General features: G+C 67.1%; 52 protein-coding genes (2 of these 52 running past the window's edge). 30 read left to right on the top strand and 22 right to left on the bottom strand.

The features are described 5' to 3' along the window. The 4 genes in view from AC5P7A_RS04325 to AC5P7A_RS04310 are tightly spaced (at most 45 nt apart) and all read left to right on the top strand, a layout consistent with a single transcriptional unit that may run on beyond the window. A protein-coding gene (locus AC5P7A_RS04325) for a FecR family protein (RefSeq protein WP_049441225.1) crosses the window boundary here: on the top strand, positions 1–688 show its 3' portion. The gene continues 281 nt to the left of window position 1, outside the view; 688 of the gene's 969 nt are visible here — the last part of the coding sequence; its start codon lies beyond the left edge, outside the window; the stop codon is at positions 686–688. 14 nt (positions 689–702) lie between these two features. Further along, positions 703–3,501, top strand: coding sequence for a TonB-dependent receptor plug domain-containing protein (locus AC5P7A_RS04320; protein ID WP_495219916.1), 2,799 nt, complete (start codon positions 703–705; stop codon positions 3,499–3,501). Between the two features lie 45 nt (positions 3,502–3,546). Continuing rightward, on the top strand, positions 3,547–4,503 hold the full coding sequence (locus AC5P7A_RS04315; RefSeq protein ID WP_111206922.1) for a hypothetical protein: 957 nt from the start codon (positions 3,547–3,549) through the stop codon (positions 4,501–4,503). Then, positions 4,500–5,207 (top strand): hypothetical protein, encoded by a 708-nt coding sequence (locus tag AC5P7A_RS04310; protein WP_197621418.1) that lies wholly within the window; start codon positions 4,500–4,502, stop codon positions 5,205–5,207. The genes AC5P7A_RS04315 and AC5P7A_RS04310 overlap by 4 nt, the downstream gene beginning before the upstream one ends. 59 nt (positions 5,208–5,266) lie before the next feature. Here the strand turns inward: AC5P7A_RS04310 and AC5P7A_RS04305 are convergent, their stop codons facing one another. The 7 genes from AC5P7A_RS04305 to murJ form a co-directional block, all read right to left on the bottom strand. Then, positions 5,267–5,956 carry a lysoplasmalogenase family protein gene (locus AC5P7A_RS04305; RefSeq protein ID WP_169410923.1) on the bottom strand — a complete coding sequence of 230 codons (690 nt, stop codon included), beginning with the start codon at positions 5,954–5,956 and terminating at the stop codon, positions 5,267–5,269. Beyond that, complete coding sequence (locus AC5P7A_RS04300) at positions 5,953–7,836, bottom strand: M61 family metallopeptidase (protein WP_014646379.1); 1,884 nt, start codon at positions 7,834–7,836, stop codon at positions 5,953–5,955. Before AC5P7A_RS04300 ends, AC5P7A_RS04305 begins: the two co-directional genes overlap by 4 nt. Positions 7,837–8,034: 198 nt before the next feature. Next, the gene (gene ispH, locus AC5P7A_RS04295) at positions 8,035–8,985 is read right to left on the bottom strand and encodes a 4-hydroxy-3-methylbut-2-enyl diphosphate reductase (protein ID WP_005408565.1); all 951 of its coding nucleotides are present in this window, start codon (positions 8,983–8,985) and stop codon (positions 8,035–8,037) included. Between the two features lie 27 nt (positions 8,986–9,012). Further along, positions 9,013–9,537: a signal peptidase II gene (gene lspA / locus AC5P7A_RS04290; RefSeq protein WP_495219915.1), complete on the bottom strand. Its 525-nt coding sequence runs from the start codon at positions 9,535–9,537 to the stop codon at positions 9,013–9,015. After that, positions 9,537–12,368, bottom strand: a complete 2,832-nt coding sequence (gene ileS / locus AC5P7A_RS04285; protein ID WP_495219914.1) for an isoleucine--tRNA ligase — start codon at positions 12,366–12,368, stop codon at positions 9,537–9,539. Before ileS ends, lspA begins: the two co-directional genes overlap by 1 nt. Then, entirely contained in the window at positions 12,365–13,312 is a 948-nt protein-coding gene (locus AC5P7A_RS04280; protein ID WP_014646375.1) for a bifunctional riboflavin kinase/FAD synthetase, read from the bottom strand. Before AC5P7A_RS04280 ends, ileS begins: the two co-directional genes overlap by 4 nt. Before the next feature lie 75 nt (positions 13,313–13,387). Continuing rightward, positions 13,388–14,992 carry a murein biosynthesis integral membrane protein MurJ gene (gene murJ / locus AC5P7A_RS04275; RefSeq protein ID WP_346601147.1) on the bottom strand — a complete coding sequence of 535 codons (1,605 nt, stop codon included), beginning with the start codon at positions 14,990–14,992 and terminating at the stop codon, positions 13,388–13,390. Positions 14,993–15,109: 117 nt separating this feature from the next. On the opposite strand from murJ, the gene rpsT reads away from it, so the two are divergent. After that, the gene (gene rpsT, locus AC5P7A_RS04270) at positions 15,110–15,379 is read left to right on the top strand and encodes a 30S ribosomal protein S20 (RefSeq protein WP_005408560.1); all 270 of its coding nucleotides are present in this window, start codon (positions 15,110–15,112) and stop codon (positions 15,377–15,379) included. A gap of 165 nt (positions 15,380–15,544) precedes the next feature. On the opposite strand, the gene cgtA is transcribed toward rpsT, so the two are convergent. The 3 genes from cgtA to rplU all read right to left on the bottom strand — a co-directional run bounded on the left by cgtA (position 15,545) and on the right by rplU (position 17,381). Further along, a complete protein-coding gene (gene cgtA, locus AC5P7A_RS04265) occupies positions 15,545–16,597 on the bottom strand; it encodes an Obg family GTPase CgtA (RefSeq protein ID WP_014646373.1) in 1,053 nt (350 codons plus the stop codon). Between the two features lie 193 nt (positions 16,598–16,790). Continuing rightward, positions 16,791–17,054, bottom strand: coding sequence for a 50S ribosomal protein L27 (gene rpmA / locus AC5P7A_RS04260; protein ID WP_005408558.1), 264 nt, complete (start codon positions 17,052–17,054; stop codon positions 16,791–16,793). An 18-nt stretch (positions 17,055–17,072) separates the two neighbouring features. Further along, positions 17,073–17,381, bottom strand: coding sequence for a 50S ribosomal protein L21 (gene rplU / locus AC5P7A_RS04255; protein ID WP_005408557.1), 309 nt, complete (start codon positions 17,379–17,381; stop codon positions 17,073–17,075). A 318-nt stretch (positions 17,382–17,699) separates the two neighbouring features. Here rplU and uvrA point away from each other — a divergent pair, with 318 nt between their 5' ends. The 3 genes from uvrA to AC5P7A_RS04240 all read left to right on the top strand — a co-directional run bounded on the left by uvrA (position 17,700) and on the right by AC5P7A_RS04240 (position 21,923). Then, positions 17,700–20,693, top strand: coding sequence for an excinuclease ABC subunit UvrA (gene uvrA / locus AC5P7A_RS04250; protein ID WP_049441204.1), 2,994 nt, complete (start codon positions 17,700–17,702; stop codon positions 20,691–20,693). Further along, positions 20,693–21,100, top strand: a complete 408-nt coding sequence (locus AC5P7A_RS04245; RefSeq protein ID WP_032956469.1) for an acyl-CoA thioesterase — start codon at positions 20,693–20,695, stop codon at positions 21,098–21,100. The genes uvrA and AC5P7A_RS04245 overlap by 1 nt, the downstream gene beginning before the upstream one ends. A 97-nt stretch (positions 21,101–21,197) precedes the next feature. Then, the gene (locus AC5P7A_RS04240; protein ID WP_495219913.1) at positions 21,198–21,923 is read left to right on the top strand and encodes an enolase; all 726 of its coding nucleotides are present in this window, start codon (positions 21,198–21,200) and stop codon (positions 21,921–21,923) included. 72 nt (positions 21,924–21,995) lie between these two features. Here the strand turns inward: AC5P7A_RS04240 and AC5P7A_RS04235 are convergent, their stop codons facing one another. Next, the gene (locus AC5P7A_RS04235) at positions 21,996–22,442 is read right to left on the bottom strand and encodes a copper chaperone PCu(A)C (RefSeq protein WP_481453132.1); all 447 of its coding nucleotides are present in this window, start codon (positions 22,440–22,442) and stop codon (positions 21,996–21,998) included. Positions 22,443–22,476: 34 nt separating this feature from the next. Between AC5P7A_RS04235 and AC5P7A_RS04230 the strand changes: the two genes are divergently transcribed. From AC5P7A_RS04230 to AC5P7A_RS04215, 4 genes are all read left to right on the top strand, one after another. Further along, positions 22,477–23,253, top strand: a complete 777-nt coding sequence (locus tag AC5P7A_RS04230; RefSeq protein ID WP_014646368.1) for an enoyl-CoA hydratase/isomerase family protein — start codon at positions 22,477–22,479, stop codon at positions 23,251–23,253. 87 nt (positions 23,254–23,340) lie between these two features. Next, a complete protein-coding gene (gene tesB / locus AC5P7A_RS04225; RefSeq protein WP_005408551.1) occupies positions 23,341–24,261 on the top strand; it encodes an acyl-CoA thioesterase II in 921 nt (306 codons plus the stop codon). A gap of 4 nt (positions 24,262–24,265) precedes the next feature. Next, positions 24,266–24,775: a pathogenicity-like protein gene (locus AC5P7A_RS04220; RefSeq protein WP_126411833.1), complete on the top strand. Its 510-nt coding sequence runs from the start codon at positions 24,266–24,268 to the stop codon at positions 24,773–24,775. 177 nt (positions 24,776–24,952) lie between these two features. Beyond that, complete coding sequence (locus AC5P7A_RS04215) at positions 24,953–26,170, top strand: RNA polymerase sigma factor (RefSeq protein WP_111205857.1); 1,218 nt, start codon at positions 24,953–24,955, stop codon at positions 26,168–26,170. A 51-nt stretch (positions 26,171–26,221) separates the two neighbouring features. On the opposite strand, the gene AC5P7A_RS04210 is transcribed toward AC5P7A_RS04215, so the two are convergent. Further along, positions 26,222–26,782 carry an EF-hand domain-containing protein gene (locus AC5P7A_RS04210; RefSeq protein ID WP_014646365.1) on the bottom strand — a complete coding sequence of 187 codons (561 nt, stop codon included), beginning with the start codon at positions 26,780–26,782 and terminating at the stop codon, positions 26,222–26,224. A 156-nt stretch (positions 26,783–26,938) separates the two neighbouring features. Here AC5P7A_RS04210 and AC5P7A_RS04205 point away from each other — a divergent pair, with 156 nt between their 5' ends. Together AC5P7A_RS04205 and AC5P7A_RS04200 are read left to right on the top strand one after the other, a co-directional pair. After that, positions 26,939–27,694 (top strand): arginyltransferase, encoded by a 756-nt coding sequence (locus AC5P7A_RS04205; protein ID WP_032961379.1) that lies wholly within the window; start codon positions 26,939–26,941, stop codon positions 27,692–27,694. 38 nt (positions 27,695–27,732) lie between these two features. Next, positions 27,733–28,947, top strand: a complete 1,215-nt coding sequence (locus tag AC5P7A_RS04200; RefSeq protein WP_495219912.1) for an endonuclease/exonuclease/phosphatase family protein — start codon at positions 27,733–27,735, stop codon at positions 28,945–28,947. An 83-nt stretch (positions 28,948–29,030) separates the two neighbouring features. On the opposite strand, the gene purT is transcribed toward AC5P7A_RS04200, so the two are convergent. Continuing rightward, the gene (gene purT / locus AC5P7A_RS04195; RefSeq protein ID WP_014646362.1) at positions 29,031–30,218 is read right to left on the bottom strand and encodes a formate-dependent phosphoribosylglycinamide formyltransferase; all 1,188 of its coding nucleotides are present in this window, start codon (positions 30,216–30,218) and stop codon (positions 29,031–29,033) included. A gap of 137 nt (positions 30,219–30,355) precedes the next feature. Here purT and AC5P7A_RS04190 point away from each other — a divergent pair, with 137 nt between their 5' ends. The 5 genes from AC5P7A_RS04190 to AC5P7A_RS04170 are packed head-to-tail and all read left to right on the top strand — an operon-like array spanning position 30,356 to position 33,054. Continuing rightward, a complete protein-coding gene (locus tag AC5P7A_RS04190; protein ID WP_014646361.1) occupies positions 30,356–31,237 on the top strand; it encodes an SPFH domain-containing protein in 882 nt (293 codons plus the stop codon). A gap of 45 nt (positions 31,238–31,282) precedes the next feature. Continuing rightward, positions 31,283–31,462 (top strand): type II toxin-antitoxin system antitoxin, encoded by a 180-nt coding sequence (locus AC5P7A_RS04185; protein WP_014646360.1) that lies wholly within the window; start codon positions 31,283–31,285, stop codon positions 31,460–31,462. Continuing rightward, positions 31,459–31,638: a DUF4177 domain-containing protein gene (locus AC5P7A_RS04180; protein ID WP_014646359.1), complete on the top strand. Its 180-nt coding sequence runs from the start codon at positions 31,459–31,461 to the stop codon at positions 31,636–31,638. The genes AC5P7A_RS04185 and AC5P7A_RS04180 overlap by 4 nt, the downstream gene beginning before the upstream one ends. A gap of 3 nt (positions 31,639–31,641) precedes the next feature. Beyond that, positions 31,642–32,235, top strand: coding sequence for a PH domain-containing protein (locus tag AC5P7A_RS04175; RefSeq protein ID WP_014646358.1), 594 nt, complete (start codon positions 31,642–31,644; stop codon positions 32,233–32,235). A 9-nt stretch (positions 32,236–32,244) separates the two neighbouring features. Further along, on the top strand, positions 32,245–33,054 hold the full coding sequence (locus AC5P7A_RS04170; RefSeq protein WP_495219911.1) for a M15 family metallopeptidase: 810 nt from the start codon (positions 32,245–32,247) through the stop codon (positions 33,052–33,054). 154 nt (positions 33,055–33,208) lie between these two features. Here AC5P7A_RS04170 and AC5P7A_RS04165 read toward each other — a convergent pair whose 3' ends face one another. From AC5P7A_RS04165 to AC5P7A_RS04150, 4 genes are all read right to left on the bottom strand, one after another. Next, entirely contained in the window at positions 33,209–33,580 is a 372-nt protein-coding gene (locus AC5P7A_RS04165) for a DUF423 domain-containing protein (RefSeq protein ID WP_014646356.1), read from the bottom strand. Between the two features lie 104 nt (positions 33,581–33,684). Then, positions 33,685–34,758 carry a polyketide cyclase gene (locus AC5P7A_RS04160; protein WP_014646355.1) on the bottom strand — a complete coding sequence of 358 codons (1,074 nt, stop codon included), beginning with the start codon at positions 34,756–34,758 and terminating at the stop codon, positions 33,685–33,687. Between the two features lie 234 nt (positions 34,759–34,992). Next, positions 34,993–35,634 (bottom strand): response regulator, encoded by a 642-nt coding sequence (locus tag AC5P7A_RS04155; RefSeq protein ID WP_006424175.1) that lies wholly within the window; start codon positions 35,632–35,634, stop codon positions 34,993–34,995. After that, positions 35,634–36,830, bottom strand: a complete 1,197-nt coding sequence (locus tag AC5P7A_RS04150; RefSeq protein ID WP_032961359.1) for a sensor histidine kinase — start codon at positions 36,828–36,830, stop codon at positions 35,634–35,636. The genes AC5P7A_RS04155 and AC5P7A_RS04150 overlap by 1 nt, the downstream gene beginning before the upstream one ends. Positions 36,831–36,980: 150 nt before the next feature. Here AC5P7A_RS04150 and AC5P7A_RS04145 point away from each other — a divergent pair, with 150 nt between their 5' ends. The 5 genes from AC5P7A_RS04145 to AC5P7A_RS04125 are packed head-to-tail and all read left to right on the top strand — an operon-like array spanning position 36,981 to position 40,004. Beyond that, a complete protein-coding gene (locus AC5P7A_RS04145; protein ID WP_014036357.1) occupies positions 36,981–37,577 on the top strand; it encodes a GNAT family N-acetyltransferase in 597 nt (198 codons plus the stop codon). Beyond that, positions 37,523–38,368, top strand: coding sequence for a septum site-determining protein MinC (gene minC, locus AC5P7A_RS04140; protein ID WP_164077055.1), 846 nt, complete (start codon positions 37,523–37,525; stop codon positions 38,366–38,368). The genes AC5P7A_RS04145 and minC overlap by 55 nt, the downstream gene beginning before the upstream one ends. 37 nt (positions 38,369–38,405) lie before the next feature. Continuing rightward, a complete protein-coding gene (gene minD, locus AC5P7A_RS04135; protein WP_005415682.1) occupies positions 38,406–39,215 on the top strand; it encodes a septum site-determining protein MinD in 810 nt (269 codons plus the stop codon). Between the two features lie 2 nt (positions 39,216–39,217). Next, positions 39,218–39,478, top strand: a complete 261-nt coding sequence (gene minE / locus AC5P7A_RS04130) for a cell division topological specificity factor MinE (protein ID WP_005408532.1) — start codon at positions 39,218–39,220, stop codon at positions 39,476–39,478. Positions 39,479–39,524: 46 nt separating this feature from the next. Beyond that, positions 39,525–40,004 (top strand): hypothetical protein, encoded by a 480-nt coding sequence (locus tag AC5P7A_RS04125; RefSeq protein ID WP_032961355.1) that lies wholly within the window; start codon positions 39,525–39,527, stop codon positions 40,002–40,004. Positions 40,005–40,213: 209 nt separating this feature from the next. Here AC5P7A_RS04125 and AC5P7A_RS04120 read toward each other — a convergent pair whose 3' ends face one another. The 3 genes from AC5P7A_RS04120 to AC5P7A_RS04110 all read right to left on the bottom strand — a co-directional run bounded on the left by AC5P7A_RS04120 (position 40,214) and on the right by AC5P7A_RS04110 (position 45,883). Beyond that, on the bottom strand, positions 40,214–41,458 hold the full coding sequence (locus tag AC5P7A_RS04120; RefSeq protein ID WP_032961385.1) for a DUF819 family protein: 1,245 nt from the start codon (positions 41,456–41,458) through the stop codon (positions 40,214–40,216). Positions 41,459–41,598: 140 nt separating this feature from the next. After that, positions 41,599–43,677 carry an alpha/beta hydrolase family protein gene (locus tag AC5P7A_RS04115; protein WP_014646349.1) on the bottom strand — a complete coding sequence of 693 codons (2,079 nt, stop codon included), beginning with the start codon at positions 43,675–43,677 and terminating at the stop codon, positions 41,599–41,601. A gap of 241 nt (positions 43,678–43,918) precedes the next feature. Further along, entirely contained in the window at positions 43,919–45,883 is a 1,965-nt protein-coding gene (locus AC5P7A_RS04110; protein WP_014646348.1) for an OPT family oligopeptide transporter, read from the bottom strand. A gap of 277 nt (positions 45,884–46,160) precedes the next feature. Here AC5P7A_RS04110 and AC5P7A_RS04105 point away from each other — a divergent pair, with 277 nt between their 5' ends. The 3 genes from AC5P7A_RS04105 to AC5P7A_RS04095 all read left to right on the top strand — a co-directional run bounded on the left by AC5P7A_RS04105 (position 46,161) and on the right by AC5P7A_RS04095 (position 49,807). Next, complete coding sequence (locus tag AC5P7A_RS04105) at positions 46,161–46,703, top strand: hypothetical protein (RefSeq protein ID WP_227863628.1); 543 nt, start codon at positions 46,161–46,163, stop codon at positions 46,701–46,703. Between the two features lie 91 nt (positions 46,704–46,794). Then, positions 46,795–47,943 carry an acetyltransferase domain-containing protein gene (locus AC5P7A_RS04100; protein ID WP_481453136.1) on the top strand — a complete coding sequence of 383 codons (1,149 nt, stop codon included), beginning with the start codon at positions 46,795–46,797 and terminating at the stop codon, positions 47,941–47,943. Positions 47,944–48,052: 109 nt separating this feature from the next. Then, a complete protein-coding gene (locus tag AC5P7A_RS04095) occupies positions 48,053–49,807 on the top strand; it encodes a peptide MFS transporter (RefSeq protein WP_014646346.1) in 1,755 nt (584 codons plus the stop codon). A gap of 54 nt (positions 49,808–49,861) precedes the next feature. Here AC5P7A_RS04095 and AC5P7A_RS04090 read toward each other — a convergent pair whose 3' ends face one another. Both AC5P7A_RS04090 and AC5P7A_RS04085 read right to left on the bottom strand, forming a co-directional pair. After that, a complete protein-coding gene (locus tag AC5P7A_RS04090; RefSeq protein ID WP_495219910.1) occupies positions 49,862–51,850 on the bottom strand; it encodes an alpha/beta hydrolase family protein in 1,989 nt (662 codons plus the stop codon). Between the two features lie 161 nt (positions 51,851–52,011). Next, complete coding sequence (locus AC5P7A_RS04085) at positions 52,012–52,647, bottom strand: LysE/ArgO family amino acid transporter (RefSeq protein WP_005415673.1); 636 nt, start codon at positions 52,645–52,647, stop codon at positions 52,012–52,014. A gap of 137 nt (positions 52,648–52,784) precedes the next feature. Here AC5P7A_RS04085 and AC5P7A_RS04080 point away from each other — a divergent pair, with 137 nt between their 5' ends. The 3 genes from AC5P7A_RS04080 to mqo all read left to right on the top strand — a co-directional run. Then, entirely contained in the window at positions 52,785–53,690 is a 906-nt protein-coding gene (locus tag AC5P7A_RS04080) for a LysR family transcriptional regulator ArgP (RefSeq protein WP_049441179.1), read from the top strand. Between the two features lie 185 nt (positions 53,691–53,875). Next, positions 53,876–54,322, top strand: a complete 447-nt coding sequence (locus AC5P7A_RS04075) for a GNAT family N-acetyltransferase (RefSeq protein WP_014646343.1) — start codon at positions 53,876–53,878, stop codon at positions 54,320–54,322. A 191-nt stretch (positions 54,323–54,513) separates the two neighbouring features. Continuing rightward, on the top strand, positions 54,514–56,102 hold the 5' portion of the coding sequence (gene mqo / locus AC5P7A_RS04070) for a malate dehydrogenase (quinone) (RefSeq protein WP_046429482.1). Its footprint extends 100 nt past the window's final position; only the first 1,589 of its 1,689 coding nucleotides appear in the window; the start codon lies at positions 54,514–54,516; the stop codon falls past the right edge of the window.

Genomic DNA, 56,102 nt, shown 5'->3' with positions numbered 1-56,102 from the left:
CTGCCTGGCCATCGGGATCGGCTGGATGATTGCCGTCGACGGCAACCCCACGCCGCTGCGCTATGCCAACGATTCCCACCAGCCCCGGCAGCAGACGCTGGCCGATGGCAGCGTGGCCACGCTGGATGCGGGCACCACCCTGCACGCCCGTTTCGGTTGGCGCCATCGCAACCTGGTGCTGGAACGTGGCCGCCTGCAGCTGCAGGTCGCACCGTCGGGCAAGGCCCTGCAGCTGCGCGCCGGCGACAGCACCATCCGCGACATCGGCACCACCTTTCAGGTGGAACGCCTGCATGATGGCCTGGTCGAAGTCGCACTGCTGGAAGGTGCGGTGGAAGTCAGCAGCGGGGGCACCCAGCACACCCTGGCGCCCGGCCAGCAACTGCAGGTACTGCCGTCGGGCCGCATCCAGCCCGGTCCGGCACTGTCGTCCAATGCCGCCGCTGAAGGCTGGCTGCAGGGACAGCTGGTGTTCGATGCCACACCGCTGTCGATCGTGGTCGAACGCATGAACCGCTACGGCCACACGCCGCTGGTGATCGCCGATCCGGAGATCGCCAGCCTGGCGGTAAGCGGTACCTTCCGTGCCGGCGACGCGCAGGAACTGCTGTCGGCACTGGAACTGGGCTGGTCGGTGGCTGGCCAGACGCGACCGGATGGCGCGCTGGAACTGCGCCGCACGTACTGAGGAGGCCTGCGGTGATGGCAGTACCGGGCGCGCTGCAGGGGGGGCTGCTGCTCCGCACCCTGTTCTGCCTCGCGTTGGGCATCCCCGCCCTGCCGTCTGCCGCTGCGGCCGAGCAAGCGGGCACCCTGGAGGTCGATGTTGGTTCAGGCCCGCTGGCGCCGGCCCTGCAGCAGTGGGCGCGACAGAGCGGCATTGCCCTGCTGTTCGATGCGCGTGAGCTGGATGGCCTGCGCACGGCCGGCACCCATGGCCACCGCGATGCGGCTGCGGCCCTGAAGGAACTGGTCGCGGGCATGCCGGTGAACATCCTGCGTACGCCTGCTGGCGGATTCGTCGTCCGCCGCACCCGCCCCGCGCCGCCATCGCCACCGTCGGTCGCGGCACGCGCCACGCCCGCAGCAGGTTCGCCACACAAGTCCGCCGACGCGCCGCCGCAGGTGGAACTGGCGCCGATCCATGTCACCGGCAGCCGGCTGCCGCGCACCTCCGTGCAGACCACGCTGCCGGTCACCATCATCGACCGCGATGACATCCTGCGCAGCGGCTACGGCAGCCTGTTCGACCTGCTGCGGCACTTGCCGGGCATGAACGGCCACCCGGCGATGAGCACCTCGCGCAGTGGCGATTCGCAGTACCTGCCGGTGGGTGCGGCCACCACCACCAGCCTGGACGGCATGGGCCCGCGTGCGACCCTGTTCCTGGTCAATGGCCGTCGCCTGCCACGCTATCCCATGGTGTCGCTGGAACAGGGTGGGCTCACCGATCTTGGGGGAATTCCGCTCAGCTTCGTCGAACGCATCGAGCTGGTACGTGGCGGCGCCTCGGCCATCTATGGCGCCGACGCGATGTCTGGCGTGGTCAACATCATCCTGCGCGACCAGGCTGACGGCCCGGAAGCCATGCTGCAGACCGGCCTGAGCGGGCGCGGCGACGCTGGCCAGTATCGCGTGCAGGCGGCCACCGGCGGCGTGCGCGACGGAGGGGACCGCTGGTTCGCCGGCATCGACCTGCACCGCATCGACCACGTGGCCGGTGATCGCCGCCAATGGCATGCGGAAACCTCGCAGTACCTGATCGGCGCGTTCCGCGATGGACGCTACTGGCCGGCAGAACGCTGCGAAGGCCCATTGACGCGGCGCGATGGTGCCTGCTGGTTCGACAGCGCCCGACCACGCTCGCTGCAACCGGCCTCGGATACCGCTTCGACCTACCTGCGCTACCGACATGAGCGCGGCGAAGGTCGCTATGCCTACGCCGAGGCGCGGGCCAGCCACAACCGGCAACGCTTCGACCTTGGTCCAACCGCCGTTGCCATCGGCCTGTACGGGTTCACCTTCAACAGCGTGCTGCGCGAAGCCGGCAACGTGCGTCCGCATGTACGTGCCACCGACGCCGACGTCACCTTCGGCATTGGCCGCGACCAGGGCCGGCGCAGCTGGGATGCCGGCATCAGCGCACAGCGCAGCGATGTCAGCCTGTCCACGTCGGGCACCGTGCGCGCCGAGCCCCTGCTGCGGGTCGCCGAGACACTGGATTTCCTGCCCGGCTTCACCTCGTTGCCGGCGGGCGCGGCCGAGCAGTTGTTCCCGTCGATCCGCAATCGCGGGCGCACCGAGCAGTGGCAGGGCTGGTGGGGCATGCAGCGGGAGCTGATGCCATTGGCCGGCGGTGCTGCACAGCTGGCCACCGGCATCGACCTGCGCCAGGAGCGCTGGACCTCGCATCCCGACGCCCTGCTGAGCCAGGGTGACCTGGCGCTGGGCCTGCCGCAGGAGCAGCGCCACCTGGCGCGCCGCAGTGGCGGCGCCTACGCCGAACTCGGCCTGCCCCTGGCGCACACGCTGCGCATGGACCTGGCCGCACGCTGGGACCGCGACGGCGACTACCAGGCCTTTTCGCCCCGCGTGGGCGTGCGCTGGAGCCCCACGCCCCAGTGGTCCTTCCTGCTTGCCAGCGGGCGCGGCTATCGTGCGCCCAGCCTGTTCGAACAGCGGCGTCCCCCGGGCTACTTCGGTGCGATCGAGCTGCCGGCCTCCAGCGCCTTGCCCGACTGCGCGCAGAGCAGCGGCAACGGGCGCTGCAGCGTCACCGTGGACGTGGTGGAGAACGATGCGTTGAAGGCCGAGCGGTCGCGCAGCCATTCCCTGGCCGCGACCTGGACGCCGACCGATACGTTCTCGCTGTCACTCACCCACAACATCGTCGAACTGCGCAACGAGATCCTGGCCCTGCAACCGGCCGACGCGGTGTGGAACCCCGGCACCTGGGAGCTGGACGAGGACGGCCACCTGAGCAACCTGCGCCTGTCCTTCGACAACATCGGCCGCACCACCTCGCGCAACTTTGTACTGCGCGGGGAGTACCACATCGATACCGGCAACACCGGCCAGTGGCTGTTCTCGCTCGATGCGCTGAAGCAGCAGGAACTGCGCCGCGAACGTGGCCATGATGCAACGGTGGACCTGCGCGGCCATGTCACGCCGACGATGGCCGCCGTGCTGAACGTGCAGTGGCAGAACAGCAACTGGGACATCGCCCTGCGCGGCAACCAGGTGGGGCGCACGCGCGCCTGGCTGCCCGGTGCGGAATGCCCGGAGGAACAGCGCGAGCAGAACCACTGCATGAACCCCCGGCAGCTGCGCTGGAACCTGCATCTCGCACGACGCCTGGGGCCGCGCGTGGTCGCCGCGCTGGACGTGCACAACGTGCTCGACACGCAACCGGTGAACTATCTGGTTGGCAACGGTGGCCAGATGCCGGGGCTCGACGATCCGCTCGGCCGCTACTTCCTGCTGACCCTGCAGATCCGCTGAGCGTAGTACCCTACGCGCCCTGTTCCATCGGTTCCCCACCACCCCATGAAGGCCTATCTCTGGTTCTGGGGCGCGTTCCTGCTGTTCTTCGCGTTGCCCTTCCCCTGCATCCTCTATGTCGGCACGTCGTGGCCGGTGCAACTGGCCGACCGCAGCGCGCCATGGCTGGCCCTGCTGCTGCTCGCGCTGTCGGTGATCCTGTGGCTGGCCCTGCTGCTCGCCTTCCTGCACTACCTGCTGCTGGGCCCGCCGCGCGCGCTGCATCGGGTGCGCACCATCCTGGCCGGCGGTGAGCCGCGCGACGCGTTGATCGAACAGGCCGAGCCGACCGGCGTGCACGTGCGCGGCTTCGCGCAGTGGAAGCTGCAACTGGGCTTCCAGAACCTGTCCGGCACGCCCATCAACGAACAGATGCTGGTGGTGGACAGCAAGCCGCAGCTGCAGCGTTTCGTGGCCGGCAAGCGTATCGAGGTACGCCTGAGCCGGATGCCGGGCGCGTTCCCCAACGTGGTGCTGGAGGGTGCCCAGCCTGAATTGGATGTCGCCAGCCTCTGGCGTCGTGGTGTCGGCGCAGCGATCGGCATCGTGGCGGTGGCCAGTGCCTATGTGGCCGCCTATCGGCTGCAGAGTGAGGGACTGGGCTGGACCTTCCTGTCGCTCGGTCATCCGCTGCTGGTGTGCCCGCTGGTGTTGTGCGGCTACGCGCTGGGCCTGCGCCTGCTCGGCCGGCTGCTGCAGGCCGACGCCCGCGGTGACGCGCTGAAGTATCGCGGCATCGGCGTGGATGCGAAGGTGCTGAAGCTGCGCCAGACCGGCACCTATCTCAACGAGCAGCCGCAGGTGGAGTTCCAGCTGGAATACATCGACCGCGAAGGTGGCGTGCAGCAGGTGAGCGTGCGCCGCTTCATCCCGTTGATCGAGCTGGCCAATCTTCCGCGCGAGCGGGTCACGCTGTTGTACGACCCGGAAGATCGCCGCAACGTTCGCCTGGAGGGTGTATGAAGCAGCCGCCCTCGACCCGGCTGGTGTTCTCCGTGGTGTTGCTGGTGCTGGCCGGCGTCGCCGTGGCTGGCGGAGCCCTGCAGACGCTGGGCGAAACACTGGGCCATTCGGTGCAGGCCAACAGCGCAAGCGCGCCGATCGCCATGCCGCCAGCGCGCGAGAGGCCCGCTTCGCTCGCGCCGATGACCGAGCCGCGGTTGCCGCCGGTGCCCGAACGCAACAACCGGTTGTTCGATGCGGACTACCTGCTGGCCGCCCGCCAGGCACTGGAACAGATGCCTGCGCTGGCCGGGCACCGGCTGACGGTATTCCACAGCATCCACTTCTACGACGATGGCCGGATCAATCTGGACCTGGTGGATCCGCAGCAGCCGTCACGCGTGGACAGCTACCACTTCGAACGCGGCCAGTGGCGCAAGGGCGACCCGGTCAATCCCCAGCGCTTCGCGCCCACCATCACCCTGCGCCGCAGCAGCACGGCGCTGGCCAACATCGATTTCGAGGCGGTGCCGCGCGTGGCCCAGGCACTGCAGGCACAGCGCAACGCATTGATGGGCACTCCCGGTGAAGTCGGCCACGTCTATGTGATCGTGCGCAAGGGTGGCACTCTGGTCTGGCTGCCGGACGAAGTCGCCGGTGATCGCCAGTCCACACGACTCTCTTTCGACGCACAAGGCCGTTCCGGCAACGCGACCCTCCGATAGTCAACGCGAAAAGGGGACGGAGGGGATTAAGTCGTTTGTGCCTTGGTGCCGTCTGCGACTTAATCCCCTCCGTCCCCTTTTTGCTGTTTCACGGAGCGGGCGATGGCGTACTGCGCGCCGTAGTAGGTGGACAGCACCAGCAGGCTGGCCAGTGGCAGGCCGCCGGCGAAGCGGTCCCAGGCCAGCAGCGAGTCGCTGGCGACGAACAGCAGCGCACCGGCGGCCGCCCAGCGGGAGCTGCTGGCATCCATTGCATCGGTGTGCGGTCGCCGCCACTGGCGTGCGAGCGCCAGGACCGCCATCGAGGCTAGCACCACCACGTATGCCAGCACCGGAATGCGCATCGGTGCGGGCAGGTGCGGCCACAGACCAAGTACATTGAGTACAGCGAACGCACCGAGCAGGACGCTGGCGGCGAGCAGGCCACGCCCGGCACGCAGGCCATCGCGGAAGGCGACGATGTAGCAGAGGTGCGCCAGCAGGAACGCGACCAGCCCCGGCACGAACGCATCCACCGGCAACATCAGCGCGATATCCCCCACGCACGACAGCAGCATGCCAGCCAGCACCGCGCGTCGGTAGAACGGCTGCGCTGGATCATGCACGCGCCAGGCGATGCCAGCGATCAGCAGCGTGGTGGTCGGCTTGGCCAGCCAATGCAGCCAGCGCCCGTCGCCGTGCAGGAACGCACCGAGGATGGCGAGGATCGCCATCAACAGGATCACGCCATCGCGGGCGCGCGGTTTCATCGTGCCTTCCACAGGTCCGCAAGGCGGTCAGGCTTGCCGGCGATACGCTCCAGCACCGGGTACTGCAGGCCACCGTGGTAGGCGATGTTCATCGTTTCGATGCGGTCGAACTGCTTCACCAGCAGCACGATCGGCGCCTTGTCCTTCGCCGCCGCAGCTACCGCATCCTTCAAGCGCTGGCTGCTGTACTCGCGCCCGCCAACGGCAATCACCTTCATGCCCGGCGCCAGGCCGGCATTGAACGCCGGGCTGTCCCAGATCACGTCGCCGACCACACCGCTGTCGAGCACGGTCGCACCCAGCGAGTACGCCAGCAGCGCCGCCTTGGCGCGTTTTTCCTGTGCCTTGTAGGCGTCGTTCGGCGTATCGCGGTAGACCAGCTTCCAGCCCGCCAGTTCCAGGCCGCCGGTCAACGAACCGTGGCCGTCCAGGCGCCCGCGCAGGAACGTCGCCCAGTCATACGGCGCGATGCCGTTCAAGGTCGCGACCACGTCGTTGAAGGTGTACGGGTTGACGTCCCAGTCGCCGTTGCCGACGCCGAAGAACGCACGTGCGAAGTCATCCAGGCTGCGCCGGTTGCCGCTCAGTTCGCGCAGCTTGCCCTCCACTTCCAGCCACAGCATCTGGCCGCCGGAGTAGTAGTCCTCGCTCATCTGATAGTTGCGGTAAGGCAGCGTGCGGCGCTGCGCGATGGTCGGGTCATTGGTGGTGTCCTGCAGCGGCCGCCAGGCCAGGCCCGGGCGACCACGGTCATAGGTCGCGGCCACGTTGGCCAGCATGTCGCGCGCCTGCGCGGTCGACCACAGCCCTGAACGCGCCGCCAGCACCTGGCCCCAGAACTGGGTCTGGCCTTCGTAGACCCACAGCAGGCTGTCGCCCATCGGCGTGTTGAAGTTGGCGGTGGCGAGATCCGCGCCGCGACGGTACTTGCCGTTCCAGGAATGGGTGTACTCGTGCGGCAGCAGATCGCGCATCCACGCGTTGTTGTCCCACTCGGTGAAGTAGCCCGGGTCGGCGCTGTTCTCACTGGAACGGTGATGCTCCAGGCCGATGCCGCCGAGGCGGTCCGTCAATGCCAGCAGGAACTCATAGTGGTTGTAGTGCCGCGCGCCGTAGAGCTTGTCGGCCTGCTGCACCAGCGCGCGGTGCATCGTGATCTGCGCCTCGCTCGGCTTCAGCGATTTGGCGTCGTCGGCAAACACGTTGAGGTGCACCGGCACCTTCGCGCCCGGATCGAGATCGATGCGCTGGTAGTGCTCGCCGGCAAACAAGGGCGAATCGACCAGATGGTCATAGGAGATCGGCTTGAACACCACGGTGTCACCGTCGCGGCGCGCGGTCTCCAATGCAGTGGCGAACGACCAGCCCTTGGGCAGGGTCACGCTGGCCTGCGCCTGCAGCTGGCGCGCGTCGATGCCGGCCGGATACAGCGAGTTGGCGTTCCACTGCAGGTTGAGCATTTCCGGGGTCATCACCACCCGGCCCTGGCTGCCGCCCTGCGAGGACAGGAAATCGAAGTGGGCGACGATCTCGCTGGCGCCCTCGGGCACGTTCACCTTGAACGCATAGACGTTGTACTGATCGCGCTGCCAGGCCAGCGGCTTGCCGTTGGCGGTCACGCGCAGGCCGGCCAGCTTGTCGATCGGGCCGGTGGGCGAATGGTTGCCGGGAATCCACTGCGGGTACAGCAGGGTCATCGGGCCGGGCTTGGCCGGCACGGTGGCGGTCACCTTGAAGATGCGCCGGGCCAGATCGCGCGCGTCCACATCGATGCGCAGCAGTCCTGGGGCTGCCGCGTTGGCCGGTGGCGAGGTCTGCGCAAGTGCAGGCGTGGCCGCCAGCGCGAACAGCAACGACATTGCCAGGGCTCGGGTCTTCATCAGGCAGTTTCCAACAACGGGGAATCCTCCGATGCTAGGCCTGTGCGATGGCCGGCCCCATGGCCAAAGGTCATGGGCGGTGCGCCCACCCGGCCATGCCAAAGGCGTGCGAACCAAGGTTCGCACCCACCAGATCAGTTTCGGTTCGCACCCACACCGGGTAGTGGCGGGCCGTACCCTGCAGACGTCCTTCCGCGCTCAGTCGACCAGGCGCAGGCGCAGTTCCTTCGGCAGCGCGAACACCATCGATTCCGGTTCGCCGTCCAGCTCGCCCACGCCGGTGGCGCCCAGCTCGGCCAGGCGCGCCAGCACGCCATCGACCAGCACCTGCGGCGCCGAGGCGCCGGCGGTCACGCCGATGTGCTGCTTGCCTGCCACCCATGCCGGGTCGATCTCGTGCGCACCATCGATCAGATACGACTCCACGCCTTCGCGGCGGGCCAGCTCGCTCAGACGGTTGGAGTTGGAGCTGTTCGGCGAACCGACCACCAGCACCAGGTCGCAGCGCTTGGCCAGGTCGCGCACAGCATCCTGGCGGTTCTGCGTGGCGTAGCAGATGTCGTCGTTCTTCGGGCCCTGCATCGCAGGGAACCGCTCGCGCAGCGCATCGATGATGCCGCGCGTGTCATCCACCGACAGCGTGGTCTGGGTGGTGTAGGCGAAGTTTTCCGGCTGGTTGATCTGCAGCGTCGCGACCTGCTCGACATCCTCGACCAGGTAGATCTGCCCGGTCCCGGCTTCGCGGTTCCACTGGCCCATGGTGCCCTCCACTTCCGGGTGACCGGCGTGGCCGATCAGCACCACGTCACGGCCGGCACGGCAGTGACGGGCGACCTCGAAGTGGACCTTGGTCACCAGCGGGCAGGTGGCGTCGAACACCTTCAGGCCACGGCGCTCGGCTTCCTGGCGCACGGCCTGGGACACGCCATGCGCGCTGAAGATCACGGTGTTGTTGTCCGGAACCTCGTCGAGCTCTTCGACGAAGATCGCGCCGCGCTGCTTCAGGTCGTCGACCACGAAGCGGTTGTGCACCACTTCATGGCGGACATAGATGGGCGCGCCCAGCGTTTCGATCGCGCGCTTGACGATCTCGATCGCACGATCGACACCGGCACAGAAACCACGCGGGTTGGCGAGCAGCACATCCATCAGTTCAGTCTCCCGGCGGCAGCCGGCTTACGGTTTCGGGTTGGCATTATCCGCCTTTTTGGCGGACTTGCCGTCGAACAGGCCAAACAGCGCGATGCCGACGGCACCCACCACGATGGCCGAGTCGGCGATGTTGAACGAGGGCCAGGTGTAGCTGCCCACGTACCACTGGATGAAGTCGACCACGTGGCCGTGCACCTGGCGGTCGATCACGTTGCCGATGGCGCCGCCGATGATCAGCGCATACGGCACCGCGGCCTTCCAGTTGCCGCGGGCGGTGCCGCGCAGCCACCAGGCCATCAGCCCGCTGATGGCGATCGCCAGCGCGGTGAAGAAGTACTTCTGCCAGCCACCGGCGTCGCTCAGGAAACTGAATGCCGCGCCGGTGTTGTAGGTGCGGTACCAGTTCCAGAAGCCGTCGATGACCACCACCGGCTGGAACTCCGGCAGGCTGGACAGCACCCAGGCCTTGGACCACTGGTCCAGGCAGATGATGGCCACCGACAGCAGCAGCCAGACCAGGGCGTTCGGATGCGGACGGGGCGCGGCCATCAGAACCAGCTCCGCACTTCGCCGGCGCCGGTCACGTTGCTCACGCAACGGCCGCACAGCTCGGGATGGTCGGCGTTGCTGCCGACGTCGGCGCGGTGGTGCCAGCAGCGCACGCACTTGGCCTTGTTGGTCGGCTGGGCGCTGACGAACACCTCGTCGGTGGTCGCCGGGCGCACCTGCACGTCGCCACTGATGAACAGGAAACGCAGTTCATCGGCCAGCGGCTGCCAGCGCGCGGCCTGTTCTTCGCTGGCGGCGATGGTGATCTCCGCTTCCAGCGCCGCACCGATCGCACCGTTGGCGCGCATCGGCTCGAGCACCTTGGCCACCTGCTCGCGCACGGCCAGCAGCTGGTCGAAGTCGGCGGCATTGAGCTGGGCATCGGCCGGCAACGGCGCCAGGCCGTCATACCAGGTGGTGAACAGCACGTGGCCGGCGCGTTCGCCCGGCAGGTAGCCCCACAGCTCGTCGGCGGTGAAGGTCAGGATCGGCGCCACCCAGCGGGTGAACGCTTCGGCGATGTGGTACATCGCGCTCTGGGCCGAACGGCGACCGTGCGAATCGGTCGGCATGGTGTACAGCCGGTCCTTGGTCACGTCCAGGTACAGCGAGCCCAGGTCCACGCTGCAGAAGTTCAGCAGCAGCTGCACGATCTCGGCCATGTTGTAGCCGTCGTAGGCCGCCTTGATCTTCTCCTGCAGCTCCCACGCGCGATGCACGATCCAGCGGTCCAGCGCGACCATCTGCTCGAGCGGCTGCAGGTGCAGCGCCGGGTCGAAACCGTCCAGGTTGCCGAGCAGGAAGCGCGCGGTGTTGCGCAGGCGGCGGTAGGCGTCGGCGTTGCGCTTGAGGATCTCCTGCGACAGCGACATCTCGTTGCTGTAGTCGGCCGAGGCGATCCACAGGCGCAGGATGTCCGCGCCCAGCTTGTTCATGATGTCCTGCGGCTCGATACCGTTGCCCAGCGACTTGGACATCTTGCGGCCGTGCTCGTCCACGGTGAAGCCGTGGGTCAGGCACTGCTTGTACGGGGCGCGCTTGTCGATCGCCACGCCGGTCAGCAGCGAGGACTGGAACCAGCCGCGGTGCTGGTCGGACCCTTCCAGGTACAGGTCGGCCGGCTTGCCGAAGCCACGCGCGGCGAGAACGCCTTCATGGGTCACGCCCGAATCGAACCAGACGTCGAGGATGTCGGTGACTTTCTCGTAGTCGGCCGCGTCGGCACCGAGCAGTTCGGCGGCGTCCAGCGAATACCACACGTCGATGCCCTCGGCTTCGACGCGGTCGGCGACCTTCTGCATCAGCTCCACCGAACGCGGATGGATCTCGCCGGTCTGGCGGTGGGTGAACAGTGCGATCGGCACGCCCCAGGTGCGCTGGCGCGAGATGGTCCAGTCCGGGCGACCGTCGACCATGCTCTGGATGCGCGCCTTGCCCCAGGTCGGGAACCAGCCGACGGTGTCGATGGCGGCCAGCGCATCGTTGCGCAGGTTGGCCTTGTCCATCGAGATGAACCACTGCGGGGTGGCGCGGAACACCACCGGCGTCTTGTGGCGCCAGCAGTGCGGGTAGCTGTGGCGGATCGGATGGAACGCCAGCAGCGAACCGTTGTCGCGCAGCACGCCGACGATGGCCTCCTGCGCCTTCCACAGGTGCTGGCCCGCCAGCACCACGTCACCGGCCGGCGGGGTCGATTCCAGGTACACGCCGCGGCCGTCGATCGGAGTGACCTGGCCAGCGTTGTACTTGTCCAGCAGGCCGTACTTCTGGCTGACCACGAAGTCTTCCTGGCCGTGGCCGGGGGCGGTGTGCACCGCACCGGTACCGTCCTCGTCGGAGACGTGGTCGCCATTGAGCACCAGGATCTCGCGCTCCGGGTAGAACGGATGCGCCAGCAGCTGGTTTTCCAGCGCAGCGCCGGTGGTTTCACCATGCAGCACCACTTCGTCCACGCCATAGCGCTGCAGCGCGCGCTCGGCCAGGGCCGCGGCCAGCACCAGCCAGCGGCGCTTGCCGTTGTGGGCCGGGCCTTCGGCCAGCACATAGTTGATCTCCGCGCCCAGCGACACCGCCAGCGAGGCCGGCAGCGTCCACGGCGTGGTGGTCCAGATCGGTACGGCCACTTCGACGTCGACCGGCACGCTCACGCCGAACGCCTGGCCGATGGCCTGCGCATCGCGTGCAGCGTAGGCGACGTCGATCGCCGGCGATTCCTTTTCCTGGTACTCGATCTCGGCCTCGGCCAGCGCCGAGCCACAGTCGAAGCACCAGTACACCGGCTTGGCGCCGCGGACCAGGTGGCCGTTGGCCACGACCTTGGCCAGCGCGCGGATCTCGTTGGCTTCGAAATCGAAGCTCAGGGTCTTGTACGGGTTGTCCCAGTCACCGGTCACGCCCAGGCGCTTGAAGTCCACGCGCTGGATGTTGATCTGCTCTTCGGCGAACTCGCGGCACTTCTGGCGGAATTCGACGGCGTCAAGCTTGGTGCCGACCTTGCCCCACTTCTTCTCGACCGCGATCTCGATCGGCAGGCCATGGCAGTCCCAGCCCGGCACGTAGGGCGCATCGAAGCCGGCCAGGTAGCGCGACTTGACGATGATGTCCTTCAGGATCTTGTTGACCGCGTGGCCCAGGTGGATGCGGCCGTTGGCGTATGGCGGGCCGTCATGCAGCACGAACAGCGGGCGGCCGGCGGCGTTGTCGCGCAGCTGCTGGTAGAGCCCCTGCTCTTCCCACCGCGCCAGAATGCCCGGCTCGCGCTTGGGCAGGTCGCCGCGCATCGGGAATTCGGTGGCTGGCAGGTTCAGGGTGGTCTTGTAGTCCTGGCTCACGCAGTGGCTCGCAATCTATGTTCGGAAAGGATGGCGCGCGCCTGTTCGGCGTCGCGGTGCATCTGGTCGGTCAGCGCCGCCAGATCATTGAATTTCTCTTCGTCGCGCAGCTTGGCGACGAACTCCACGTCGATGTGGCGGCCGTACAGGTCGCCCTGGAAATCGAACAGGTGGGCTTCCAGCAGCGGCTCCACGCCCTCCACCGTCGGCCGCGTACCGAAGCTGGACACCGAAGGCCAGGGCTGGTCGAACACGCCGTGCACCCAGGTCGCGTAGATGCCCGACAGTGCCGGGGTCTTCGGGAAGCGCAGGTTGGCGGTGGGGAAGCCCAGCGTACGGCCGAGCTGGCGCCCGCGCACCACCCGCCCGCTGATCGCGTAGGGGCGGCCGAGCAGGTCGTTGGCGCGGGCGAAATCGCCCTCCTGCAGCAGCTGGCGGATGCGGGTGCTGGAGATGCGCTCGCCATGCAGGTCCACCGCTTCGATCTCGCCCGCGGTGAAGCCGAGTTCGGCGCCCATCTCCTGCAGCAGTGCCAGATCACCGCGGCGGCGGTTGCCGAAGCAGAACTCGGGCCCGATCCACACTTCGCGGGCGCCCAGCCGGTGCACCAGCAACCGGCGCACGAAGGTCTCGGCCGGCATCGCCGCCATCGCCGCGTCGAAACGCAGCAGGCCGATCGCATCGACGCCGAGCTCGCGCAGGATCTCGACCTTGCTGCGCGCCAGGGTCAGCCGCGGCGGCGGCGTGCCCTGGGCGAAGAATTCACGCGGCAGCGGCTCGAATGCCACGGCCACTGCGGCCACGCCCAAGGCGCGCGCGCGGGCAACCGCGTGGCGGACCAGCGCACGATGGCCCAGGTGGAGGCCGTCGAATGCACCGATACAGACCACGCTTCCGTTGGGGAACAGCTCCCCGCCCTCGACGCTTCTGAACAGCCTGCTCATCAACTCTCGTTCCGGCCCGACCGGGGCCGCCGCTTCAATGGTGTAACCCTGAAGTATAGCCGCCACGGACCGCGATCAATGCCCGCGCAGGTCGCGCGGGCGGAAGCCCATCGCCAGCATGGCCACCACGTAGGTCGCGCCGCCGCCGCCGACCAGCAGCATCAGGCCACCGATACGGTGCCATTTGTCCATGCCGGTGAAGTCGGGGACCCAGTGCAGCAGGGCCAGCAGCACGCCGACCATGGCCACGCAGGCCACCCCCAGCCGCACCAGATAGCCGCCCCAGCCCGGCCGCCGCTGGTAGACGTCGGTCTTGCCCAGCCAGTACCAGAGCAGGCCCAGGTTCAGGTAACTGGACAGCGCACTGGCAATGCCCAGCGCCAGGTGCAGGCCCGGCTGCTTGCCGATCGCCGTCATCACGCCCTGCGCCTTCAGCGCGTCGGGCACCATCACCTGGTACAGCACGGCCAGCAGGGCGAAGTTGAACACCATGTTGGCCACCAGCGCGGCAATACCGGCGCGCACCGGGGTCTTGGTGTCCTGGCGGGCGTAGAAGGCCGGCAACACCACCTTGAGCAGGGCGAACGCCGGCAGGCCGAAGCTCAGGCCATACACCGACAGCGCGGTCATGCGGGTATCGAACGCGGTGAACTGGCGGTACTGGAACAGCGTGGCGATCAGCGGCTCGGCCAGCAGCACCAGGCCCAGCATCGCCGGCACCGAGATCAGCAGGGTCATGCGCAGGCCCCAGTCCAGCGAGCGCGAGAAGCCCTCGCGGTCGGTGCTGACATGGTGGCGGGCCAGCGCCGGCAGGATCACCGTGCCCAGCGCCACGCCGAACACACCCAGCGGCAGCTCCAGGAAGCGATCGGCCAGCGACAGCCAGGACTGCGAGCCGTCGGTCAGCTTGGCCGCGATGAGGGTATCCAGCAGCAGGTTGATCTGCGCCACCGACGAACCGAACAGGGTCGGCACCATCAGCGTCAGCACCTTGCGCACGCCCGGATGGTTCCAGCCCCAGCGCGGCAGGGTCAGCAGGTTGATGCCCTTCAGCGAGGGCAGCTGGAACAGCAGCTGCAGGAGGCCGGCCGCCAGCACCGCCCAGCCCAGCGCCAGGATCTGCTTCTCCGGGGTGCCGCCCAGTCGCGGCGCCAACCACAGCGCACCGGCGATCATGCACAGGTTGAGGATGACCGGGGTCAGCGCCGGCATCGCGAAGCGCTGGAAGCTGTTCAGCGCACCGCCGGCCAGCGCGGTCAGCGACACGAACAGCAGGAACGGGAAGGTCAGGCGGAACAGGTCGACCAGCAGGGTCTGCTTGACCGGGTCGGTGTCAGCACCACTTGAGAATGCCACCGCCAGCTGCGGCGCGAAGATCAGCGCCAGGGCGGTGACCAGCATCAGCACCCCGCCCAGGGTGCCGGCGGTCCGGGACATCAGCTCACGCAGTTCGGCGTGGCTGCGGGTCTCCTTCACCTCGGTGAACACCGGCACGAAGGCGGTGGAGAAGGACCCCTCCGCGAACAACCGGCGCAGGAAATTGGGTATCCTGAAGGCAACCCAGAACGCATCGGTAACCGCATTGGTGCCGAACGTGGTAGTGATCACCTGATCCCGGACAAGTCCGAGAACCCGCGAGACCATGGTCATGCTGCTGAACGACAGCAGGCCCCGCAACATCTTCGGTGAACTCACTCAGCGTCCCTCTTGACAATCGACTTGACGTGCATTTCTCGGGCCATCATACTAGCTAGCTTGCTGTTCCCATAACACCGATTTTTTCAGGAAACCACCACCGTGGCCAATATCAAGTCCGCCAAGAAGCGCGCCAAGCAGACCGTCGTGCGCAACGCGCGCAACGTGGCTCAGCGCTCGATGCTGCGCACCGCTGTCAAGAAAGTGATCAAGGCGCTGGACGCCAACGATGCCGCCGGCGCCGAAGCCGCCTTCGCCGTTGCCCAGCCGATCCTGGATCGCTTCAGCGCGCGTGGCCTGATCCACAAGAACAAGGCTGCTCGCCACAAGAGCCGCCTGAACGACCGCATCAAGGCCCTCAAGGCCGCCTGATCCGGCGTTGCCGCCCTGCCCTTCGGGGTTGGGCAGCAGACAAAAGCCCGGCCCCGGCCGGGTTTTTTGTTGCCTGCGGTTTACCGGGATTGCCGGCCAGCGGCCGGCACTACCAAATGAAAAACCCGGCCGAAGCCGGGTTTTCCGCATGGAACCACAACGGCATCACTGCGCGTTGCGGGCTTCCAGCTCGTCTTCCTTCTGGCGATCGAAGAAGGCCATGATCCGGCTCATGATCGGGAAGGTACCTTCGCGGCCCAGCGCGGAAACCAGGAACCACGGCTCCTTCCAGCCCAGCTCGGCGACGATCTGCTCGGCCGCGGCCTGCGCCTCGTCTTCGAACATCAGGTCAGCCTTGTTCAGCACCAGCCAGCGCGGCTTGTTCAGCAGCTCCGGATCGTGCTTCTCCAGCTCGCGTTCGATCGCACGCACCTGCTCCACCGGCGAAATGCCCTCCACGCCGCCTTCCATCGGCGAGATGTCCACCAGGTGCAGCAGCAGGCGGGTGCGCTGCAGGTGGCGCAGGAACTGCGCACCCAGGCCGGCGCCGTCCGCAGCACCTTCGATCAGGCCCGGAATGTCGGCGATCACGAAGCTGCGGTGGTTCTCCACCTTCACCACGCCCAGGTTCGGGTACAGCGTGGTGAACGGGTAATCGGCCACCTTCGGCGTTGCCGCCGAAACGGCACGGATCAGGGTGCTCTTGCCGGCGTTGGGGAAGCCCAGCAGGCCGACATCGGCCAGCAGCTTCAGCTCCAGCTTCAGCGTGCGCTCTTCGCCCGGCTCGCCTGGCAGCGCCTGGCGCGGCGAGCGGTTGGTCGAGCTCTTGAAGTGCATGTTGCCCAGGCCACCGCGACCGCCCTTGGCCACCAGCAGGCGGTCGCCGTGCTGGGTCAGGTCGCCGATGACTTCATCGGTGGCAACGTTGATGACCACGGTGCCGACCGGCACGGTGATGGTCAGGTCTTCGCCGCCCTTGCCATAGGCCTGGCGGCCCATGCCGTTCTCGCCGCGCTGCGCCTTGAAGATACGCTCATGGCGGAAGTCGACCAGGGTGTTCAGGTTTTCGTCGGCGCGGATGTACACGCTGCCGCCCGCACCGCCGTCGCCGCCGTCCGGGCCGCCGAGCGGAATGAACTTCTCGCGACGGAAGCCAATGCAGCCGTTGCCGCCGTTGCCGGCGAACACTTCGATTTCTGCTTCGTCTACCAGTTTCATTGTTTCGATGCCTGCGATGGGCGCGACCTGTTGGCCGCCACCTTGAATGTCATGCCGGCCGCGGGCCGGCAACCCGGCCCAGCCGGTCTTGCTTCAACTCTAACGAAAAGCCCCGCCGAAGCGGGGCTCTCCATGCAGCGTGCTCTTCATCCAGCACGGCCATGCCGCGGCACGGGTGCCGGCGATGCCTGGATCAGGCGTCGGCCGAGACGATGCTGACGGTGCGACGCTTCTTGGCGCCCTTGACCGAGAACTCCACCTTGCCGTCCACGAGGGCGAACAGGGTGTGGTCACGGCCCAGGCCAACGCCGGTGCCCGGGTGGAACTGGGTGCCGCGCTGACGCACGATGATGTTGCCGGCTTCGATGGCCTGGCCGCCGAAGATCTTGACGCCCAGGTACTTCGGGTTGGAGTCGCGACCGTTGCGCGAGGAGCCTACGCCCTTTTTATGTGCCATGACTGCTTCTCCTGATGCTTAGCCGGCGATGCCGGTGATCTCGATTTCGGTGTAGTACTGACGGTGACCCTGACGCTTCATGTGGTGCTTGCGGCGACGGAACTTGATGATCCGGACCTTGTCAGCACGACCCTGGGACAGGACCTTGGCGGTGACGGCAGCGCCCTTCAGCGCATCGCCCAGCTTCACGCCGTCGCTGTCACCCAGCATCAGGATGTTGTCAAACTTGATCTCGCTGCCGACTTCGACTTCGAGCTTTTCAATGCGGAGCTTTTCGCCCTGCGCCACGCGGTATTGCTTACCGCCGGTGACCAGTACTGCGTACATGACCAGGCCTTCCTCTGTAGTTATTGTGGTCTGAGCTGCCGCCATCGAGGGCGGACAGGAGCGGAATTGTACGCAGATCAGCGGGCGCGGGTCAAGTCAACCCCCGAATGCCGCGGGAGGACGGCTCCGGAACGGGGTCAGATCCCTTTTCACCCCGTGAAAAGGGATCTGACCCCTGCCTGACGGCCTGTCTCACCAGATGAGACATCGGGCTGGCATTGTCGCCCATTGCCCCCATCTGGTCACCTCGGTAGGCTGACCGATTGCCGTTCCCTGCTGGCCCGGCACCCAGCCAACGCCCCCACAACCGGATCCCCCATGGCGATGGATTTCATCCGCATCCGCGGCGCGCGGACGCACAACCTGAAGAACCTCGACCTCGACCTGCCCCGCGACAAGCTGATCGTGATCACCGGCCTGTCCGGCTCGGGCAAGTCCTCGCTGGCGTTCGACACCATCTATGCAGAAGGCCAGCGCCGCTATGTCGAGTCGCTGTCGGCCTATGCGCGCCAGTTCCTGAGCGTGATGGAAAAGCCGGACCTGGACCACATCGAGGGCCTGTCCCCGGCGATCTCGATCGAGCAGAAGTCGACCTCGCACAACCCGCGTTCGACGGTCGGCACGATCACCGAGATCTACGACTACCTGCGCCTGCTGTACGCCCGCGTCGGCACCCCGCGCTGCCCGGACCACGGCTATCCGCTGGAGGCGCAGACGGTCAGCCAGATGGTCGACCAGGTGCTGACCCTGGACCCGGAACAGCGCTACATGCTGCTGGCCCCGGTCATCCGCGACCGCAAGGGCGAGCATGCCCAGGTGTTCGACCAGCTGCGCGCGCAGGGTTTCGTGCGCGTGCGCGTGGACGGCGAGCTGCATGAAATCGATGCGGTGCCGCCGCTGGCGCTGCGCCAGAAGCACACCATCGAGGCGGTGATCGACCGCTTCCGCCCGCGCGAGGACATCAAGCAGCGCCTGGCCGAGAGCTTCGAAACCGCGCTGAAGCTGGGCGACGGCATGGCCTCGGTGCAGAGCCTGGACAGTGCCGACGCTTCGCCGACGCTGTTCTCCTCCAAGTACTCCTGTCCGGTCTGCGATTACTCGCTGCCGGAGCTGGAACCGCGCCTGTTCTCGTTCAACGCACCGATGGGCGCGTGCCCCGGCTGCGACGGCCTGGGCATGGCCGAATTCTTCGATCCTTCGCGCGTGGTGGTGCATCCCGAGCTGTCGCTGGCCGCCGGCGCGGTGCGCGGCTGGGACCGTCGCAACGCCTATTACTTCCAGCTGATCGCCTCGCTGGCCAAGCACTACCGGTTCGACGTCGACGCGGCATGGAACTCGCTGCCGCAGAACGTGCAGCAGGCCGTGCTGTACGGCAGCGGCGATGAGGCGATCACCTTCACCTACTTCACCGAAGCCGGTGGCCGCACCCAGCGCAAGCACCGCTTCGAGGGCATCATTCCCAACCTCGAGCGCCGCTACAAGGAAACCGAATCGCCGGCGGTGCGCGAAGAGCTGTCCAAGTACATCAGCGAACAGCCGTGCCCGGAATGCCATGGCGCGCGCCTGAACAAAGCGGCACGCAACGTGTTCGTGGCCGACCGCCCGCTGCCGGAGTTGGTGGTGCTGCCGATCGACGAGGCGCTGAAATTCTTCAGCGAACTGAGCCTGCCGGGCTGGCGTGGCGAGATCGCCGCGAAGATCGTCAAGGAAATCGGTGAGCGCCTCGGCTTCCTGGTCGATGTGGGCCTGGATTACCTGACCCTGGAACGCAAGGCCGACACCCTGTCCGGTGGCGAGGCACAGCGCATCCGCCTGGCCAGCCAGATCGGCGCCGGCCTGGTCGGCGTGATGTACGTGCTCGACGAGCCGTCGATCGGCCTGCACCAGCGCGACAACGAGCGCCTGCTCGGCACCCTCACCCGCCTGCGCGACCTCGGCAACACGGTGATCGTGGTCGAGCATGACGAGGATGCGATCCGCCTGGCCGACTACGTGCTGGACATCGGCCCGGGCGCGGGCGTGCATGGCGGCGAGATCGTCGGCCAGGGCACCCTGCAGGACATCCTGGAGGCACCGCGCTCGCTGACCGGCCAGTACCTGTCGGGCAAGCGCGCGATCGAGATCCCCGCGCGCCGGCACAAGCCGAACCCGAAGATGACCCTGCACCTGCGCGGGGCCAGCGGCAACAACCTCAAGGGTGTGGACCTGGCGATTCCGTCGGGCCTGCTGACCTGCGTGACCGGTGTGTCCGGCTCCGGCAAGTCCACCCTGATCAACGACACCCTGTTCTCGCTGGCCGCCAACGAGATCAACGGTTCCTCGCACCCGATCGCCCCGTACAAGGAGATCGATGGCCTGGACCTGTTCGACAAGGTGGTAGACATCGACCAGTCGCCGATCGGCCGCACCCCGCGTTCGAACCCGGCCACCTACACCGGCCTGTTCACTCCCCTGCGCGAACTGTTTGCACAGGTGCCCGAAGCGCGTGCGCGTGGCTATTCGCCGGGCCGTTTCAGCTTCAACGTGCGCGGTGGCCGCTGCGAAGCCTGCCAGGGCGACGGCCTGATCAAGGTGGAGATGCACTTCCTGCCGGACGTGTACGTGCCCTGCGACGTCTGCCATGGCAAGCGCTACAACCGCGAGACGCTGGAGATCCTGTACAAGGGCTTCAACATCAACGACGTGCTGGAAATGACCGTCGAGGATGCACTGAAGCTGTTCGAACCGGTGCCGTCGATCGCACGCAAGCTGGAAACCCTGGTCGACGTCGGCCTGAGCTACATCAAACTGGGCCAGAGCGCGACCACGCTGTCCGGTGGTGAAGCACAGCGCGTGAAGCTGTCCAAGGAACTGTCGCGCCGCGATACCGGCCGCACCCTGTACATCCTCGACGAACCGACCACCGGCCTGCACTTCCACGACATCGAAGCGCTGCTGGGCGTGCTGCACAAGCTGCGCGACGAAGGCAACACGGTGGTGGTGATCGAGCACAACCTGGACGTGATCAAGACCGCCGACTGGATCGTCGACCTGGGCCCGGAAGGCGGCCACCGCGGTGGCACCATCCTGGTCACCGGCACGCCGGAAGACGTGGCGGCCTGTCCGCAGTCGTATACCGGCCAGTTCCTGGCGCGCATGCTGCCGTCCACCAGCGCGCGCCCGGAACAGCCGGCTGCCGTGGCCAACAAGCCCGACGCCCGCCCGCCACGCAAGGTGAAGCCTGAGAAGCCGGCCAAGGTTGCCAAGAAGGCCGCGGCCGCCAAGAGCACCGGCAAGGCCAGCAAGAGCACATCGAAGAAGAAGGACGCCTGATGAGCAGCGAACACAAGATCCTGGCCCGCATCCCGATCAGCGTGCGCTGGCGTGACATGGACAGCATGGGCCACGTCAACAACGCCAAGTACATTTCCTACCTGGAAGAAGCGCGCGTGCGCTGGATGCTCGGCGTGGACGGCGTGTCGATGACCGACCGCATCGCACCGGTGGTGGCCGCGACCAACGTCAATTACCGGCTGCCGATCGTGTGGCCCAACGACATACTGGTCGAGCTGTTCGTCGAGCGCCTGGGCAACAGCAGCGTGACCATCGGCCACCGCATCGTCGACCAGCAGGACGCGTCGAAGCTGTATTCCGACGGCAACGTGGTGGTGGTGTGGATGGATACGCAGACCGGCAAGAGCGCGCCGCTGCCGGAGGCGATCCGCAGCGCCTCCACTTGACGCGCCCTGGCAGGTGCCGACCTTGGTCGGCACGCTTTGGCTGCAATGAGGTTGCCGGCCAGCGGCCGGCACTACCGATCCCATTCAATGAACTGACATGATCCACCAGACTGAACTGCGCGACCTGCTGCCCGGCATGGTCCCCTTCCCCACCGACGTCTTTCCCGCCGACCAGGCCTGGCTCGGCCAGCACCTGCTGCCGCTGCTGAAGATCGACCTGGGCGTGCTGCGGCCGGAGCTGGCCGGCCAGGTGGCGACAATGCTGTGCCCGATCGAGCCGTACGACGGCTGCATCGGCGAGACCACCGAAGAACACCACAACGATTTCACCGGCACCAACTGGATCGCCTTCGAACTGACCGCCGGCAACGAGATGCGCTTCCTCGGCAATGAGGGCTATTTCATCGGCGAGGCGGTGCAGGACAAGGATGCGCAGGAGCACATCGCGCAGATGCGCGACAGCTACGCCAAGGCCCGCGATTACCATGCCGGGCACGGCCGTCTCGCCTGCTACTCGCGCTACGGCAACGGTGAGGCCAGCGAACGCGACTACCTGGATACGCTGGGCGGACCGATAGGCTTCGGCAACTGGACCGAGACCGCGGAGATTCCCGCGGCCTTCGAACTGGGCTTCACCGACGCTGCCGATGACCCAAACGCTGCGGACGATGCCGAAACGGTGATCATCACCCGCAACGGCAACAAGTTCTTCGCCGTGGCCGGCGTAGCCGGCTACAACTGGTGCGCCACCGGCGCCGATGCGATCGTGATGCTGTACGAGCCGGAAAGCCGCACCGTGCTGTTCTCGTACGACTGGTCGTAAGGCCCTGTGGTAGTGCCGGCCGCTGGCCGGCATTGCCCGTGCTGCCGGCCAGCGGCCGGCACGACCATCCCGCTACGGCGCAGCCTTGCGTACGGCCAGCGTCGCACTTGCTTCGCCGCCGCCTTCCAGCTGCAGCCGTAGCGGCACCGCCTGCCCCTCCTTCAGCGCGCCCTTGCCCTGCATCAGCATCAGGTGCAGGCCACCGGGCTTGAGCTCGGCACGTGCACCCGGCGCCAGCGGCAGGCGCTCGATCGCGCGCATCCGGCTGACCCCATCCGTGATCGTGGTTTCGTGCAGCGACACATCATCGAAGCTGCTGCTGGTCGCGCCGGTGATCACCACCGCCTTGCCGCAGCCGTTGTGGATGACGCCGTAGCCAGCGGTCATCGGCATTGCCGGATTCGGTGGCAACCGCGCCCAGCCCTGATCCACCGTGACGCAGCCCGATTCCGCCGCCGAGGCCGATGCTGCGGCCGCACACAGAAGCCACAGTACGCCAACGAATGGTTTGGTTATCATCGCCCAGGTTCCTTCTTCGCAACGAGACCGCAGCATGACGACGCTCATCGAGGTGATCAACCATGGCCCCATCCGCGAACTGCGCCTGGCGCGGCCGCCGGTCAACGCACTGGACACCGACCTGTGCCGGCAGTTGATCCATGCCATCGAGCTGGCCATGGCCGAAGACGCGCACGGCATCGTGCTGTCGGGCAGCGAGCGCATCTTCACCGGCGGCATGGACGTGCCGCACCTGCTCTCGCATGGCGATGACAAGCACAAGCTGCTGGACACCTGGAACGCCTTCTTTGGCGCCGTACGCACGCTGGCCGAGAGCCGCATCCCGGTGGTCGCGGCGATCACCGGCCACGCCCCGGCGGGCGGCTGCGTGCTGGCCCTGTGCTGCGACTACCGGGTGATGGCCCGCAGCGCCGATCCGTCGCGGCCATATGCCATCGGCCTGAACGAGGTGCAGGTGGGCCTGATCGCGCCGGAGGGCATCCAGCGCCTGCTGCGCCGTGCGGTGGGCGTGCACCGCGCCGGCGTGCTGCTGACCACCGGTTCGCTGGTACCGGCCGAACAGGCGGTGCAGATCGGCCTGGTGGATGAGCTGGCAGAGGGGGACCTGGTGGTGGCACGCGCGATTGCCTGGCTGCAGGACCTGCTCAGGCAGCCGCGCCAGCCGATGCTGCTGACCCGCGCCATCGCCCGCGCCGACCTGCACGTGGCGCTGCAGCCGGACCTGATCCAGCTCGACCGTTTCGTCGAGGCCTGGTTCGCCCCGGACGCACAGAACGCCCTGCAGGCCCTGGTAGCCCGGCTGGGCAAATAGCGGTTGCCCCGCCCGGGGTCAGATCCCTTTCGCCGGGCGAAAGGGATCTGACCCCTGACCGGTATAATCAGGCCCTCTTTCACTGCTGTGGCCGCCCCCTTGAACGACACGCCCGAACCCGTCGTCTCCGAGCTGATCGACCTGCTCACGCTGGAGCGGCTGGAGGACAACCTGTTCCGCGGGCAGAGCCGCGACATCGGCACCAAGTACGTGTTCGGCGGGCAGGTGCTGGGCCAGGCGCTGGCCGCGGCACAGGCCACGGTCGACAACGGCCGCCACGTGCACTCGCTGCACGCCTATTTCCTGCGCGCCGGCAACATCGACCACCCGATCGTCTACGACGTGGACCGTACCCGCGACGGCGGCAGCTTCTCGGTGCGCCGGGTCACCGCGATCCAGCACGGCAAGGTGATCTTCTTCTGCGCGGCATCGTTCCAGCAGGCCGAGACCGGCGCCGAGCACCAGCACAAGATGCCCGAAGTGCCGCAGCCGGAAGACATCGAACCGAACCGGCCGCTGCCGGCCGAAGTGCTGGAGCGGCTGCCGATCAAGGTGCAGCGCTGGCTGTCGCGCGGCGGCCCGTTCGAATTCCGCCACGTCTACCCGCGCGACGAACTGAACCCGCCCAAGCGCCCGCCCTACCACCAGGTGTGGCTGCGCCTGAGCGAGCCGGTCGGCGATGCTCCGGAACTGCACCAGGCCCTGCTGGCCTATGCCTCGGACTTCCACCTGCTGGGCACGGCGACGTTCCCGCACGGCATCAGCTACTACCACCCGCACGTGCAGATGGCCTCGCTCGACCACGCGATCTGGTTCCACCGCCCGTTCCGTGCCGACGACTGGCTGCTGTACTCGCTGGACAGCCCCAGCGCGCAGGATTCGCGCGGCCTGGCCCGCGGCCAGTTCTTCACCCGCAATGGTGTGCTGGTGGCCAGCACCGCGCAGGAGGGCCTGATCCGCGTGGTTCCCGACCAGGCTGCCGCGGCCGCCGTGCCGGCCAAGGAGTAAACCCATGCGCCAGATCTTCAGCAGCCAGCGCGTGGAAACCGTCGAAGGCGTGGCCGAGCTCCTGCGCGGGCATGGCATCGACGTCAAGGTGACCAACGGGCGCTCGTACAAGACCCGTCGCCGCGGCCAGTTCAGCTATACCGACCTCGGCAACGCCAACGCCTACCCGGCGGTATGGATCGTGCGCGCCGACGACCAGCCGCGTGCACGCGAGATCCTGCGTGAGGCGCGCCTGCTCGACACCACCCGCCGCGACCATCCGACCGCCGAGTTCGCCTTCCGCGACACGCCGGAACAGGGCAGCGGCGGCCGCAGCTGGGCCTGGCGCATCCGCATCGCCCTGCTGGTGGTGATCGCCGGCGTGGCGCTGGTGATCGGCCTGCGCCATCGCGGTGCCCCGGCCCCGGCAGCACCGGCCCCTGCCCCGCAGGCCCAGCCGCAGCAGGCGCAACCGGCCCCGCAGGCCGCAGCGGAAGAGGAAGAAGTCCGGGTCCGCATCCAGCCATCGAAATAACCCACGGGTCGTACCCGCCGCTGGCCGGCAACTGCAAAAAGGGGACGGAGGGGATTAAGTCGTTTGTGGCACAAACGACTTAATCCCCTCCGTCCCTTTTTTGTCAGCACAGGAAGTCGGTCACATTGGGCGCGCGGCTCCGTCATGGGACACAATCCCAGCAGGAGAGCCGCCGCCATGACGACGTTCGCCGCATCGATCGACCAGACCCTGGAACGCGAACTGCCCGCCGCCGCCAGCGGTTGCCAGCACGCCTACGGCCGTATCGTGCTGGCCTGCCAGAACACGGTCACCGCCATCGCCCTGGCCATCACCCGCGACCGCCAGGCCAGCGAGGACATCGCCCAGGAGGCCTTCGTGAAGGGCTGGCAGCAGCTGCACCAGCTGCGCAGCGCGACCAGCTTCCTGCCGTGGCTGCGGCAGATCACCCGCAACCTGGCCCGCGACTGGCTGCGTGCGCAACGTGGCCGGCCGCTGACCGGCGAGGCCGCGGAGGTGGCGATGGGCATGGCCGCCGACCCGGCCCCAGGTGCGGCTGATCGCCTGCAGCGGGTGGAAGAGGAGATCGCCGCCGAGGACATCATCTCCGCCCTGCCCGCTGACAGCCGCGAAGTCCTGTTGCTGTACTACCGCGAAGGACAGCGCTCGCAGCAGGTCGCCGACCTGCTCGGGCTCAGCGATGCGGCCGTGCGCAAGCGCCTGTCGCGTGCACGTGCCCTGGTGCGCGAAGGCCTGCTGCAGCGCTTCGGCGAATTCGCGCGCAGTAGTGCACCAAGCGCCGCATTCGCCACCGCCGTGGTGTCGATGGTGCTGGTGGCCGCACCCGGCACCGCCAGTGCAGCGGTGCTGCTCGGCACCGGCGTCGGCATCGGCGGCAGCAAGCTCGGCCTCGGCGGCGCCAGCGTTGCCGGTGGAACCGCGATGGGCTCGTTGACCGCCACCCTGGGCCAGTTGCATGTGCTGCCGGCCGAAAGCTGGGGGGCGGTGATCGGCGGCGTGGTGGGTGGCGCGATCGGCAGCTACCTCGGCGGGCGCTTCCTGATGTCGTACACCGAAACTGCGGCAGAGCGGGCCGATGTGCGCCGCTTCCTCTACCTCAACATCACCACCGGCATGTTCTGGTGCCTGGCGATCCTGCTGGCTGTGGTGCTGCAGGCACCGGTCTGGACGCAGCTGACGGTGCTGGCGGTCGGGTTGGGCGTGGTCAACTACCAGTGCCTGGTGACGCTGCAGCGGGTGATGGCACCGATGATCGCGCGCGATTCGGCGCGGCGCGGGCGAACCGGCATCAACTGGAAGTTCGAATCGATGTACGGCCGCACCGCCATCATCGCCATGAACCTGATGGTCATTGCGCTTGTGGCGTACTCGCTGATGCGCAGCGGCCGCTTGTAACGGACAACGCCGGCAGTGCCGCCGGCGTTGTCGTCATCACTGCATTGACCCTCAGCGCTGCGGCTTCGGTGCGCCGCCGTCGCGCGGACCGCCATGGCGCGGGCCTCCATGCATCGGGCCCTTGGCCGCATCAAACTCGGCCTTGCTCAGCTGGCCGTCCTTGTTGGTGTCGGCGGCGGCGAACCAGGCATCACGATGCTGCTTCATGCGCAGCTCGCGGTCGGCCTTGTCCAGGTAGCCGTCCTTGTTCAGATCAAGCTGGTCGAAGCGCGCGGCCAGGCGCGGATCGGCCTTGGCTTCCTCGCGGCTGATGCGGCCATCCTTGTTGACGTCCAGCGCGGCCCAGCGCTCACCGCCGTGGCCACGACGGCCATGCTGCCAGCGCGGCAGCTCGTCGCGCGAGAGCTTGCCGTCCTTGTTCTTGTCCAGCTCGTCGAACTTCGCGGCCAGGCGCGGGTTGGCGGCCGCCTCGCTGCGGTCGATCACGCCGTCACCGTTGGTGTCCAGCTTGGCCGGGCGCGGTGCCGGCGTGGCCGGGGTGTCGGCCGCCAGCGCGATACCGGATGCGGAGGTGCCGAGCAGCAGGGCCAGCAGCAGGGGGGTACGGATCATGAGGTCACTCCTGGGAATGGGAACAGCGTCGGGGTGATCACTTCACCCTCGGGGGACAACAACGCCCGGGCGCGACGTCGGTTGACGCTACTGCCGATTCCATTCATCCGGCGGACAGTCGCCGCCACTGCGACAACCTGGGGCTATGCTGTGCCCATGGCGATACATGGCGACAGAGACGACGAACTGCGACTTTTCCAGACCGGCGAGCACCCCTGCGGGTACTGGTCGGACCGGGTGGCACGCGACCTGGTGCTGGACCCGAACGACCGCCGCCTCGGCGCGCTCTATCCACTGGCACTGAGCTGGGGCTTCCGCCGCAGCGGCGACCTGGTCTACCGGCCGCATTGCGCGCACTGCCAGGCCTGCGTGGCGGTGCGCATCCCGGTGGCCCGCTTCGCCCCGGACCGCAGCCAGCGCCGCTGTGCCACCCGCAATGACGACCTGGAGGTGCGGATCACCGCCGCCACCGCCCGCGATGACCTGTTCGCGCTGTACCACCGCTACCTCACCCACCGCCATGCCAACGGCGGCATGGACGACCACGGCCCGCACGAGTTCGAGCAGTTCCTGATCGGCAGCTGGTCGCACACCCGCTTCATGGAGATGCGCCTGCCCGGCCACGACGGCCAGCCCAGCCAGCTGTTGGGGGTAGCGGTGACCGACGTCACCGAGCACGGCCTGTCGGCGGTCTACACCTTCTTCGACCCGGACCACGCCGCGCGCGGGCTGGGCACCTTCGCGATCCTGCAGCAGATCGAGTGGGCGCGCCGCGAGGGCCTGCCGCACGTGTATCTGGGCTACTGGATCCGCGGCCACCAGAAGATGGACTACAAGCGCCGCTTCCATCCGCTGGAAGCCTACGATGGCCGCCGCTGGCACGATTTCGACAAGGATCTGGACGGGCGCTGACAAACCGCTGACACCGGGCCGGGTGCACAATACGGCCCATGAACATGACCCGCCGCCATCCCCTGATCCTCGCCCTGGCCCTGCTCTGCGGCGCCACCGCCCCTGCCTTCGCCACGTCCCCTGCGATGACCGAAAAGCCGTCCGCTGCGCTGCGCCTGGCCACCTACAACACCTCGCTGTACTCCGATGACGCCGGTGGCCTGATCAAGGAGCTGGAAGGCGACAGCGAACACGCGCGCAAGATCGCCGCAGTGCTGCAGCAGGTGCGCCCGGACCTGGTGCTGCTGAACGAATTCGACTTCGACGACGCCCATCGCGCCGCCGACCTGTTCCAGAAGCGCTACCTGGAGGTCGCCCAGCCCGGTGGCGGCAAGCCGCTGCACTTCGCCTACCGCTATCTGGCACCGGTCAACACCGGCGTGCCCAGCGGCCTGGACCTGGACAACAACGGCGTGGTCGGTGGCGAAGGCCGCAGCCGCGGCAACGATGCCTGGGGCTACGGCCTGCACCCGGGCCAGTACGGCATGCTGGTGCTGTCGCGCTACCCGATCGACGAAGCCAGGGTGCGCAGCTTCCAGCTGCTGAAGTGGAGCGCGATGCCGGGCGCGATCCGACCGGTCGATCCACGTACCGGCCAGAGCTTCTACAACGACCATGTGTGGTCGCAGCTGCGCCTGTCGTCGAAGTCGCATTGGGACGTGCCGGTGAAGACCCCGGCCGGCGTGGTGCACGCGCTGGTGTCGCACCCGACCCCGCCGGTGTTCGACGGCCCGGAAAAGCGCAACGCGGCGCGCAACCATGACGAACTGCGCCTGTGGCAGGAATACCTGTCCAAGGGTGACAAGCCATGGCTGTGCGACGACAAGGGTCAGTGCGGCGGCCTGGCCCAGGACGCGCGCTTCGTGATCCTCGGCGACCTCAACAACGACCCGGTCGATGGCGATGGCCGCCATGAGGCGATCGTCGAACTGATCGAGAACGCCCGCGTGCTGCGCTACCCCACCCCGCGCAGCGTCGGTGGCGAGCAGACCAGCCTGGCCTATGCGGCCAAGGGCATCGAGCGCAAGGGCGCACCGTTCCATGCCACCGGCGATTTCGGCCCGAAGTCCGGCACCATGCGCCTGGACTACGTACTGCCCTCGACCGGTTTCGAATATGTCGGCAGCGGTATCTTCTGGCCGGCCAGTGAAAGCCCGGAAGCGAAGATCGCCGACGGCAGCGACCACCACCTGGTGTGGGTGGACGTGCGGTAGAGTCGACGGCCCTGAAAAGGGGACGGAGGGGATTAAGTCGTTTGTGGCACAAACGACTTAATCCCCTCCGTCCCCTTTTTGCTTTACGGGCGCAGTTCGACGCCGATGGCGTCGGCGGCATCTCGCGCGATGGCGCGCGCCTCGTCGATGGTTTCCGCGCGCGCCAGGGTGACACCGACGCGGCGATGGCCATGCACGCTCGGCTTGCCGAACAGGCGTACGGCAGTATCCGGCACCTGCAATGCAGCGGCGACGTTGTTGAAGTACGGCACGCCCTCGCCGTGTGCCAACAGCGCGCACGACGCCGACGGGCCGCTCTGGCGGATCACCGGGATCGGCAGGCCGAGGATGGCGCGCGCATGCAGCGCGAACTCGCTCAACTCCTGCGATACCAGCGTCACCAGGCCGGTGTCGTGCGGGCGCGGCGACACTTCGCTGAACCACACTTCGTCGCCCTTCACGAACAGCTCCACGCCGAACAGGCCCCAGCCGCCAAGGTCGTCGGTGATCGCACGTGAGATCTCCTCGGCACGTGCCAGTGCCGCGCTCGACATCGGCTGCGGCTGCCAGCTTTCGCGGTAGTCGCCATCCTTCTGCAGATGGCCGATCGGCGCACAGAACGAGGTGCCACCGGCATGGCGGACGGTCAGCAGGGTGATCTCGTAATCGAAATCGATGAAGCCTTCGACGATGCAGCGGCCGGCACCGGCGCGGCCACCGGTCTGCGCGTAGTCCCAGGCCGGGGCGATGTCCGCCTCGCTGCGCAGGGTGCTCTGGCCCTTGCCTGAGGACGACATCACCGGCTTGACCACGCACGGCAGGCCGATGGCGGCGACGGCAGCACGGTATTCGGCCTCGGTATCGACGAAGCGGTACGGCGAGGTCGGCAGGCCCAGGGTTTCGGCGGCCAGGCGACGGATGCCTTCGCGATCCATGGTCAGGCGTGCGGCGCGCGCGGTCGGGATCACCCGCAGGCCCTGCTCCTGTTCCAGCTGGACCAGGGTCTCGGTGTGGATGGCCTCGATTTCCGGCACCACCAGGTGCGGCTGCTCCTGGGCGATCAGCGCCCGCAGCGCCATCGCATCGAGCATGTCGATCACGTGCGAGCGGTGCGCGACCTGCATGGCCGGGGCGTCGGCATAGCGATCGGCGGCGATCACCTCCACGCCCAGCCGCTGCAGCTCGATGGCCACCTCCTTGCCGAGTTCGCCCGAGCCCAGCAGCAGCACGCGGGTGGCGGAGGGGGACAACGGCGTTCCAAGCTTGGCCATGGCGGTTCCAGCAGCGATGTGAAGGCGGGAGGGCATTCTAGCTGGCCGGGCACCCTGACCATGGCATCCGACGAACGGTAGTGGACAGGTGATATCACTTTGATATCTTAAATTTGAACCCTCAAGGACGTACCGCCATGAAAGAGAAGTCGCTGTCTTCCCTCAACGGCCTCGGCACGCTGGTCGGCGCCCTGCTCGTCGGCCTCGCCGGCGCCGCCCTGTTCGTGGTGGGCGTGGCAGCCAAGGCCAGCACCGGCTCGCCCAGCCTGCTGCTGATGCTGCTGGGCGCCCTGCTGGTGGCGCTGGGCGTGTTCATCCTGGCCGGTCTGTACACCATCCAGCCCAACCAGGCGGCGGTCCTTAGCCTGTTCGGCAAGTACGTGGGCACGGTGAAGGACAACGGCCTGCGCTGGAACAACCCCTTCTTTGCCAAGCGCCGGGTCAGCCAGCGCGTGCGCAACTTCGAGAGCGGCAAGCTGAAGGTCAACGAGCTGGACGGCAGCCCGATCGAGATCGCCGCGGTGATCGTCTGGCAGGTGGTCGACGCCTCCGAGGCCGTCTACAACGTGGACGACTACGAGAGCTTCGTGCACATCCAGTCCGAATCGGCGCTGCGTGCGATGGCCACCAGCTATCCCTACGACCAGCACGAAGATGGCCAGCTGGCCCTGCGCAGCCATGCCAGCGAGATCTCCCAGCACCTGAAGAACGAGCTGGCCGAACGCCTGGCCGACGCCGGCGTGCAGGTGATCGACGCACGCATCAGCCATCTCGCCTACGCCGCCGAAATCGCCCAGGCGATGCTGCAGCGTCAGCAGGCCAACGCGGTGATCGCCGCACGCACGCGCATCGTGGCCGGTGCGGTGGGCATGGTTGAAATGGCCCTGGCCGAACTGCAGAAGAACGGCGTGGTGCAGCTGGATGAAGAACGCAAGGCGCACATGGTCAGCAACCTGCTGACCGTGCTGTGCTCGGACCGCGGTACCCAGCCGATCGTCAACGCCGGTTCGCTGTACTGAACCACCCTCGCAACGGGGTGCCCCACCACCCCGCCAGGAGCTTGCATGAGTGAGAAGAAAGCCTACCCGCTGCGCATCAATGCCGACGTCCTGGCCGCCGCGCAACGCTGGGCTGACGACGAGCTGCGCAGCCTCAACGCACAGATCGAATACGTGCTGCGCGACGCCCTGCGCAAGGCAGGACGCCTGCCGAAACCCACGCCATCTTCGGGGGACAAGGAATGAGCAAGCGCTGGAGCTACCAGACGATCGAGGTCAAGACGTCCATGATGGGCCAGCTCAAGGCCGAGGACATCCAGAGCGAACTGAGCCGCCAGGGCCAACTGGGCTGGGAGCTGGTCAACATCATCATCCCCGCACCGATGCGCCCGGCGATGCTGGTATTCAAGAAGGAGGCCTGAGCCATGGGTGCCAGCGATCCAAAGCAGTACGAGGTGGCCGAGAGTTCGCCGTTGCGCGTGCTGTGGATCGTGCTGCCCCTGCTCGCCGCCTTCGTGGCCTGCCTGTATGCGCAGTTGTACAAGGCACCGGCCACGGCGCCCTGGATCGAAGTAACGCTGTCGCCGCCCTGGTTCCGGATGGGCGGCAGTGCCGCCTGGAGTCTGCTGGTGATCGCCGCGCTCGGCATCGGGTTGGGCGCGGCGTTCTTCCGCCGCCGGGTGGAACTGGCCGACGACGTGCTGGACGTGCGCTCGACGATGTACCGCCGCCGCGTTCCGGTGGCACAGCTGCGGCTGGACCAGGCCGAGGTGGTCGACCTGCAGCGTGACCGCCGCTATGGCATTCGTTTCAAGACCAATGGCTATGCGATGCCGGGCTTCTATTCCGGCCACTTCCGCCTGCAGGGCGGCGGCAAGGGGTTCGCGCTGGTCACCGACCGCACGCGCGTTCTCGCCCTGCCGGTCAGCGATGGCAGCACGCTGCTGCTCAGCCTGGAGCGGCCGCAGGTGCTGCTGGACGCACTGCGCAAGGTGGCCGCACCGGCGCCTCGGCGGTAAGCTGCGGCGATGCAACGACGCGCCCCCCTGCTGATCAATACCGAGGCCATCGAGCTGTGGCCCGCCCACCTGCTGCGCGCACGAAGCAACCTGGATGCCCGCCTGCTGTCGCAGGCACAGTGGGTGCTGCGGCGCAAGCGCGATGGCCGCTACCTGGCGGCGGTAACGACGCATGGCGTGCATTCGCTGGTGCCACACCTGCCGCGCGAGCCCGGGGCCGAGGACGCACTGGCGCTGCTCGATGCAGCGGCGGCACGTCCGTTCGGCGCTGCGCTGCAGGAACAGTGGCTGCCGCTGGCCGGGCTGCAGCAGCGCCTGCAGCAGCTCGGCCTGGACCCGCAGCGCTACGCCGACGACAGCGGCCTGCCGCTGGAGCCCGAACCGTGCCTGCTGCATTTTGCCGGCCGCGACCGCTTCGCCCGGCCGCTATGGCTGCGCCGTGGCGCCGCGCAGGGCTGGCGACGGATGCGACTGCACGCGGCACGGGATGGCATTGCGCTGGACGCGATCTCCGGCTTCCGCAGCCATGCCTACCAGCTGGGCATCTTTGAACGGAAACTGGCGCGCGGCCTGAGCGTGGCGGAGATCCTGAAGGTCAATGCCGCCCCGGGTTTCAGCGAACACCACAGCGGCCACGCGCTGGACATCGGCACACCGGGCGACGCCCCGGCCGAGGAATCATTTGAAGCCACCGACGCGTTCGCCTGGCTGCAGGTGCATGCCGGCGGGCATGGCTTCCATCTGAGCTACCCACGCGACAACCCGCACGGCATCGTCTACGAACCCTGGCACTGGTGCTGGAGGCCGGCCAACAGCTGAGCCCCTCGTGGCGCCCGCACGCGGAATGGAACGAGAGAGCGAAGACAAAAGCGGGCCGCTTCGCTCGAAGCCGAGCATGGCTCGGCTCTACAGCAGCTGCCGCGCGACGCCCCCATGTCGTGCCGAGCCATGCTCGGCTGTACCCGGATTGCCGTCACCGCCTCAACGCATTGATCGCCAGCACCACCCAGCCGGCCATCATGCTGGTGCCACCGATCGGCGCCATCCGCGTCGGCCACTGCCACAGCGCCCCGCCCACCAGGCTGCCTGAAAACAACAGCACACCCAGCAGCAGCACGTACAGCGCCAGGTGTGCGATCGCCCCGTGCGCGCGCGGCCCGAGTGCCACCAGTACCGCACCATGCGCGAACGCGTACAGCGCCGCCATGTTCAGGTGCTGCTGCGCCAGCGGATCGGCCACGCCATGCGAGGCGTAGGCGGACAGGCCGATCGAGGCAGCGGCCAGCAGCGCCCCCAGGCAGGCGAGCAGGGACGGCTTACGTGCACGACGTTCGAGATTGAACATGGGGGCTCCTTGCGCAGCGCCCCTTGCCGGGCGCCGGATCAAAAAAAACGCGCCGCAATGAGCGGCGCGTTTTCGTGTCCAACACTACATGGGTCAGCCGAGGCTTACTTGACGGCCCAGTAGATGTCGTAGGTCGCTTCCGGGGTGAACGACTTGTCGATGCCGTCCTTCCAGGTTTCGTACGGGCGGTCGATGACTTCGTTGCCCGAAGTCACGGCCCAGGCACGCAGGCCGTTGCGGGCCACGTCCAGACCCGCCATGTGGCCGGTGTAGGCCGCATGCGCCGAACGGTGCGGAGCAACGTGCACGTACTTGACCGGAGCGCCGCCGTCGATCTTGACGGTCAGCTCATCGGCAGCAGCACCTTCAGCACCCTTCTTCTTCACCGGCTGGGCGATGTCGAAGGCGTACTTCTCCTGGCCGAAGTCGGTGGTGATGATGCGGAACGGGCCGGCGGCTTCAAGGCCATTGGCCTCCATCACGCGCTTGATCCACTCCTGGTTGTCCTTGATGGACTTGGTGATGGTGTCCTGACCGCGGTCCACGTTGCCGGCGTTGACCACCAGCAGGTTCTCGGCCGGCACTTCAACGATGGCCAGGTCGGTCAGCGGGGCTTCCGGCGTGCGGTAGTCCACGTTCGGCACGGTTGCGAGCATGTTGGCGATGCGCGACAGGCCCAGCTTGATGTCGTCGCCGATCTGGCGGCTGACATACAGGCCGGCGTAACGGCCGAACAGGTCGAAGCCGTACTTCACCGAGTAGTCCTGGGTGATCTTGACGTTGCGACCGCCCTTGCCGGTCGGCTCCAGGTTGAAGGTGGTGACCTTGTCGTGACCCTTGGTGGCGTCTTCGATGGCGATCACAACACGCTTGTTCTCTTCGGCTTCGGTGATCTTCCAGGAACCGGTGCCCAGGTCCTTGGAGGTGAAGTCGAGGGTGGCACCGGTACCGGAGGCCGGGCCGGACAGCTTCAGTTCAACGGCGGGATCGCGCAGTACCAGCGGGTTCCAGTCCTTGAAGCGGCGCAGGCTGCTGACCGTGTCGTACACGATCGTCATCTTGCGGTTGGTCTCGATGCTTTCGGTGATGTGACGCTCGCCCGGCAGACATACGCCAATGATGACGAACAGGCCAGCCACGATCCCCAAGGCGATCAGGAACTCGATAATACGGGTCATTCAGAGAGTCTCCGGGGCCGATCCCACGGCCGGGTTGATTGAAGCGAAGCGCCAATCCTAGCAGGCTTCGCGGGCATTGTTTATCGGGATTGGCGCACCGGTTTCCCTGCCGGCTGCGTATTTGTATGGACAAAGAATTCGAAGGGTAACGCATACCGCTACCCGGCAAGTAGGGGGCAACCTTGGCAGGAACCCGCAACTACGAACCAAGTCTTTGTACTTGAACGATTTTCTTCAGACCAGCTGGAGTTCGAACGCCTTCAGTACGGCACGCGTACGGTCGCGCACGCCCAGCTTGGACAGGATGTTGGACACGTGGTTCTTGATGGTGCCTTCGGCCACGCCCAGCGAATTGGCGATCTCCTTGTTGGAGAAGCCGCTGGCCATCAGCCGCAGGATCTCGGTCTCGCGGTCGGTCAGCGGGTCCGGGCGGTCCAGGCTGACGAACTCGTTGCGCATGTGCTCCAGGCCGGACAGCAGGCGCTGGGTCACCGCCGGCTGCACCAGCGAACCGCCGTCGGCCACGGTACGGATGGCACCGACCAGCTGCGCCAGGGTGACATCCTTGAGCAGGTAGCCCTTGGCACCGGCCTTGAGCCCGGCCAGCACCAGCTGGTCATCGTCGAACGTGGTGAGGATGATGGTCGGCGGCAGCTGTTCCTGCCGCGACAGCACCTGCAGTGCCTCCAGACCGGACATCACCGGCATGCGCATGTCCATCAGCACCACGTCGGGGCGCACCTGCGGTATCAGCTCGACCGCCTGCCGGCCGTCGCCGGCCTCGGCCACCACCTCGATGCCGTCGTCGAGCGCCAGCAGGGAGCGGATTCCCTGCCGCACCAGGGTTTGGTCGTCGACCAGGCAGACGCGAATCATCAACGCACTCCTTCAGGAACCTTGGTAAGGGCCGCCACCAGCACCGTTGCCGGCACCGTCGCCCGCAGCCGGAAGCCTTCTCCGGGACGGGTTTCGATCTGCAGCTGGCCACCACATTGTTGCAGGCGCTCGCGCATGCCGCGCAAGCCATTGCCTACATTGACCATATCCGCGCCGACGCCGTCGTCGCGGGCCTCCACCACCACCCGGTCGGGGGCTTCACGGTACACCTTGATCCACAGGTGGCGGGCGCCGGCGTGGCGCACCGCGTTGGTAATGATCTCCTGGGTACAGCGCAGCAGCACGTGGGCCCGCTGCGGGTCTTCCACGTTCAACGGATCCTCGATCTCCAGCTGGATGTCCAGCGAGGGCACGTTCTCGGTCAGCGGGCGCAGCGCCGCGGCCAGATCGATCGCGCCGGTCTCGCGCAGCTGGCTGACCACCTCGCGCACATTGCCCAGCAGCAGCTTGGCCAGCGCGTGCGAGCGCTTCACGTGGTCCAGCGCCTGGCCCTCGGCCAGGTGGCCGGCGACCTCCAGGTTCAGGGTCAGCGCAGTCAGCTGGTGGCCCAGCAGGTCGTGCAGCTCGCGCGAAATGCGGGTGCGCTCGTTGACCCGCGCGCTCTCGGCCAGCAGGGCGCGGGTGGCACGCAGCTCCGAATTGAGCCGGCGCTGCTCGTCGCGGGCCTCGGTCTGCTGCCGTGCAACCAGGCTGGTCACGAAGATGAACATGGAGAAGCCGCCGTACAGCAGCGACTGCATCACCGCTTCGAACAGCGGGAAGCGCAGCAGCAGGTAATAGACCGGCGCCACCGCCAGCTGGCTGACCAGCAGCCACAGCACCCCCAGCCGTACCGACAGCATCCACGGAATGACCCCGGCGGCCACCATCATCAGGATGCTGCCCAGGCCCGAACCGCTGAGGAAACTGACCCCCAGCGCCGAGACCGTCAGCAACAGCAGCAGGCCGCGGTCCAGCCAGCTGGTGTGGCTGTCGCTGCGCAGGATGCGGGTCAACCAGTAGTAGGCCGTGCCGAAGGACAGGTAGGCGACGAACAACAGGATCGCCCAGCCGCCCATGTCACCGCGGCTGTGCAGGTTCTCGAACTGCGAGTACGCCAGGGGCAGGCCGACCATGACCCAGGTGAACAGGCCGGCCAGGCGGAGGACGCGGGTATGGCTGAGGACTCCCAACATGCCAGCACTCTACGGGCCGCGCCTGCGCACCGCACCCCACGGAAGTCATGCCTGCCCGGTCGCCTGTTCATGCCGCAGCCCACCCCGGGCATGCAATAATCGTGCGCAGGGTCCCTTGATGGACCAACCGCGTTACCCCACGGAGTCACAATGTCGATTGTCATCCGCGACGTGCGCGAGCACGAGCTCGATTCCGTCCTGGCTTTGAACAACAACGCTGGCCTGGCCATCCTTCCCCTGGATGCGGCCCGCCTGCGCCTGTTCTATGAAACCGCTGAGTATTTCCGCGTCGCCGAGCGCGACGGCAACCTGGCCGGCTTCCTGATCGGCTTCGGCAGCGACAGCCAGCACGACAGCAGCAATTTCGCCTGGTTCAAGCAGCAGCTGGACACCCCGTTCTTCTATATCGACCGTATCGTGGTCGCCAGCCGCCGTCGTGGCGGTGGCGTCGGGCGTGCGTTCTACGCCGACGCGCAGAGCTTCGCCGAGCTGCGCTACCCGCAGATGACCTGCGAAGTCTTCCTCGACCATGGCGCCGATGCCGCCCTGCTCTTCCACGGCAGCTTCGGCTTCCGCGAGCTGGGCCAGAACACCATGCCGCAGGTCGATGTGCGCGCCAGCATGCTGGCCAAGGAACTGTGCAGCTACCCGTGGGTCCAGGAGACCTACGGCGACAAGCTGCCGGATGTGGCATGGACACGCGCCCGGCAGCTGCCGGCGCAGGCACAGCGGCCGACGGGGACCTGAGCGTGGCGGTGAATTTCGATTACGAACAGGCCGGTGAACTGAAGATCGGCCAGGTGGGCATCGCCAACCTGCGCATCCGTACCCTTGATGTCGAACGCCTCGTGCAGGAAATGCGCGAGCGCGTGACCCGCGCCCCGAAGCTGTTCGGCCGCGCCGCGGTGATCCTCGACTTCGGCGGCCTGAGCCAGGTGCCGGACGTGGCCACCGCGCAGGCGCTGGTCGACGGCCTGCGCAGCGCCGGGGTGCTGCCGGTGGCGCTGGCCTACGGCACCAGCGCGGTCGACCTGCTCTCCCAGCAGCTCGGCCTGCCGCTGCTGGCCAAGTTCCGCGCGCAGTACGAGCGTGCCGAGGGCGAACCGGCCCCGCCGCCGCCCGCACAGGAACCGCGCCGGGCAGCCCGTGCCGAACCGAAGCCAGCTCCGGCGACGCCGGTGGCCAAGGTGGCCGACGCCGCTGCACCGCAGCCGGGCCGCATGCAGCTGGGCAACGTGCGTTCGGGCCAGCAGCTGTACGCGGAAAACTGCGACCTGACCGTGATGGCCACTGTCGGCGCCGGCGCCGAGGTCATCGCCGATGGCAGCATCCATATCTACGGCACCCTGCGCGGCCGCGCGCTGGCAGGGGCCCAGGGCAACACCGCGGCACGCATCTTCTGCCGTGATTTCCATGCGGAACTGGTGGCCATTGCCGGCCACTACAAGGTACTGGACGATGTTCCGGACAACCTGCGCGGCAAGGCCGTCCAGGTGTGGCTGGAACAGGACCAGATCAAGATCGCTGCGCTGGACTGACGCAGCACCAAACTCATGCAGAACCAGGAGAAGTCCTTTGGCTGAAATCATCGTAGTCACCTCCGGCAAGGGCGGCGTCGGCAAGACCACTTCCAGCGCGAGCCTGGCCTGCGGCCTGGCGCGGCGCGGCAAGAAGGTGGCGGTGATCGACTTCGACGTCGGCCTGCGCAACCTCGACCTGATCATGGGCTGCGAACGCCGCGTGGTGTACGACTTCGTCAACGTCGTGCACGGCGAAGCCACCCTCAAGCAGGCCCTGATCAAGGACAAGCGCTTCGACAACCTGTACGTGCTGGCGGCCTCGCAGACCCGCGACAAGGACGCACTGACCCAGGAAGGCGTGGGCAAGGTCCTGAAGGACCTGGCCGCCGACGGCTTCGACTACATCATCTGCGACTCCCCGGCCGGCATCGAGAAGGGCGCCTTCCTGGCGATGTACTTCGCCGACCGCGCGGTGGTGGTGGTGAACCCGGAAGTGTCGTCGGTGCGCGACTCCGACCGCATCATCGGCCTGCTCGATTCGAAGACCCACAAGGCCGAATCCGGCCAGGACGTGCCGGCCTTCCTGCTGCTGACCCGCTACACCCCGCTGCGCGTGGAAAGCGGCGAGATGCTGAGCATCGCCGACGTCGAGGAAGTCCTCGGCCTGAAGGCGATCGGCGTGATTCCGGAATCGGGCGACGTGCTCAACGCCTCCAACAAGGGCGAGCCGGTCATCCTGGATGTCGAATCCGCTGCCGGCCAGGCCTATGAAGACGCCGTCGCGCGCATCCTCGGCGAAGAACGCCCGATGCGCTTCACCAACGTCGAGAAGAAGGGCTTCTTCAGCAAGCTGTTCGGAGGGTAAGCATGGGCCTGTTTGATTTCCTCAAAGCGAAGAAGACCACCGCCGAAACCGCCAAGAACCGCCTGCAGATCATCATCGCGCAGGAACGCAGCCACCGTGGTGGCCCGGACTACCTGCCGCTGCTGCAGCGCGAGCTGCTGGAAGTGATCAAGAAGTACGTGAACATCGACGTCGATGCGGTGAAGGTCGACCTGGTGAAGGATGGCCAGCACGATGTGCTGGACATCTCCGTGGCGCTGCCGGAAGGCCCGGACAAACCCTGATCCCCTGCCCCGCCCGTGCCTGCATGGGCGGGGCTGCCTGACCCGCATGACCGATACGACAACCGCCGTGGACATCACCTGCGTGGGCGACATCGCCTTCGCCGATGCGCAGTGCCTGCTCGCCGCGCATGGCCTGCGGCTGCACCACGTGGCCGCCGGCGAGCCGATTCCCGGCAGCTACTGGGGCGAGCCCGAGGCGGGCATCATCGCCAGCAACGTCTACGTGCGCGATGACACGCCCGTGCACTCGATGCTGCATGAGGCCTGCCACCTGATCGTACTGCCGCCGGAGCGGCGGGCGCAGGTGCATACCGATGCCACCGACTCGGTGGCCGAGGAAGACGCGACCTGCTACCTGCAGATCGTGCTGGCCGGGCAGCTGCCCGGCGTCGGCAGCCAGCGGCTGATGGCCGACATGGATGCCTGGGGGTATACGTATCGGCTGGGATCTACCCAGGCGTGGTTCGAGCAGGACGCCGAAGACGCGAAGGCATGGTTGATCGAACGCGGGTTGCCGGTGGCGTAAGGCGCTGGCGCGGTTGGCCACGGGCGCGTGGCGACGCGCCGGACCTTGCGGCGCCCCTCTTTCCACTCGGCGCGGTTCGAGCAGGACGCCGAAGACGCGAAGGCATGGTTGATCGAACGCGGGTTGCCAGTGGCGTGATTCACCGGGAACCGGGGTCAGATCCCTTTTGCGTCGCAAAAGGGATCTGACCCCATCACCCCGTCGCCGTATCAGCCCTGCCCGGCCAGTGCGCGCAGGGTGATGCCGACGATGTAGGCCAGGTAGGTGCCGGTGGCATAGCCCATCGTGCCCAGCAGCACGCCCACCGGCGCCAGGGCCGGATGGAACGCGGCCGCCACCACCGGCGCCGAGGCCGGGCCACCGATGTTCGACTGCGAACCGATGGCGAAATAGAAGAACGGCACCTTCAGCAACTTGCCCAGGCACCACAGCAGCACGATGTGCACGGCAATCCAGATCAGGCCAAGCAGGAACAGCCACGGGCGATCCAGCAGCGCCAGCAGATCCATCTGCATGCCGATGCAGGCGATCAGGAAGTACAGCAGCAACGAACCCAGCCGCGATGCACCCGCCCCTTCCAGGTTGCGTGCGCGGGTGAAACTCAGGCTCAGGCCCAGCGTGGTCGACAGCACCACCACCCACACGAACGGCGCGTCCAGGCTGAACTGCGACGCCCAGCTGACGTTGGCCTTGAACCAGGCCGCCAGCGGCGCACCGATCGCATGCGACAGGCCGACGCCGCCGAAGGCCACCGCCACGATCAGCATCAGATCGGTCAGGCTGGGAATGCGTTCGTGCTCGGCCTGGAAGCGCGCGATGCGTTCCTTCAGTTCATCGATGGCCGAGGTATCAGCGCCACTGCGTGCATCGATCTTCGCTGCACGTCCTGCCAGGAAGATCAGCGCGGCCATCCACACGTAACCGACGCCGACATCGACCACCGCGAACTGGCCAAAGGTGGTCGCGTTGACGTCGAACACTTCGCGCATCGCCAGCATGTTGGCACCACCACCGATCCAGCTGCCGGCCAGTGCCGCCATGCCGGCCCAGGTATCGCCGGCCACGGTGTCGGGATGGATCGCGCGCATCACCAGGAACGCCACCACCGCACCGAGCATGATGCTGGCCGAGGCGCCCAGGTACATCAGTACCAGCTTCGGGCCGAGCCGCAGGATGCCCTTGATATCCACTGCCAGGGTCAGCAGGATCAGCGCCGCCGGCAACAGGATGTCGCGCGCGATCGGGTTGTAGAGCTTGGTGTTCTGGCCGTCGATCAGGCCGACGGTGTTGTAGATGCCGGGAATCAGGTAGCACAGCAGCAGCGCTGGCACGAACGTATAGAAGCGCTTCCACAGCCCCTGCTCGCGCGAGGCGGTCCAGAACACGGCGCCAAGAGTGGCGGCGATCAAACCGAAGACGACGATGTCGTTCTGGATCAGGGCAGTCGAAGGCATGCAGGCGCTCTGGTAGAGCCGGCCGCTGGCCGGCTGCTGGTGGCGGCAGATCAGGAAGGTGTGCCGACCAACGGTCGGCACCCACCGGTAAAGCAGATGGTGAAACAGAAGCGCCGCCCCGGAGGGCGGCGCCGCAACCATCAGTTGCCGATGTGCTGCTTCAGCCAGGCATTGACGGTGTCATGCCACAGGATGCTGTTGTTCGGCTTCAGCACCCAGTGGTTTTCATCCGGGAAGTACAGGAACTTCGATTCGATGCCCTGGCGCTGGGCAGCGGTGAACGCGGCCAGGCCCTGCTCGACCGGGATGCGGAAGTCCTGCTGGCCGTGGATGACCAGGATCGGCTTCTTCCAGTCCGCCACGTGGTTGACCGGGTTGAACTTCTCGTAGTTCGCCGCCTTCTGGTACGGCGTACCGCCCTGCTCCCACTCGGTGAACCACAGTTCTTCGGTGGCGTAGCCCATCATGCGCTGGTCGAACACGCCGTCATGGTTGACCAGGCACTTGAACGGGCCGTTCCAGTTGCCGGCAATCCAGTTGACCATGAAGCCGCCGTAGCTGGCGCCCAGCGCACAGGCCTTGTCACCATTGAGGAAGGAATACTTCTTCAGCGCCGCATCCCAGCCCTTCTGCAGGTCTTCCAGCGGGCGGTCGCCCCAGTGCTGGCTGATCGCATCGGTGAACGCCTGGCCGTAGCCGGTGGAGCCGTGGAAGTCGATCATCACCACCGCATAGCCCTGGCCCGCGTAGGTCTGCGGATTCCAGCGGTAGCTCCAGCCATTGCCGAAGCTGCCCTGCGGGCCGCCGTGGATCAGGAACGCGACCGGGTACGACTTGCCTTCCTGGTAGTTGTGCGGCTTGACCACGTAGCCATGCACGGTGTCGTTGTTCCAGCCCTTGAACTCGAACTGTTCGTAGTCGCCGAAGCTGACATCCTTGAGCACCTCACCAGCGGCCGGGGTCAGCGCGCGCAGCTCGCCGATGGCTTCGCCCGCGGCCGGCAGCAAGCCAACCAACACCTGGTCGTTGCTCTTCAGGCTGTTGCGGGTGATCGCCACGCTGTTGCCGGCCACATCCACCGAGGTCACGCTGCCGTCGCCGATCAGCTTGGTGGCCTTGCCGCTGGCCACGTCGATCTGGAACAGCGGGTGTTCGCCGAGGTCATCGGCCGTGGTGTAGATGCTGGCGCCGTCGGCGGACAGGGTGATGCCGCCAGCCGAACGATCCCACTGCGGGGCGATCTCTCGGGTCTTGCCACTGGCCAGGTCCATCGCCATCAGGCCGAAACGGTCAGCCTCGAAGCCCGGGCGCTTCATCGCGCGGTAGAACAGGGTCTTGCCGTCGGCACTGAACACCGGGCCGGCATCCCAGGCCGGGTTGGAGGCGGTCAGGTTGACCGGCGCCTGCTTGCCCGCCGCGTCGAAGCGGTACAGGTCGAAGTTGGTCGACCACGGCTCCTGCTTGCCGGCCACGCGGATGCTGGCGACCACGCTGGCGCCATCCGGCGACCACGCGAAATCATCATTGCCGCCGAACGGCTTGGACGGGGCATCACCGTCGATGGTGGCGCTCAGCGCGGAAGCGCCCTTGACCGGACCGGCCTTGGCTGCCGGCAGCGGCGCGACGAACAGGGTGTTGCGGCGGCCGTCGTTCCAGGTATCCCAGTGGCGCACGAACAGCGAATCGAAGACCTTTCCACTGGCCTTGGCGCCGGCGACGTCCTTGAGCTTCTTCTCGGTGCAGGTCAGGTCCGAGGCACAGGCCTGGAACACGCCGGCGCTGAACAGCACGCGGTCGTCCTGCGGCGACACGTGGTAGCTGTCCACGTCGACCGGGAAGTCGGTCAGCTGGCGCGGGGCGCCGCCGCTGACCGGCTGCGCGTACAACTGCTGGCTGCCGTTCCTGGCGCTGAGGAAATACACGGTCTGGCCATCGGCCGACAGCGAAGCGGAATTGACGTTCCAGCCGGCCGGGGTGATCTGCTTCGGCGGCGCTGCGTCGCGGGTACGCAGGTTGCGCGCGTACAGCGCGGTGGAGGCCTTCAGGTTGGCATCCACGCTGCGCTTGGCGAACACCACGGTGCCGCCGTCAGCGGTCAGTACCGGCGCGGAGACGCGGTCCATGGCCACCATGTCGCGGACTTCCAGGCCACGGGCAGCGGCGACGCTGGGCAGGGCGGCCAGCAGGCTCAGTGGCAGCAGGGCATGACGCAGTTTCATCGGGGTCTCCGCAGGACGGCAAAAAACCGATGGTAGGCCCGTGCGGCCGGGGCTGCCAAGGCCATCGGTCATGGCTGCCGGTGGGGCGCGGCCCCGCCGCCAGAAAAAGCAAACCGCGCCGTGGCGCGGTTTGTGGGGACACCGGGGTCGGATCCGATTCCGACGGAATCGGCTCTGACCCCAGACGCTGTCAACCCGGGGTTAGAGCCCTTCCCTGCGGGAAGGGATCCGACCCCAACCCTTACGCCATGGCGCGCTTGCCGGTGCGGTAGATCAGCCAGCCGACCAGGAACAGCACGGCCAGGCCGATCCACTGTGCGCCCGGCAGGTGGAACGGCACGGCCAGCACGTCGGCGCGACTGCTCACCACGATCGGAATCGCGATGGCGATGCCCATCAGCGCTTCGCCGGTGATCAGGCCGGCGGCGAACAGCACGCCCGGCTTGTGCACGCGGTCGCGGCCTTCTTCGTCATCGGCACGCACCTTGTGGAAGCGCTCGACCAGGTAGGCGATCAGGCCGCCGAGGAAGATCGGCACCATCAGTTCCAGCGGCAGGTAGATGCCGATGGCGGCGGCCAGCACCGGCACGCGGAAGCGGGCGTTGCGCGACTTCAGCCAGCTGTCGAAGGCGATGATGGCGGCACCGACCACGGCACCGATGCCGATGAAGGTCCACGGCAGTTCACCACCGAACAGGCCCTTGGCCACCGAGGCCATCAGGTTGGCCTGCGGCGCCGCCAGCGCGTTCGGGTGCAGCTCCGACTTCACGCCGATGCCGTAGGCGGTGGCCAGCAGGTTCAGCACCGGGGCCATGATCAGCGCGCAGGAGAACGCACCGATGCCCAGCATCAGCTGCTGCTTCCACGGGGTGGCACCGACGATGTAACCGGCCTTGAGGTCCTGCAGGTTGTCACCGCCGACCGCTGCAGCACAGCACACCACCGCGCCGATCATGATCGCGGCCACCGCGCCCAGCGGCGCGCCGAAGGCGCCGACCGGCTGCAGGCCATCCTTGCCCAGCAGCACGACCAGCACGGCCGAGGCGAACAGGATGGTGGAGATGGTGATGCCCGAGACCGGGTTGTTGGACGAACCGATCAGGCCGGCCAGGTAGGCCGAGACCGAGACGAACAGGAAGCCGGCGACGATCATGATGAGGGTCATCGGGATGGACACGTGCCACTGCCCGACGATGGCCTGGTACAGGGCCAGCAGCGGCAGCACGAAGACCACCAGGGCGACGAGCATCCACTTCATCGGCAGGTCGCGCTCGGTGTGCGCCAGCACCGGGCCACCGCTCTTGCGGGCGGCGGCAAAGCCGCTCTTGACACCGTTGAGCAGCGACTTGCGCAGCGAGATCAGGGTCCAGATGCCACCGATCAGCATCGCACCGACGCCCAGGTAGCGCATCTTCGCGCCCCAGATGGCGAACGCTGCCTCGGTGGACGAGGCCGCGGCAACCGACGCGGCCAGCGCCGGATCGGTGTTCATGAAGAACGCCTGGTAGATCGGGATGGCGATGTGCCAGGTCAGGATCGAGCCGGACACCACCACGATGCCGACGTTGAGGCCGACGATGTAGCCCACGCCCAGCAGTGCCGGCGACAGGTTGGTGCCGATGAAGGCGGTGACCTTGGAGCTGCCGACGTAGGCCGAGGTGGCCCAGGCATCGGGAATCAGGCGCATGCCGCTTTCCGCGGCCAGCTTGACGAAGGCACCGATCACCGCCGACAGGCCGAGGATCTTCAGGCCCGGGCCCGGGTTCTCACCGGCCTTGAGCACTTCGGCCGCAGCCTTGCCTTCCGGGAACGGCAGCGGGTCTTCGACGATCATCGAACGGCGCAGCGGCACCGAGAACAGCACGCCCAACAGGCCACCGAGGCCGGCGATGCCCAGCACCCACCAGTACTTGAAGTCCGGCCAGTAGCCCATGATCACCAGCGCCGGGATGGTGAAGATCACACCGGCGGCGATCGACGAACCGGCCGAGGCGCCGGTCTGCACGATGTTGTTCTCGAGGATGGAGCCACCGCCCAGCAGGCGCAGCACGCCCATGGAAATCACCGCGGCGGGAATGGCGGTGGCGATGGTCAGGCCTGCGAACAGACCGAGGTAGGCGTTTGCGGCCGACAGCACCACCGCCAGCACGATGGCCAGGGCCACTGCGCGGAAGGTGAGCTGCTTGGGCGCAGCGTCGTGGTTCATGGGAGCCCCTGCTGGCAAAAAATCCCCTGCACGCTAGCGTTCAGGAGGCGGCAAGTCCAGTGCGGTTCGGGAGGGTTGCGGCCAGGTCGGCAGTGAGATAGTCGTTTCTGGCCAAACTCGGCCAACGCATCAAGCGCGTGAGGCACATCCCGGAGGGCTGCCGGGCCTCGCGGTCTCTTTGTCCTGCAGGGGCCAGGCCAACCAGTACTGCAGCATTCCAGCCATCATCGTTTGAAGTGCCTCAACGCCCCGTGCATCGTGTTCATGATCTGAACCGATGACGCTGAGCCGCCCGATGAACAACCCACTGCGGATCCGCCCGATCAAATCACCGGTCGTAGCTGTCGTGACCCTGACCTGCCTGATGCCGCTTTGCGATTACGCATCTGCCTGGAGCCGCATTGGCGCAGTCGAGATCACCGACCACGCCGGCAAACCTTGTTTCGGACTACCCAAGAAGGAGCGCAAGCGTATCGGTAAAACTCCAGAGGTGTTTGGTGTGGAGGTGCATGACGCAATTACTCCACCGCTGCGGCGGCAATGGTCTTTCTACTTTGCCCATCCCGCATCAATCCCACTTCCCCCCGGAGCCTGCGTGGTCTACGGAGAAGTGCCAGCCAACGCCATTACAAGGCAGACGGCGATGCCGCTGCAGCCCGGACGCCTGTACGACGTATCGCTGTCGGCCACCAGGACCGGCGCCACGCAACACCACAGCGCCCGATTCTGCTTGAAGGCCAACCCCGACGGGAGCCTGCGAGCGATCCAGGTCCACTACGACGAGGCGCTGGGCTGGAGCCCCTCGGTTTGCCTGCCCTGAGCCGACGCGCGCGCTCGTCGGAACAGCTCAGCACGCGCTGGAAAGACGCAATTGTTATGTTATATCCTGCCACGCCGACCGAACTTCGTACGTGGCCCCTTCCCCCACTACCCGCCTGGCCTCCATCGACCAGCTGCGCGGCACCGTGATGCTGTTGATGCTGCTGGACCACGTGCGTGAGACCTTCTTCCTGCAACACCAGGTGAGCGACCCGATGGACGCAGCGACGGTCTCCCCTGCGCTGTTCGCCTGCCGTCTGCTGGCCCACCTGTGCGCCCCCGTGTTCGTGCTGCTGACCGGGCTGTCGGCCTGGCTGTACGGCCAGCGCCAGGCGGATCCGCGCGGGGCCACAGCTGCGTTCCTGCTCAAGCGCGGGCTGTTCCTGGTGGTGCTGGAACTGACCCTGGTGAATTTCGCCTGGACCTTCCAGCTGCCGCCGGAAACGCTGTACCTGCAGGTGATCTGGGCCATCGGGCTGAGCATGATCGCGCTGGCCGGGCTGCTTTGGCTGCCGCGCCCGGCCCTGCTGGTGCTGGCAATCGCGGTGGTGGCCGGGCACAACCTGTTCGACGGCTTACGGGTGCAAGGCAATGGCCTGCTGGCGCTATTGTGGAAAGTGCTGCACCAGCGCGACTGGATCGAGGCCGGCGCGCTGCGCCTGCGCACCTCCTACCCGGTACTGCCGTGGATCGGGGTGATTGCGCTGGGTTATCTGATGGGGCCCTGGTTCGGCCGCGCGCGCGCGCCGGAGCAGCGCCAGCGCTGGCTGCTGTGGGCAGGCGTCAGCGCGCTGGCCCTGTTCGCGCTGCTGCGGTTCGCCAACCAGTATGGGGATGCTCCCTGGTCGTACCAGACCACTACGCTGCGCACGTGGTTGAGCATCTTCAACGTCACCAAGTACCCGCCGTCATTGCAGTTCCTGTTGCTGACCCTGGGCGTGGGGCTGTTGCTGCTGCGCTTGTACGAATGGCCGCCCCTCGCGCGTGCGCTGCGCCCGCTGTCCGATATCGGCGCCGCGCCGATGTTCTTCTACCTGCTGCACCTGTACGTGCTGAAAGGGCTGTACCTGGCCGCGTTGGCGTCCTGGGGGCCGACCCATGGCGAACTGTATGCCCTGGATTCGGTCAGCGGCCTGCTGCTGGTGGCCTGTGCGCTGGCGGTGGTGCTGTACCCGCCGACGCGGGCCTTCGCGCGGTTCAAAGCGCGAAGGCGCGATCTGCCTTGGTTGCGATACCTGTGAGCGGTGGCCGCCGGGGGAGCGCCATCCCTGCATGGCGTGGATCCACCGGCGGCTGCCTGCCCGGGCCCAGAGGCCTATAATCGCGCCCTTTCCGCTGTCCCCGCCGTCGATGACCGTTGCCGCCTCTGCTTCCGACGACTTCCTGGGCCACCCCAAGGGCGTCTACGTCTGCTTCTTCACTGAAATGTGGGAGCGCTTCTCCTTCTACGGCATGAAGGCGCTGTTGCTGCTGTACCTGACCAAATACCACCTGTTCGGCGACAAGGCCGGCCTGGACCTGCTCGGTGCCTACGGTGGCCTGGTGTACTGCATCCCGGTGTTCGGCGGCATGCTGGCCGACCGCTGGCTGGGCATGCGCCGGGCAGTGCTGTTCGGCGGCATCCTGCTGGTACTCGGCCACCTCGGCATGGCCTTCGAGGGCCACGCCGCGTACCGGGTGAACGGCGAAGTGGTGCGCGACACCTCGGCGCTGGCGGTGACCTACCTGTCGCTGGCGCTGATCATCATGGGCGTCGGCTTCCTGAAGCCGAACATCTCCACCATTGTCGGCAAGCTGTACGCCAAGGACGACCCGCGTCGCGACTCGGGCTTTTCGCTGTTCTACGCCGGCATCAACCTCGGCGCGCTGTTCTCGTCCCTGGTGTGTGGCTTCCTCGGTGAGGCCTACGGCTGGAAGTACGGTTTCGGTGCGGCCGGCATCGGCATGCTGGCCGGCCTGGCGATGTTCCTGTGGGGCCAGAAGTACCTGCAGGGCCATGCCGAACCGCCGCAACCGGCGGCGCTGAAGCAGAAGGTGCTGGGCTTGCCACGCGAATGGCTCATCTATCTGTGCGCGGTGCTCGGCGTGCTGCCGGTGGCATGGCTGATGTGGGCCGCCGGCAACGGCGCGTTCGCGCTGGGCGGTGAAATCAGCCTGGCGCTGATGCTGATGCTGGTGGTGCTGGGCGGCGTGCTGGTCTGGTTCGCCTGGTTCACCGGCACGAAATGCACGCCGGTGCAGCGCCAGCAGATGATCGCGCTGATGGTGCTGATCTTCATGGCGCTGGTGTTCTTCACGATGTACGAGCAGTCCTACGGCTCGTGGGTGACCTTCACCGACCGCCTGCTGACCAAGGACATCGTGCCCTCGCTGGTGATCACCGGCGGCACGCCGCTGCCGTGGTCGATCCTCTCGCTGCTGCTGGCACCGCTCGGCTTCGTGGTCAGCGCGCGCCTGTCCGAACGGCGCCCGGGCTCGGCCGCGCCGCGCACGTTCTTCGCCGCCATCGTCGTACTGATGCTGGTGCTGCTGGTGCGCGACTGCCTGGTGATTCCGCAGACCGCCGGCTCGCTGACCTACCTCGGCGGCCTGTTCCTGGTGCTGCTCGCTCCGGCCTTCGCCGCGCTGTGGACGTGGATGGACCGCCGCGGCTGGGAACCGGGCAAGCCGGTGAAGTCGGCCTGGGGCCTGGTGATCGGCGCGCTGTCGTTCGTGCCGCTGGCGCTGGCCGCACAGCAGGTGGGCGCCACCGGCGAGATGGCCAGCGTGTGGTGGCTGGTGCTGGCCTACTTCCTGCTGGCCAGCGGCGAGATGTGCCTCTCGCCGGTCGGCCTGTCGGCGGTGACCCAGCTGGCCGTGCCGCGGGTGATGAGCCTGATGATGGGCACCTGGTTCCTGGCCACCGCATTCTCGGAAACGCTGGCCGCGCTGTTCGGCAAGCTGGCCGCGATCGAGGTGCCGGAAGGCGAATCGCTGGACATGGTGGCTGCCGCCGGTGCCTACGCGCACCTGTTCTGGCTGCTGATGTGGATCGGCCTGGGTTGCGCGTTGGCGGCCTTCATCGCCGCGCCGCTGCTGAAGAAGATGATGCACGGGGTGAAGTAAGTCCCGCGTGCGGAAGACCAGGGCGGCGGAAAATTCATCCGCCGCCCTGTCAGCTCAGGGCGCCTTGTCCTTGCCGGCCACGGGCGCGGTCGTCGCGGTCTTGCCCCCCAGGCTGCGCGCCAGGAACGCCAGCAGCTTGTCGTAGTACTCGCTGCGATGCGCCTCGGTGTAGAAGCCGTGGCCTTCGGTCTTGTAGTACAGGCTTTCCACCGGTGTGCCGGCGCGCTTGAGCGCCGCTTCCATGCGCTCGGTATGCTGGATCGGCGCACGCTTGTCTTCGCCACCGGCGGCGAGGAACACCGGTACCTTGATCCGTTCGGCCAGGTTCACCGGCGACACCGCGCCCAGCTTGGCCGGATCACCCAGCCATTCGCGCAGGTAGGTCACGCCTGAGCCGCGGTCCTGGATATCGCCACGGGTGTACATCATCGGCAGGTCGTAGACCCCCACATAGCCGGCCGCGCACTGATACAGCCCGGGTTCGCGGGCCGCCCCCATCATCGCCGAGTAGGCCCCGTAGCTGGCGCCATAGATGCAGATGCGACGAGCATCGGCGATGCCTTCGCTGATTGCCCAGCGGGTGGCATCGGTGACATCGTCCTGCATCGCCGCGCCCCACTGCTGCGCACCGGCCTGGGTGTGGGCCCGGCCGTAATTGCCCGACCCACGGAAGTTGACCTGCAGCACCGCATACCCGGCGGCGGCCAGCATCTGGGTTTCGCGGTCGTACTGGCCGGAATCGAAGATGTCGAACGGACCGCCATGCGGCATCACCACCATCGGCAGGTTGCGGCCGTTGCTGCCGGCCGGCAGGGTCAGGAAGCCATGCAACGGCAGCCCGTCCCGCGCCTTCAGTGCAATCGGCTTCACGCTGGCACTGCGGTCCACGTCAATCCAGTCGCTGCGGCTGATCAGGTGGTCAGCCTTGCGCGCCACCGTGTCGTAGACGTAGAAATCGCCCGGGTTCGAGCCCGACCAGGTTTCCACCAGCACGACACGGCCATCGCGGGTGCTGGAGGTGATGTAGACCGGCCCTCCGAAGGCGGCTTCCAGGCTGCGGTACAGGCGCGCCTCCGGCGACTTCTCGTCGAAGAACCGGGTACGCGGCGTATCGCCCAGATAGAGCGCGCCCACCGGCACGTGGGTGCCGGGCCGATGGATGATGCGATACGGATTGACCACCTCGTCGCGCAGCAGCGTGGCACGCTCGCCGGTCTGCGGGTTCCAGCTGACGATCGCGTCCGGGCCCTGGGTCTGCTCGACGTTGAGGTAGGCCAGGCTGTCATCGGCCGAGAAGCCGAGGGCGGTTTCGATGCGCTTGCTGACGGCCTCGTCGTTGATCAGCTTCCAGCTGTCGCCACTGCGTTCGCGGAAGTACAGCTTGTTGATGTTGTCGCTGCCCGAGCCATGCACGAAGCGCACTTCGCCGGCGCCGTCGGTGGTGAACTCGCCGCGCCGTACCGGCGAGGACGCCACCCGCGAGCGACGACCCGAAGTCACATCCATGCGATCTACGCGGGTGTACGGATCCTCGGCCAGCGGCCATACGGTCACCAGCACGTTGCGCTCGTCGCCCGGCAGGTCGTCGGCCAGGAAGGCGGCCACTGCTTCGACCTTCTTCGGCTGGATGCGGGTCCCCGGGCCCTTGCTTTCGACGCGATAGCCGACCAGCAGTTCGCCGCGGTTGCCGTTGGCATCGATGGCGTAAAGCTCGCCGGTGGGGTTGGGCTGATCCAGCGAGCCCCACTTCTGGGCCAGGCTGATCAACAGGCGCTCGTTGCTGACCCAATCGAATTCCTGCGCGTGGTTGCGGCTGGGCGGCCAGAAACTGCCGACCACCTCCTTGTCCTTCAGGCGCAGGATCGCGATCGCGGTGCTGTCCTCCCTCGGCACCGTTGCCGCTACGTACTTGCCCCCCGGCGAGATCTTGATGTCGGTGAAGGTCTCCCGCCGCAGGTACTGCGTCAGCTCCACCGCCCCCGCGCTGCCTGCGGCAACGCCCCCGATGACGGCCAGTGCGGCCGCCAGAATCGTCCTGTGCATCCTTCCCCTGCTCCTGTGGACACCTTGTCCTGGTCTCCGATTCTAGGCAGGGCAATGGGTTTCCCGCCAGAGCCGGAAAAGACGACGGCACCGTTGCCGGTGCCGTCGTTGCCACTACCTTGGAGAGAGTCAGGACGTGGGTTCGGGGGGCGTGCGCCGGGTCAGTGGACCCCGCGCACCGCCAACATGAGGGCCAGGATGCTGAGGATCACGGCGATGGTGCCGTCGAGCACGCGCCAGGTGCTGGGCTTGGTGAACAGCGGCGCCAGCAGGCGTGCGCCAAGGCCCTGCGCGGTCAGCCACAGGCAGCTGGCCGTGACCACGCCCGCAGCGAAGGCCATGCGGGCATTGCCGAAGTTCTCGGCGATGGAGCCGATCACCATCATGTCCAGCCAGAAGTGCGGGTTGATCAGCGAGAAGCCGACCGCGGCCATCAGCACCGCGCGGCGGCTGCCGTCGTCGCTGTCGGCCTCGCCCATGCCACCGCCGCCGGCGATCGCACGGCGTGCCGACTTCATCGCATACCAGGCCAGGAACGCGACACCGGTCCACAGCACGGCGGTGGTCAGCCACGGCAGCGCCGAGGTGAGCGTGCGCAGGCCGGCCACGCTGGCGAAGATGAAGATGGCATCGATGGCCGCGCAGGTGGCGACCACCGGCACGATGTGCTTGCGCAGGATGCCCTGGCGCAGAATGAAGGCGCTCTGGGCCCCGACCACGGCGAACAGGCCGATGCCGGTGGCTGCACCAGAGAACCAGGCACCGAGGCCGGTGCTGGCCGAGATGACCGAGAACATGGGATTCACTGCCTTGTATTGCTTGGGGGACGGTGCCTCGCGAAGGCGGACAGCACCGGAACGGGCGCCATTGTCGCGCCGCAACATGGAAAAGACGAGCTAAACTTCCTAAACCAACATTAGCGGAGCTTAATTCGATGCGCATCGATCACGCCCAGCTGCGCGCCCTGGCCGCGGTGATCCGCGAAGGCAGCTTCGACCGCGCCGCGCAATCGCTGAATGTCACGCCCTCGGCCATCTCGCAGCGGGTCAAGGCACTGGAGGACCGGATCGGCCGCCTGCTGGTCAAGCGTGGCACCCCGGCCACCGCGACCGCCGAGGGCCAGCTGCTGGTGCAGCTGGCCGAGCAGACCGCCCTGCTGGAACACGATGCGCTGCACCGCATGGGCCTGGCGGATGAGGACCTGCCCCAGGCCAGCATCCCGGTGGCAGTGAACCACGACAGCCTGGAAACCTGGTTTCCGCAGGCCGCGGCGCAGTTCGCGCAGGGCACCGGGACCACCCTGGACCTGCGCGTGGAGGACCAGGACCACACCGTCGAACTGCTGCGACAGGGCACGGTGCTGGGTGCGGTGACCACGCTGGACGAGCCGGTGCAGGGCTGCCAGATCCACGCGCTGGGCAGCATCCGCTATGCAGCGACCTGTACTCCTGAATTCCGCGAACGCCACTTCGCCAAGGGAGTGACCGCGCAGGCACTGGCGCAGGCACCGGTACTGGTGTTCAACCGCAAGGACGACATGCAGTCGCGCTTCGCCCGGCGCATGGCCGGCGATGACCTGCCCAGCACCGCACCGACCTGGTGGATCCCCTCCACCCGCGCCTTTGTGCAGGCCAACCTGGGCGGCATGGGCTGGACGATGAATCCGCTGCCGCTGGTCAAGCGGCACCTGGACGCCGGCCGCCTGGTCTACGTACGCCAGCGCGCGTGGGAAGACGTGCCGCTGTACTGGCAGCACTGGAAGGGCGACGTGCAGACCATGGCCCTGCTGACCCGCGCCGTGCTGGATGCATCCTCGGCATTGATCCGGCGCAAGCGCTGACGCACAGCGCAAAAAGGGGACGGAGGGGATTAAGTCGCTTAAGGCCAATACGACATCCAAGGCAAATACGGCTTAATCCCCTCCGTCCCCTTTTTCGGGGCTCCATCGGATCTCCATCAAGCCTACACACCGGGTCCATGCGCGATGCGGATACTGGCGGGCCGACCATTACAAGGATGTCCGGCATGCCCGTGTACCTGCGCGACGCCCGCCCCGAGGATGCCGCTGCCTGCATCGACCTGCGTGGGCGCACCCGCGAGAACGCCTTCAGCGCCGAGCAGCTGGCCCAGCTGGGCATCACTGTGGACAGCTGGGCCGCCGGCATCGCCCAGGGCGATTCGATCGGCCGCGTCGCCTGGGAGGGCGAGCGCATGGCCGGCTACTGCTTCGCCGACCGCGACAGCGGCGAGGTGCTGGTGCTGGCCCTGCTGCCGGACTACGAGGGCCGCGGCATCGGCCGCCAGCTGCTGCAGGAAGTGGTCAGCCTGACCCGCGATGCCGGCCACCGGCGGCTGTTCCTGGCCTGCTCGGCCGACCCGCGTTCGCGCTCGCACGGCTTCTACCGCCGCCTGGGCTGGCGCCCGACCGGCGGGGTCGATGAGGCTGGCGACGAGATCCTTGAGCTGGTCTGATCCCACCGTCGCCGGGCATCGCCTGCCGCCCATGTGGCAGCACCGCGAAACGTCGGATGCTGCGTTGCATCAAAAAAGGACCGGATCCGGTTAGAATCATCGGCGGATGATGCAAGGCGTTGTTTCTTCACGCCCTTTCCCTGCCCCACGCGCATCCTGACCCCTTCCCCTCCGCCAACGATCCCGCCCCCATGAAGAAATTTGGCAAGGCTCTTCTCGCCCTGCTCGTGCTGCTGTTGCTGGCCGCCGCGCTGTTCCTGTACTGGCCGCTGACCCAGCGCTCGGTGCCTGCCGCCAGCAACGACAAGCCCGTCGATGTTGTGCTGGTCGGCGCCGGCATCATGAGCATCACCCTGGCCACCTACCTGCAGGAGCTGCAGCCGGACTGGAACATCCAGGTCTACGAACGCCTCGACGGCGTCGCCGGTGAAAGCTCCGATGGCTGGAACAACGCCGGCACCGGCCACTCGGCGTTCGCCGAACTGAACTACACCCCGGAACTGCCCGACGGCAGCATCGAGACCAAGCGCGCGGTCGGCATCGCCGAATCGTTCGAGGTCTCGCGCCAGTTCTGGTCGCACCAGGTGAAGGAGGGCCGGCTGAGCCAGCCCAGCGACTTCATCAACCCGACCCCGCACATGAGCTTCGTCTGGGGCGATGACAACATCGCCTACCTGCACAAGCGCCAGCAGGCCCTGGTCAAGAATCCGCTGTTCTACGGCATGCAGTACTCCGAGGATCCGGCCCAGATCAAGCAGTGGGCCCCGCTGCTGATGGAAGGCCGTGACCCGAAGCAGAAGGTTGCCGCAACCTGGATGCCGCTGGGCACCGACGTCAACTTCGGCGTGATCACCCGCCAGCTGACCGCCGGCCTGCAGCGCAGCCCGAACTTCAGCCTGCACCTGAACCATGAAGTGAGCGCGCTGCGGCAGAACGCCGACAAGAGCTGGAACGTGACGGTGAAGGACCTCAAGGCCGGCACCGAATCCACCACCCACGCCCGCTTCGTGTTCATCGGTGCCGGTGGCGCCGCACTGAAGCTGCTGCAGATGTCGGGCATTCCGGAATCGAAGGACTACGCCGGCTTCCCGGTCGGCGGCCAGTTCCTCGCCTTCCAGGGCCAGGACGTGACCTCGCGCCATGGGGTGAAGGCCTACGGCATGGCCGAAACCGGTTCGCCGCCGATGTCGGTGCCGCACCTGGATGCACGCAAGCTGGACGGCAAGCCGGTGGTCCTGTTCGGGCCGTTCGCGCTGTACAGCACCAAGTTCCTCAAGCACGGCTCGTGGTGGGACCTGTATTCCTCGGTCACCCACAACAACGTTGGCCCGATGCTGGAAGTGGGCAAGGACAACCTGGACCTGGTGCAGTACCTGATGGGACAGGCGCGCCTGAACGATGCCGACCGCCAGGCCGAACTGGTCAAGTACTTCCCCAATGCCAAGCCGGGTGACTGGAAGCTGGTCACCGCCGGCCAGCGCGTGCAGATCATCAAGCGCGATCCGCTGAAGGGCCCGGTGCTGCAGTTCGGTACCGAGATCGTGACCGACAAGGACCACACCCTCGCCGCCCTGCTCGGCGCGTCGCCGGGCGCGTCGACCTCGCCGCCGATCATGCTTGACCTGATGGCCAAGGCCTTCCCGGAGCAGATGAAGGCCGGCTGGGAAACCCGCCTGCGCGAGATCGTGCCGTCGTACGGGCGCAAGCTCAACGACAGCGCCGCGCTGGTCAACGAGATCCGCACGCTGACCAGCCAGACCCTGCAGCTGCCCTACCTGGA

It is taken from the genome of Stenotrophomonas sp. YJH_SMC_65 (genome assembly GCF_059369475.1).
The sequence above is the reverse complement of the archived record's forward strand: the minus strand, read 5'-3'. Positions and strand labels throughout refer to the sequence as shown.

What these genes read in the sequence shown, in the direction of transcription:
- AC5P7A_RS04320 (WP_495219916.1), top strand. Translation starts at nt 703, where the DNA reads ATGGCAGTACCGGGCGCGCTGCAGGGGGGGCTGCTGCTCCGCACCCTG.
- AC5P7A_RS04315 (WP_111206922.1), top strand. Translation starts at nt 3,547, where the DNA reads ATGAAGGCCTATCTCTGGTTCTGGGGCGCGTTCCTGCTGTTCTTCGCG.
- AC5P7A_RS04310 (WP_197621418.1), top strand. Translation starts at nt 4,500, where the DNA reads ATGAAGCAGCCGCCCTCGACCCGGCTGGTGTTCTCCGTGGTGTTGCTG.
- AC5P7A_RS04305 (WP_169410923.1), bottom strand. Translation starts at nt 5,956, where the DNA reads ATGAAACCGCGCGCCCGCGATGGCGTGATCCTGTTGATGGCGATCCTC.
- AC5P7A_RS04300 (WP_014646379.1), bottom strand. Translation starts at nt 7,836, where the DNA reads ATGAAGACCCGAGCCCTGGCAATGTCGTTGCTGTTCGCGCTGGCGGCC.
- ispH (WP_005408565.1), bottom strand. Translation starts at nt 8,985, where the DNA reads ATGGATGTGCTGCTCGCCAACCCGCGTGGTTTCTGTGCCGGTGTCGAT.
- lspA (WP_495219915.1), bottom strand. Translation starts at nt 9,537, where the DNA reads ATGGCCGCGCCCCGTCCGCATCCGAACGCCCTGGTCTGGCTGCTGCTG.
- AC5P7A_RS04280 (WP_014646375.1), bottom strand. Translation starts at nt 13,312, where the DNA reads ATGAGCAGGCTGTTCAGAAGCGTCGAGGGCGGGGAGCTGTTCCCCAAC.
- murJ (WP_346601147.1), bottom strand. Translation starts at nt 14,992, where the DNA reads ATGTTGCGGGGCCTGCTGTCGTTCAGCAGCATGACCATGGTCTCGCGG.
- cgtA (WP_014646373.1), bottom strand. Translation starts at nt 16,597, where the DNA reads ATGAAACTGGTAGACGAAGCAGAAATCGAAGTGTTCGCCGGCAACGGC.
- rpmA (WP_005408558.1), bottom strand. Translation starts at nt 17,054, where the DNA reads ATGGCACATAAAAAGGGCGTAGGCTCCTCGCGCAACGGTCGCGACTCC.
- rplU (WP_005408557.1), bottom strand. Translation starts at nt 17,381, where the DNA reads ATGTACGCAGTACTGGTCACCGGCGGTAAGCAATACCGCGTGGCGCAG.
- uvrA (WP_049441204.1), top strand. Translation starts at nt 17,700, where the DNA reads ATGGCGATGGATTTCATCCGCATCCGCGGCGCGCGGACGCACAACCTG.
- AC5P7A_RS04245 (WP_032956469.1), top strand. Translation starts at nt 20,693, where the DNA reads ATGAGCAGCGAACACAAGATCCTGGCCCGCATCCCGATCAGCGTGCGC.
- AC5P7A_RS04240 (WP_495219913.1), top strand. Translation starts at nt 21,198, where the DNA reads ATGATCCACCAGACTGAACTGCGCGACCTGCTGCCCGGCATGGTCCCC.
- AC5P7A_RS04235 (WP_481453132.1), bottom strand. Translation starts at nt 22,442, where the DNA reads ATGATAACCAAACCATTCGTTGGCGTACTGTGGCTTCTGTGTGCGGCC.
- AC5P7A_RS04230 (WP_014646368.1), top strand. Translation starts at nt 22,477, where the DNA reads ATGACGACGCTCATCGAGGTGATCAACCATGGCCCCATCCGCGAACTG.
- AC5P7A_RS04220 (WP_126411833.1), top strand. Translation starts at nt 24,266, where the DNA reads ATGCGCCAGATCTTCAGCAGCCAGCGCGTGGAAACCGTCGAAGGCGTG.
- AC5P7A_RS04215 (WP_111205857.1), top strand. Translation starts at nt 24,953, where the DNA reads ATGACGACGTTCGCCGCATCGATCGACCAGACCCTGGAACGCGAACTG.
- AC5P7A_RS04210 (WP_014646365.1), bottom strand. Translation starts at nt 26,782, where the DNA reads ATGATCCGTACCCCCCTGCTGCTGGCCCTGCTGCTCGGCACCTCCGCA.
- AC5P7A_RS04205 (WP_032961379.1), top strand. Translation starts at nt 26,939, where the DNA reads ATGGCGATACATGGCGACAGAGACGACGAACTGCGACTTTTCCAGACC.
- AC5P7A_RS04200 (WP_495219912.1), top strand. Translation starts at nt 27,733, where the DNA reads ATGAACATGACCCGCCGCCATCCCCTGATCCTCGCCCTGGCCCTGCTC.
- purT (WP_014646362.1), bottom strand. Translation starts at nt 30,218, where the DNA reads ATGGCCAAGCTTGGAACGCCGTTGTCCCCCTCCGCCACCCGCGTGCTG.
- AC5P7A_RS04190 (WP_014646361.1), top strand. Translation starts at nt 30,356, where the DNA reads ATGAAAGAGAAGTCGCTGTCTTCCCTCAACGGCCTCGGCACGCTGGTC.
- AC5P7A_RS04185 (WP_014646360.1), top strand. Translation starts at nt 31,283, where the DNA reads ATGAGTGAGAAGAAAGCCTACCCGCTGCGCATCAATGCCGACGTCCTG.
- AC5P7A_RS04180 (WP_014646359.1), top strand. Translation starts at nt 31,459, where the DNA reads ATGAGCAAGCGCTGGAGCTACCAGACGATCGAGGTCAAGACGTCCATG.
- AC5P7A_RS04175 (WP_014646358.1), top strand. Translation starts at nt 31,642, where the DNA reads ATGGGTGCCAGCGATCCAAAGCAGTACGAGGTGGCCGAGAGTTCGCCG.
- AC5P7A_RS04170 (WP_495219911.1), top strand. Translation starts at nt 32,245, where the DNA reads ATGCAACGACGCGCCCCCCTGCTGATCAATACCGAGGCCATCGAGCTG.
- AC5P7A_RS04165 (WP_014646356.1), bottom strand. Translation starts at nt 33,580, where the DNA reads ATGTTCAATCTCGAACGTCGTGCACGTAAGCCGTCCCTGCTCGCCTGC.
- AC5P7A_RS04160 (WP_014646355.1), bottom strand. Translation starts at nt 34,758, where the DNA reads ATGACCCGTATTATCGAGTTCCTGATCGCCTTGGGGATCGTGGCTGGC.
- AC5P7A_RS04155 (WP_006424175.1), bottom strand. Translation starts at nt 35,634, where the DNA reads ATGATTCGCGTCTGCCTGGTCGACGACCAAACCCTGGTGCGGCAGGGA.
- AC5P7A_RS04150 (WP_032961359.1), bottom strand. Translation starts at nt 36,830, where the DNA reads ATGTTGGGAGTCCTCAGCCATACCCGCGTCCTCCGCCTGGCCGGCCTG.
- AC5P7A_RS04145 (WP_014036357.1), top strand. Translation starts at nt 36,981, where the DNA reads ATGTCGATTGTCATCCGCGACGTGCGCGAGCACGAGCTCGATTCCGTC.
- minC (WP_164077055.1), top strand. Translation starts at nt 37,523, where the DNA reads ATGGACACGCGCCCGGCAGCTGCCGGCGCAGGCACAGCGGCCGACGGG.
- minE (WP_005408532.1), top strand. Translation starts at nt 39,218, where the DNA reads ATGGGCCTGTTTGATTTCCTCAAAGCGAAGAAGACCACCGCCGAAACC.
- AC5P7A_RS04125 (WP_032961355.1), top strand. Translation starts at nt 39,525, where the DNA reads ATGACCGATACGACAACCGCCGTGGACATCACCTGCGTGGGCGACATC.
- AC5P7A_RS04120 (WP_032961385.1), bottom strand. Translation starts at nt 41,458, where the DNA reads ATGCCTTCGACTGCCCTGATCCAGAACGACATCGTCGTCTTCGGTTTG.
- AC5P7A_RS04115 (WP_014646349.1), bottom strand. Translation starts at nt 43,677, where the DNA reads ATGAAACTGCGTCATGCCCTGCTGCCACTGAGCCTGCTGGCCGCCCTG.
- AC5P7A_RS04110 (WP_014646348.1), bottom strand. Translation starts at nt 45,883, where the DNA reads ATGAACCACGACGCTGCGCCCAAGCAGCTCACCTTCCGCGCAGTGGCC.
- AC5P7A_RS04105 (WP_227863628.1), top strand. Translation starts at nt 46,161, where the DNA reads ATGACGCTGAGCCGCCCGATGAACAACCCACTGCGGATCCGCCCGATC.
- AC5P7A_RS04095 (WP_014646346.1), top strand. Translation starts at nt 48,053, where the DNA reads ATGACCGTTGCCGCCTCTGCTTCCGACGACTTCCTGGGCCACCCCAAG.
- AC5P7A_RS04090 (WP_495219910.1), bottom strand. Translation starts at nt 51,850, where the DNA reads ATGCACAGGACGATTCTGGCGGCCGCACTGGCCGTCATCGGGGGCGTT.
- AC5P7A_RS04085 (WP_005415673.1), bottom strand. Translation starts at nt 52,647, where the DNA reads ATGTTCTCGGTCATCTCGGCCAGCACCGGCCTCGGTGCCTGGTTCTCT.
- AC5P7A_RS04080 (WP_049441179.1), top strand. Translation starts at nt 52,785, where the DNA reads ATGCGCATCGATCACGCCCAGCTGCGCGCCCTGGCCGCGGTGATCCGC.
- AC5P7A_RS04075 (WP_014646343.1), top strand. Translation starts at nt 53,876, where the DNA reads ATGCCCGTGTACCTGCGCGACGCCCGCCCCGAGGATGCCGCTGCCTGC.